This is a genomic window from Pseudomonas sp. GW460-LB5 (assembly GCF_059423245.1).
The window spans coordinates 1-56,203 of record NZ_JBWKXT010000003.1; the positions used below are offsets into that span (position 1 = coordinate 1).

At 62.9% G+C, this 56,203-nt stretch carries 50 protein-coding genes and 2 pseudogenes (1 of these 52 cut by a window edge); 21 read left to right on the forward strand and 31 right to left on the reverse strand.

All coding sequences use genetic code 11. From position 1 onward, the window contains the following. The 6 genes from AC07XM_RS03675 to AC07XM_RS03700 all read left to right on the forward strand — a co-directional run. Positions 1-694, forward strand: a 694-nt coding sequence (locus tag AC07XM_RS03675) for an ABC transporter permease subunit (RefSeq protein WP_102690317.1), incomplete at its 5' end; no start/stop codon positions are given. Positions 695-830: 136 nt separating this feature from the next. Further along, entirely contained in the window at positions 831-1,601 is a 771-nt protein-coding gene (gene hbdH / locus AC07XM_RS03680; RefSeq protein WP_102688823.1) for a 3-hydroxybutyrate dehydrogenase, read from the forward strand. 55 nt (positions 1,602-1,656) lie between these two features. Next, the gene (gene eco, locus AC07XM_RS03685; protein WP_102688822.1) at positions 1,657-2,136 is read left to right on the forward strand and encodes a serine protease inhibitor ecotin; all 480 of its coding nucleotides are present in this window, start codon (positions 1,657-1,659) and stop codon (positions 2,134-2,136) included. 110 nt (positions 2,137-2,246) lie between these two features. Continuing rightward, a complete protein-coding gene (locus AC07XM_RS03690; protein WP_016487304.1) occupies positions 2,247-2,522 on the forward strand; it encodes a peptidylprolyl isomerase in 276 nt (91 codons plus the stop codon). A gap of 133 nt (positions 2,523-2,655) precedes the next feature. Then, the gene (locus AC07XM_RS03695; protein ID WP_102688821.1) at positions 2,656-5,076 is read left to right on the forward strand and encodes an autotransporter family protein; all 2,421 of its coding nucleotides are present in this window, start codon (positions 2,656-2,658) and stop codon (positions 5,074-5,076) included. Between the two features lie 110 nt (positions 5,077-5,186). Beyond that, entirely contained in the window at positions 5,187-6,143 is a 957-nt protein-coding gene (locus AC07XM_RS03700) for an RHS repeat-associated core domain-containing protein (protein WP_102688820.1), read from the forward strand. A 53-nt stretch (positions 6,144-6,196) separates the two neighbouring features. On the opposite strand, the pseudogene AC07XM_RS03705 reads toward AC07XM_RS03700, so the two are convergent. Next, positions 6,197-6,459: pseudogene (locus AC07XM_RS03705) on the reverse strand (LysE family translocator); the annotation flags it as partial. Positions 6,460-6,581: 122 nt separating this feature from the next. Between AC07XM_RS03705 and AC07XM_RS03710 the strand changes: the two are divergent. Together AC07XM_RS03710 and AC07XM_RS03715 are read left to right on the forward strand one after the other, a co-directional pair. After that, positions 6,582-7,202, forward strand: coding sequence for a LysE family translocator (locus AC07XM_RS03710; protein ID WP_102688819.1), 621 nt, complete (start codon positions 6,582-6,584; stop codon positions 7,200-7,202). Positions 7,203-7,455: 253 nt separating this feature from the next. Beyond that, entirely contained in the window at positions 7,456-8,442 is a 987-nt protein-coding gene (locus AC07XM_RS03715) for a hypothetical protein (protein WP_146024518.1), read from the forward strand. A gap of 145 nt (positions 8,443-8,587) precedes the next feature. On the opposite strand, the gene AC07XM_RS03720 is transcribed toward AC07XM_RS03715, so the two are convergent. Together AC07XM_RS03720 and AC07XM_RS03725 are read right to left on the reverse strand one after the other, a co-directional pair. Continuing rightward, positions 8,588-9,235: an AAA family ATPase gene (locus AC07XM_RS03720; RefSeq protein WP_224372331.1), complete on the reverse strand. Its 648-nt coding sequence runs from the start codon at positions 9,233-9,235 to the stop codon at positions 8,588-8,590. Between the two features lie 351 nt (positions 9,236-9,586). After that, positions 9,587-9,859 (reverse strand): annotated as a pseudogene (locus tag AC07XM_RS03725) (LysE family translocator); the annotation flags it as partial. Between the two features lie 111 nt (positions 9,860-9,970). Here AC07XM_RS03725 and AC07XM_RS03730 point away from each other — a divergent pair. Both AC07XM_RS03730 and AC07XM_RS03735 read left to right on the forward strand, forming a co-directional pair. Continuing rightward, positions 9,971-10,780: a helix-turn-helix transcriptional regulator gene (locus AC07XM_RS03730; protein ID WP_060517901.1), complete on the forward strand. Its 810-nt coding sequence runs from the start codon at positions 9,971-9,973 to the stop codon at positions 10,778-10,780. A 114-nt stretch (positions 10,781-10,894) separates the two neighbouring features. Further along, positions 10,895-11,509 (forward strand): LysE family translocator, encoded by a 615-nt coding sequence (locus AC07XM_RS03735; RefSeq protein WP_096426120.1) that lies wholly within the window; start codon positions 10,895-10,897, stop codon positions 11,507-11,509. Here AC07XM_RS03735 and AC07XM_RS03740 read toward each other — a convergent pair. After that, positions 11,457-12,182, reverse strand: coding sequence for a metallophosphoesterase (locus AC07XM_RS03740; protein ID WP_024717549.1), 726 nt, complete (start codon positions 12,180-12,182; stop codon positions 11,457-11,459). The two genes, AC07XM_RS03735 and AC07XM_RS03740, sit on opposite strands and share 53 nt — an antisense overlap. Positions 12,183-12,398: 216 nt before the next feature. Here AC07XM_RS03740 and AC07XM_RS03745 point away from each other — a divergent pair, with 216 nt between their 5' ends. Together AC07XM_RS03745 and AC07XM_RS03750 are read left to right on the forward strand one after the other, a co-directional pair. Continuing rightward, complete coding sequence (locus AC07XM_RS03745; protein ID WP_102688817.1) at positions 12,399-13,142, forward strand: carbon-nitrogen hydrolase family protein; 744 nt, start codon at positions 12,399-12,401, stop codon at positions 13,140-13,142. Further along, positions 13,139-13,381: a hypothetical protein gene (locus AC07XM_RS03750; protein ID WP_016487311.1), complete on the forward strand. Its 243-nt coding sequence runs from the start codon at positions 13,139-13,141 to the stop codon at positions 13,379-13,381. The genes AC07XM_RS03745 and AC07XM_RS03750 overlap by 4 nt, the downstream gene beginning before the upstream one ends. A 3-nt stretch (positions 13,382-13,384) precedes the next feature. Here AC07XM_RS03750 and AC07XM_RS03755 read toward each other — a convergent pair whose 3' ends face one another. The 4 genes from AC07XM_RS03755 to AC07XM_RS03770 all read right to left on the reverse strand — a co-directional run bounded on the left by AC07XM_RS03755 (position 13,385) and on the right by AC07XM_RS03770 (position 17,211). Beyond that, positions 13,385-13,885 carry a methylated-DNA--[protein]-cysteine S-methyltransferase gene (locus AC07XM_RS03755; RefSeq protein WP_102688816.1) on the reverse strand — a complete coding sequence of 167 codons (501 nt, stop codon included), beginning with the start codon at positions 13,883-13,885 and terminating at the stop codon, positions 13,385-13,387. Positions 13,886-13,954: 69 nt separating this feature from the next. Then, positions 13,955-14,755 carry a WaaZ-like lipopolysaccharide core biosynthesis protein gene (locus AC07XM_RS03760; protein ID WP_096426123.1) on the reverse strand — a complete coding sequence of 267 codons (801 nt, stop codon included), beginning with the start codon at positions 14,753-14,755 and terminating at the stop codon, positions 13,955-13,957. Positions 14,756-15,038: 283 nt separating this feature from the next. Next, on the reverse strand, positions 15,039-16,598 hold the full coding sequence (gene ilvA, locus AC07XM_RS03765) for a threonine ammonia-lyase, biosynthetic (RefSeq protein WP_023049006.1): 1,560 nt from the start codon (positions 16,596-16,598) through the stop codon (positions 15,039-15,041). A 181-nt stretch (positions 16,599-16,779) separates the two neighbouring features. Then, entirely contained in the window at positions 16,780-17,211 is a 432-nt protein-coding gene (locus AC07XM_RS03770; RefSeq protein WP_016487315.1) for a PACE efflux transporter, read from the reverse strand. Between the two features lie 193 nt (positions 17,212-17,404). On the opposite strand from AC07XM_RS03770, the gene nfrB reads away from it, so the two are divergent. Genes nfrB through AC07XM_RS03790 form a run of 4 tightly spaced genes read left to right on the forward strand, consistent with a single transcriptional unit; the run spans position 17,405 to position 24,559 of the window. Further along, positions 17,405-19,579 (forward strand): cyclic di-3',5'-guanylate-activated glycosyltransferase NfrB, encoded by a 2,175-nt coding sequence (gene nfrB, locus AC07XM_RS03775; RefSeq protein WP_102688815.1) that lies wholly within the window; start codon positions 17,405-17,407, stop codon positions 19,577-19,579. Further along, the gene (locus AC07XM_RS03780; protein ID WP_102688814.1) at positions 19,576-22,581 is read left to right on the forward strand and encodes a phage receptor; all 3,006 of its coding nucleotides are present in this window, start codon (positions 19,576-19,578) and stop codon (positions 22,579-22,581) included. Before nfrB ends, AC07XM_RS03780 begins: the two co-directional genes overlap by 4 nt. Further along, a complete protein-coding gene (locus AC07XM_RS03785) occupies positions 22,581-23,420 on the forward strand; it encodes a DUF4434 family protein (protein ID WP_102688813.1) in 840 nt (279 codons plus the stop codon). Before AC07XM_RS03780 ends, AC07XM_RS03785 begins: the two co-directional genes overlap by 1 nt. Positions 23,421-23,467: 47 nt before the next feature. Then, complete coding sequence (locus AC07XM_RS03790; protein WP_102688812.1) at positions 23,468-24,559, forward strand: GGDEF domain-containing protein; 1,092 nt, start codon at positions 23,468-23,470, stop codon at positions 24,557-24,559. A gap of 115 nt (positions 24,560-24,674) precedes the next feature. Here the strand turns inward: AC07XM_RS03790 and AC07XM_RS03795 are convergent, their stop codons facing one another. Both AC07XM_RS03795 and AC07XM_RS03800 read right to left on the reverse strand, forming a co-directional pair. Then, positions 24,675-25,973 (reverse strand): ATP-binding protein, encoded by a 1,299-nt coding sequence (locus tag AC07XM_RS03795; protein WP_016487320.1) that lies wholly within the window; start codon positions 25,971-25,973, stop codon positions 24,675-24,677. Positions 25,974-25,979: 6 nt separating this feature from the next. Next, complete coding sequence (locus AC07XM_RS03800) at positions 25,980-26,681, reverse strand: response regulator (RefSeq protein ID WP_016487321.1); 702 nt, start codon at positions 26,679-26,681, stop codon at positions 25,980-25,982. Positions 26,682-26,952: 271 nt separating this feature from the next. Here AC07XM_RS03800 and AC07XM_RS03805 point away from each other — a divergent pair, with 271 nt between their 5' ends. The 3 genes from AC07XM_RS03805 to mobA all read left to right on the forward strand — a co-directional run bounded on the left by AC07XM_RS03805 (position 26,953) and on the right by mobA (position 31,905). Continuing rightward, positions 26,953-28,128: an efflux RND transporter periplasmic adaptor subunit gene (locus tag AC07XM_RS03805; protein ID WP_102688811.1), complete on the forward strand. Its 1,176-nt coding sequence runs from the start codon at positions 26,953-26,955 to the stop codon at positions 28,126-28,128. Positions 28,129-28,139: 11 nt separating this feature from the next. Further along, on the forward strand, positions 28,140-31,268 hold the full coding sequence (locus tag AC07XM_RS03810; protein WP_102688810.1) for a multidrug efflux RND transporter permease subunit: 3,129 nt from the start codon (positions 28,140-28,142) through the stop codon (positions 31,266-31,268). 61 nt (positions 31,269-31,329) lie between these two features. After that, a complete protein-coding gene (gene mobA / locus AC07XM_RS03815) occupies positions 31,330-31,905 on the forward strand; it encodes a molybdenum cofactor guanylyltransferase MobA (RefSeq protein ID WP_102688809.1) in 576 nt (191 codons plus the stop codon). Positions 31,906-32,062: 157 nt separating this feature from the next. Here the strand turns inward: mobA and AC07XM_RS03820 are convergent, their stop codons facing one another. The 5 genes from AC07XM_RS03820 to peaA all read right to left on the reverse strand — a co-directional run bounded on the left by AC07XM_RS03820 (position 32,063) and on the right by peaA (position 38,391). Next, the gene (locus tag AC07XM_RS03820) at positions 32,063-33,736 is read right to left on the reverse strand and encodes a fatty acid CoA ligase family protein (protein ID WP_102688808.1); all 1,674 of its coding nucleotides are present in this window, start codon (positions 33,734-33,736) and stop codon (positions 32,063-32,065) included. Between the two features lie 131 nt (positions 33,737-33,867). Further along, positions 33,868-34,989: a quinohemoprotein amine dehydrogenase subunit beta gene (gene peaD, locus AC07XM_RS03825; RefSeq protein ID WP_102688807.1), complete on the reverse strand. Its 1,122-nt coding sequence runs from the start codon at positions 34,987-34,989 to the stop codon at positions 33,868-33,870. A gap of 32 nt (positions 34,990-35,021) precedes the next feature. Continuing rightward, positions 35,022-35,345 carry a quinohemoprotein amine dehydrogenase subunit gamma gene (gene qhpC, locus AC07XM_RS03830; RefSeq protein ID WP_016487327.1) on the reverse strand — a complete coding sequence of 108 codons (324 nt, stop codon included), beginning with the start codon at positions 35,343-35,345 and terminating at the stop codon, positions 35,022-35,024. Position 35,346: 1 nt separating this feature from the next. After that, the gene (peaB, locus tag AC07XM_RS03835; protein WP_016487328.1) at positions 35,347-36,777 is read right to left on the reverse strand and encodes a quinohemoprotein amine dehydrogenase maturation protein; all 1,431 of its coding nucleotides are present in this window, start codon (positions 36,775-36,777) and stop codon (positions 35,347-35,349) included. A 48-nt stretch (positions 36,778-36,825) separates the two neighbouring features. Then, positions 36,826-38,391, reverse strand: a complete 1,566-nt coding sequence (peaA, locus tag AC07XM_RS03840; RefSeq protein ID WP_102688806.1) for a quinohemoprotein amine dehydrogenase subunit alpha — start codon at positions 38,389-38,391, stop codon at positions 36,826-36,828. A gap of 494 nt (positions 38,392-38,885) precedes the next feature. On the opposite strand from peaA, the gene AC07XM_RS03845 reads away from it, so the two are divergent. Both AC07XM_RS03845 and AC07XM_RS03850 read left to right on the forward strand, forming a co-directional pair. After that, positions 38,886-40,379: an aldehyde dehydrogenase family protein gene (locus tag AC07XM_RS03845; protein WP_102688805.1), complete on the forward strand. Its 1,494-nt coding sequence runs from the start codon at positions 38,886-38,888 to the stop codon at positions 40,377-40,379. 137 nt (positions 40,380-40,516) lie between these two features. Beyond that, a complete protein-coding gene (locus tag AC07XM_RS03850; RefSeq protein WP_102688804.1) occupies positions 40,517-41,830 on the forward strand; it encodes an alginate export family protein in 1,314 nt (437 codons plus the stop codon). A 37-nt stretch (positions 41,831-41,867) separates the two neighbouring features. On the opposite strand, the gene qhpG is transcribed toward AC07XM_RS03850, so the two are convergent. The 16 genes from qhpG to AC07XM_RS03930 form a co-directional block, all read right to left on the reverse strand. Next, positions 41,868-43,160 (reverse strand): flavin-dependent monooxygenase QhpG, encoded by a 1,293-nt coding sequence (gene qhpG / locus AC07XM_RS03855; RefSeq protein WP_102688803.1) that lies wholly within the window; start codon positions 43,158-43,160, stop codon positions 41,868-41,870. Then, positions 43,153-43,830: a subtilisin-like serine protease QhpE gene (qhpE, locus tag AC07XM_RS03860; protein WP_023047185.1), complete on the reverse strand. Its 678-nt coding sequence runs from the start codon at positions 43,828-43,830 to the stop codon at positions 43,153-43,155. Before qhpE ends, qhpG begins: the two co-directional genes overlap by 8 nt. Further along, positions 43,820-45,553, reverse strand: coding sequence for an ABC transporter ATP-binding protein (locus AC07XM_RS03865; RefSeq protein WP_102688802.1), 1,734 nt, complete (start codon positions 45,551-45,553; stop codon positions 43,820-43,822). The genes qhpE and AC07XM_RS03865 overlap by 11 nt, the downstream gene beginning before the upstream one ends. 2 nt (positions 45,554-45,555) lie before the next feature. Next, on the reverse strand, positions 45,556-47,466 hold the full coding sequence (locus AC07XM_RS03870; protein WP_060517938.1) for a sigma-54-dependent Fis family transcriptional regulator: 1,911 nt from the start codon (positions 47,464-47,466) through the stop codon (positions 45,556-45,558). 250 nt (positions 47,467-47,716) lie between these two features. Then, positions 47,717-47,956 (reverse strand): hypothetical protein, encoded by a 240-nt coding sequence (locus tag AC07XM_RS03875; RefSeq protein WP_024717550.1) that lies wholly within the window; start codon positions 47,954-47,956, stop codon positions 47,717-47,719. 444 nt (positions 47,957-48,400) lie between these two features. After that, complete coding sequence (locus tag AC07XM_RS03880; RefSeq protein WP_102688801.1) at positions 48,401-49,780, reverse strand: hypothetical protein; 1,380 nt, start codon at positions 49,778-49,780, stop codon at positions 48,401-48,403. Between the two features lie 133 nt (positions 49,781-49,913). Next, positions 49,914-50,765, reverse strand: a complete 852-nt coding sequence (locus AC07XM_RS03885; RefSeq protein ID WP_016487338.1) for a CsgG/HfaB family protein — start codon at positions 50,763-50,765, stop codon at positions 49,914-49,916. Between the two features lie 34 nt (positions 50,766-50,799). Further along, positions 50,800-51,213 carry a curli assembly protein CsgF gene (locus AC07XM_RS03890; protein WP_016487339.1) on the reverse strand — a complete coding sequence of 138 codons (414 nt, stop codon included), beginning with the start codon at positions 51,211-51,213 and terminating at the stop codon, positions 50,800-50,802. Next, positions 51,210-51,611: a curli production assembly/transport protein CsgE gene (gene csgE / locus AC07XM_RS03895; RefSeq protein WP_016487340.1), complete on the reverse strand. Its 402-nt coding sequence runs from the start codon at positions 51,609-51,611 to the stop codon at positions 51,210-51,212. The genes AC07XM_RS03890 and csgE overlap by 4 nt, the downstream gene beginning before the upstream one ends. After that, positions 51,608-52,135: a type II secretion system protein gene (locus AC07XM_RS03900; RefSeq protein ID WP_060517942.1), complete on the reverse strand. Its 528-nt coding sequence runs from the start codon at positions 52,133-52,135 to the stop codon at positions 51,608-51,610. Before AC07XM_RS03900 ends, csgE begins: the two co-directional genes overlap by 4 nt. After that, the gene (locus AC07XM_RS03905) at positions 52,110-52,484 is read right to left on the reverse strand and encodes a type II secretion system protein (protein ID WP_043197484.1); all 375 of its coding nucleotides are present in this window, start codon (positions 52,482-52,484) and stop codon (positions 52,110-52,112) included. The genes AC07XM_RS03900 and AC07XM_RS03905 overlap by 26 nt, the downstream gene beginning before the upstream one ends. Positions 52,485-52,489: 5 nt before the next feature. After that, positions 52,490-52,969 (reverse strand): type II secretion system protein, encoded by a 480-nt coding sequence (locus tag AC07XM_RS03910; RefSeq protein WP_016487343.1) that lies wholly within the window; start codon positions 52,967-52,969, stop codon positions 52,490-52,492. After that, positions 52,966-54,831, reverse strand: a complete 1,866-nt coding sequence (locus AC07XM_RS03915) for a secretin GspD/PilQ domain-containing protein (RefSeq protein WP_023049215.1) — start codon at positions 54,829-54,831, stop codon at positions 52,966-52,968. The genes AC07XM_RS03910 and AC07XM_RS03915 overlap by 4 nt, the downstream gene beginning before the upstream one ends. Beyond that, positions 54,828-55,352: a hypothetical protein gene (locus AC07XM_RS03920; RefSeq protein WP_060517944.1), complete on the reverse strand. Its 525-nt coding sequence runs from the start codon at positions 55,350-55,352 to the stop codon at positions 54,828-54,830. The genes AC07XM_RS03915 and AC07XM_RS03920 overlap by 4 nt, the downstream gene beginning before the upstream one ends. Then, positions 55,352-55,915: a GspMb/PilO family protein gene (locus AC07XM_RS03925; protein ID WP_060517946.1), complete on the reverse strand. Its 564-nt coding sequence runs from the start codon at positions 55,913-55,915 to the stop codon at positions 55,352-55,354. Before AC07XM_RS03925 ends, AC07XM_RS03920 begins: the two co-directional genes overlap by 1 nt. Further along, a protein-coding gene (locus tag AC07XM_RS03930) for a PilN domain-containing protein (protein WP_060517948.1) crosses the window boundary here: on the reverse strand, positions 55,902-56,203 show its 3' portion. Its footprint extends 241 nt past the window's final position; the window shows 302 of its 543 coding nt (coding positions 242-543); its start codon lies off the right edge, out of view — the gene reads right to left on this strand; it ends in the stop codon at positions 55,902-55,904. Before AC07XM_RS03930 ends, AC07XM_RS03925 begins: the two co-directional genes overlap by 14 nt.

Here is a 56,203-nt window from a genome sequence, read left to right on the forward strand (position 1 = left end):
GCTGGTACCCACCCCCAGCCCGCCCAGCGCGAGCAACTGGCTTGGCACCGACGACCAGGGCCGCGACGTGCTGGCTCGGGTGTTGTATGGCACGCGGGTATCGCTGCTGTTCGCCTTCGCCCTGACTGTGGTCAGCGTGTTCATCGGTGTAGTGGCCGGCGCGCTGCAGGGCTACCACGGCGGTTGGGTCGACCTGATTGGCCAACGCCTGCTGGAGGTGTGGTCGGGGTTGCCTGTGCTCTACCTGCTGATCATCCTCAGCGGCTTTGTCGAGCCGGATTTCTGGTGGCTGCTGGGGATCATGGCACTGTTTTCCTGGCTGACCCTGGTCGATGTGGTGCGCGCAGAGTTCCTGCGTGGGCGCAACCTGGAGTACGTGAAAGCCGCTCGCGCGCTGGGGTTGGCGGACAGCCAGGTGATGCTGCGGCATATCTTGCCCAATGCCATGAACGCCACGCTGACCTATGTACCGTTCATGCTGACCGGGGCAATCACCACCCTGACTGCGCTGGATTTTCTCGGCTTCGGCATGCCGGCCGGGAGTGCCTCGCTGGGTGAGCTGGTGACCCAGGGCAAGCAACATCTGGAAGCGCCGTGGCTGGGCTTTACGGCGTTTTTTGCGCTGGCGGTGATCTTGTCGTTGCTGGTGTTTATCGGCGATGCCTTGCGCGAAGCGTTCGACCCCAGAGGATGAGTTATCAGGCCCGTCCTCTTCGCGGGTAAACCCGCTCCCACAGGGTCTTCACAGAAGCTGGATCTTTCGGGGTACTGTGGGAGCGGGTTTACCCGCGAAGAGGCCGGACCTGCCGTTACTTGATAAGGAGCTTTGCATGACCCTCACAGGCAAGACTGCACTCGTCACCGGTTCCACCAGCGGCATCGGCCTGGGTATCGCCCAGGTGCTGGCGCGCGCTGGCGCCAACATCGTGCTCAACGGCTTTGGCGACCCGGCACCGGCGCTGGCCGAGATCACCCGGTATGGGGTGAAGGCTATCCACCACCCGGCAGACCTGTCGGACGTGGCCCAGATTGAAGCGTTGTTCGCCCTGGCCGAGCGCGAATTCAGCGGCGTCGACATCCTGGTCAACAACGCCGGCATCCAGCATGTCGCGCCGGTGGAGCAGTTTCCGCTGGAAAGCTGGGACAAGATCATTGCTCTGAACCTGTCAGCCGTGTTCCATGGCACGCGCCTGGCCCTGCCGGGCATGCGCACGCGCAACTGGGGGCGCATCATCAACATTGCCTCGGTGCATGGCCTGGTCGGCTCGACCGGCAAGGCGGCCTATGTGGCAGCCAAGCATGGTGTGGTCGGCTTGACCAAGGTGGTGGCCCTGGAAACCGCCACCAGCAATGTCACCTGCAACGCCATCTGCCCCGGCTGGGTACTGACCCCGCTGGTGCAAAAGCAGATCGACGATCGTGCTGCCAACGGTGGCGATCCGCTGCAAGCACAGCATGATCTGCTGGCCGAAAAGCAACCGTCGCTGGCGTTTGTCACCCCCGAGCACCTGGGTGAACTGGTACTATTCCTGTGCAGCGAGGCCGCAAGCCAGGTTCGCGGCGCCGCCTGGAACGTCGACGGTGGCTGGTTGGCCCAGTGACGGGCGGCCTGGGCCTGGCGGCGGGTTCGCATTCGTTTATCTGCAAGGAGGCCCTATGCGCCCTACCCCGATGACCGCAATTCTGGCCCTCACCCTGGCTGCCGCCACGCCTGCGATGGCGGCCAGCCTGAAGGACGTCGCGCCTTACCCCGAAGCGGAAACAGGCTTTACCCGGCAGGTCATCCACCTGCCAGCACAGGCCGATGAATCGGCCTACAAACTGGAGATCCTCGCCGGCAAAACGTTGCAAGTCGACTGCAACCGCCAGCACCTGGGGGGTAGCCTTGAGGAACGCACCCTGGAAGGCTGGGGCTACAACTACTACCGCCTGGACAAGGTCAGTGGCCCCGCCAGCACCCTGATGGCTTGCCCGGATGGCAAAAAGACCCAGGCCTTCGTGCCGGTGGTCGGTGACGGCTTCATGCTGCGCTACAACAGCAAGCTGCCGGTGGTGGTGTACGTGCCCAAGGATGTCGAAGTACGCTACCGCATCTGGTCGGCGTCGCAGGAAGTACAAAAGGCTAAAGTCGAATAACTACCGCGGTCCCTATAGGAGCGGCCTTGTGTCGCGATGGGCCGCTCCTGCAAAGCGAATCTATCAGGCATAATGCGCCCCCTTTTTGCGCCCCGAAGCACAGGTATCCCATGAAAGCCCAAGCCCGCCACATTCTGGTCAAGACCGCTGACGAAGCCGAAAAGCTCAAACAGCGCATCGCCAACGGCGAGGCTTTCGACGTGCTGGCCAAAAAGTTTTCTGTCTGCCCTTCTGGCAAGCGCGGCGGCGACCTGGGCGAAGTCCGCCCGGGCCAGATGGTCGGCGCCATCGACCAGGTGATTTTCAAGAAGCCTTTGCGTGTGGTGCACGGGCCGATCAAGAGCAAGTTCGGCTACCACCTGGTGCAAACGTTCTATCGCGATTGATGGCAGCGGGCCACCTGACATTTTTGCCAGTTGTCCCCTCGCCAAACATTACATACAACTCCGGCAGGGCCGAAGCCACCCCGTTGGCGTCGCTTCAGGTAGTGGACCCTTCAATGGACCCGGAGACCTGCCTATGCGATGCCCCCGCTTGCTGCTGCCCTTACCCCTGCTGGCACTGCCATTGCTGGCTCATTCCCAATCCCTGAGGGTTACACCCGGTGAGACCCTCGGCGCCGTCGTGCAAACCGATGCCGCTGATGAGTTCACCCTCAGCGGCGGAACGGTGCAGTCACTGCAACAAGGCAATGGCGAGGACACCTTCACGATGTCTGGCGGCACGCTAGGGTCGTTGAACCAGGGCGGTGACATGGACACGTTCACCATGACCGGCGGCATCATCACGGGCGCTTTTGAAGACGGTGACACCGCATGGTTCAAAGGCGGCAGCATTGGCCGAATCGATCTCAAGCTCGCTGACAACTTCCTCGAAATTTCCCAGGGGCTCGGGGTCGAAACCGTTGTTGTTGGCAACGTTGTCAGTGGGCTTGGCAACGACACGATCATCATGACAGGCGGCACCGTCGGCGGTGATATCAGTACCAGTAGCGGCGTTGACAAGATAACCATCAGCGGCGGCACGCTCAAAGGCGAAATACGCACTGGCAACGGCAAGGATGAATTTACCTGGACGGGTGGCCAGATCGGTAAGCGGGTCATCATGGAAAATGACGATGACAGCGCCATCGTCCGCGCCCTCGACCTCGGTAACTCTGCCGTTATTCTGGACGGCGGTACCGGCACGGACACACTGACGTTCGAGCAGAGTCAGGTGGGCCAAGGTGCGTCGTACATCAACTGGGAGTCCATCAACCTCCAGCAAGGCAGCCAGCTCACCCTCAACGACACCCTCACGCTGGGAGACCTCGGCAGCGATCAGCCACGCGTGATCCCCGCCACTGGGACAGGCACCCTTCTGATCGATGCAAGCAGCTCGCTGATCAGCCGCCAGGGCAGCATCGTCAGCATCCAGAGTGACAGCAAGGTATCGGTAGTCAACGCCGGCACCCTCGACCTGAGTCGTGGCAACGACGCTCAGGGCCGCCTGACTGTTCAGGGCGATTACACCGGTAACAACGGCACACTGCGCCTGAATAGCGTACTGGCAGGCGATGGCGCTGCCTCCGACCGCCTGGTGGTCAGCCGCGGCGCCATCAGCGGCTCTACGCGATTGTTCGTCAACAACCTCAATGGCGCGGGTGCAACAACCGCACAGAACGGCATCCTGCTCGTCGAAGCCCGTGACGGCGCCACCAGCTCTGCCACTGCATTCGTGCAGACGCAAACGCTATCGGTAGGTGCCTATGACTACCGGTTGTTCAAGGGCGGTGTAACCGCTGGCAGCGAAAACAGCTGGTACCTGCGCTCGACGCTAGTCGCGCCACCCGCTCCAGCACCGGTACCTGAGCCCGAACAACCCACACAACCGTCACAGCCGGGCAAGCCGCCGGTAATGGCACCGGCCCAGACACCACCTGTTGCCGCTCCGGCACCTGGCCAGGTCGACCTGCCCGCCCCCGTGCAAGGCGAAAGCCTGCCGCTGTATCGCCCGGAAGTCCCGGTTTACGCTGCCGCCCCAAGAGGCGCTGCGATCATCGCGCGCCAGGCCTTGGGCACCTTCCATCAACGCCAGGGCGACCAACAGTTGCTCAAAGGCGAAGGCGCCCTGCCTGCCAGTTGGGGACAAGCCTACGGCGGCACGCTTCGCCAGCAATGGAGCGGTACGGTCAGCCCGAGCCTGGAGGGCGACCTGTACGGTTTCAAGGTGGGCCAGGACTTGTATGCCAAGACGGGCGATGGCGGTTATCGCCACCATGTCGGCTTTTACGTCAGCCACAGCCGCCTGGATGCCGACGTCAAAGGTTTCGCCCTGGCCGAGCAAGACCGCAGCGTTGGCGACCTGAAACTTGATGGCGACAGTGTTGGCACTTACTGGGCGTTGGTCGGGCCGCAAGGCGCGTACCTGGATGCAGTGTTGCAGTACACCCGTCTCGATGGGCGGGCCCGCTCGCAGCGCGGCGATAAGCTGGACATCGACGGCCATGCCTGGGCGGCGTCGCTCGAATCCGGCTACCCCATCGCCCTGTCCGAACGCTGGACGCTGGAGCCACAAGCCCAGCTGATTGCACAAAAAGTTTCGCTCGACAGCGCAAGCGATAGTGTCTCGCGCATCAGCCATGACGCCCAGGTAGAGTTGACCGGCCGCTTGGGTGTGCGCCTGGAAGGTGCGTTCACGGGGAGCAGCGGGCGCCTGTTGCAACCCTATGCGCAGGTCAACCTGTGGCACGGCGACGGTGGCCGCGACACCCTGACCTTCGATGATGTCGACAAGATCAAGACCGACTACCGCTATACCTCGGTGCAACTGGAAAGCGGCGTGGTGGCGCAGGTCAGCGAAGCGCTGAGCCTGCATGGCGGCGTGCAGTACACCGCCAACCTGGACAGCCGCCAGCAGGAAGCCAGCGGCGTCAACCTAGGGGTGCGCTGGCAGTTCTGAAATTACGTTTCACACTGATGGGCAGTGCATTTTAGAAGTGCGTTGCTTCTAGTGAGATCCACTGATGACTAATCCTGCCCGCACTGAACACATTATATAAGCAGACGATTATGCCAAACATAAAAAAACCACCTGATCGCCCAGAAGAAATCACCTTACGGTTTTATCAAGGCAATTCACTTGACATGATCCTGTTCGAGACTTCAGCCATTAAAGCAATTAGACATTTATCTCAGCCGCTCGCAATCGTTAGAACACATAATGCCCTGAGATCTTTTTCGCTACTGAAAGGTGACCACCATGGAACGGTAAGTAGGGACCTAATAGAGACCACATATTCTGCATATGGCTACTGTACCGACAGCCAACACTCCATGATTGCATTCAAAGGTGAGCACCCTGAAAATATTGACGGACGCTATTTTCTTGGCAACGGCTACCGATCCTATAGCCCACGACTGGGGCGTTTCGAAAGTTCCGATGTAGAAAGTCCTTTTGGTATTGGGGGTTTAAACTCCTACATGTTTGCCGTCGGTGATCCTGTGAATAGAACTGATCCATCAGGTCGCGGCTCAGGCGTGCCGATTAGCCCTCCGCTTGTATTTAAAGGCCGGATACAATTAATTAAAGGACTGAGGGTTTACAAGGTCGATTCGGACAAAGTCCCAACCGGCTCTATCATTACTGTTGTGGCGCATGGAAACGGCGCCGGGAAATTGGGCAAAAAATATGGCCCTTACTATTCCGCTGAAAAATTATACCGAGAATTGAAACGCAGCAATGTACCAATCAACACTCACCCCACTCACCTTTTATCGTGCAGAGGAGCTAACACCTCCATTTTGAATAAAATACCTGCTGCGCAAGAGTGGGCCAATCTAACCGGGCAGCCGGCTATATCCTATAGAGGGGAAGTGGTAGCGGCAAGGACAAAAATCCCTCGCAGTGCGAAAGAGTCATTTGAAGGATTCATCAATGTCTTCACCCACGAGAACTTTAAGCCTGTCACTTTTTACCCTGATGGTGTCAGCATGACTGAGACACGAAATGCCATTAGAAATTCTTGAGTACACCCAAGGTTGATGTTTTAATTTAACTCAGTACCAGTCCTCATTCTTGTTCAGCGGCGCGCCGCCAGCAAGCCGAGGCCGGCGCAGCCCAGCAGGGAGGCGCTGACCCGGTTGAACAAACGGCGCGGGCCGGGCTGGCTGAACCAGCGCTGCATGTAGGCGCCAAGGCCTGCGTAGATGGCAATGGCCGCCCATTCCAGCAGCAGGAACAACAGCCCCAGCACAGGAACTGCTCGCTTACCGGCGTGGTGCTGCCGACCGAGACGAATTGCGGCAGGAAGGCGGTGAAGATCAGGATGGCCTTGGGGATACCAACGAAGACATGATCATACCGTGATGATGCAGCTAGCCAGTGCTCAGCCGCCAGGGGATTGAAAAAACAAACGACATCATCAATGATGTCTACATCCACCCTCACAAAAATAAAGCAGATCTATGAACATCTCTACACTACTCATCTTCATACCGGCTTGCTTTGCACTTAACATGGCTCCCGGCCCAAACAACCTGCTTTCAGTTAATAACGCCACACATTATGGCTTCTGGACTTCATGCCTTGCAGGTGCCGGAAGGCTCATTGCTTTTGCCGCAATGATAGCGCTCGCGGCAGCGGGATTATCGGCGGTACTTGAAACGTCCGAACTCGTATTTCAGGCAATAAAGATTCTTGGCGCCGCTTACCTATTCTACTTGGCATTTAAACTCTGGACAGCTAAGACCCAAAAGCAGGAATTCAACAGTGCAAAGCCAAGGAATGTTGCGAGTCTAGCGAAGCAAGAATTTCTTATTGCAGCAGGAAACCCAAAAGCAATATTGATATTCACAGCATTCCTCCCGCAATTCATAGACCCAGCGCGCGATGTCGCGCCGCAGTTCGCGATACTGGGTGCTCTGTTCCTGGTACTCGAGGTGATCGCACTTGCAGGCTATGCATTGATCGGACTGCACTTGCGACGCTGGTTCAATGACCCCAAAGGGAAGCATCTCTTCAACCGCATCTGCGCAGTACTACTGTCGGGCGCTGCCTCTGTTCTACTCGCCACACGGCGGGCATAACACCTCTTAGCGCCGCATCTGTCTCGCCAGTTGCATGGCCTTTTGGAGCTTTGCTTGGTTTTTCTCCACTTGTGCCGGTCAACACCGGCACAAGTAGGACAAATCTTCTCTAGCCGCGACTTGAGCCTCAGAGCCCTCCAGCTCAAGCCTCATCCCCGCACGTGAAACTAAAAATTCTTATCCATTGCAGTCAACTACACTGAGGTAGTCGAGCGCCCTATTGTCTTTGAATGTGTTAAAACAGGAGCCACAGATGAGAATAGCACTCGTTCTTTTGTTTCTGACCGCTACGCAGTTCGCTCAGGCAGACACCCTGCTGAAAACTAAAGAGGGCTGTGCCATCGTTCTTAATGACGGTGAGGACTTCGATGGCGCCTCTTGGTCAGGAAAGTGTAAAAACGGAAAAATAGATGGCGTCGGAAGATTGCAAATGAAGTCTAGAGGCAGCAGCGATTACGACACTGAAGAGTGGGCCGAATACAAGGACGGGCGTTGGGCATTTCCTGAGGTCAGCCTAAACGCAATCGGTGCAGCAATTAACAAGCCAACTCGCTCACTTCTTAATTTGGAAGAGTGTAAAAGCAATCCCAAATGCCGGATCGTCCTACAGGCTGCACTCGAAGGAGGGTTGAAGCCCAGCGATCCGAGCATCAGCCTTGAGATGCCTGCGGTAGCCTCTTCTGAAGCAGGCAATGCCGTATCTCACAAAAAAAACACCAAAGCACCTGCCTCGCACCTCTCTATAGTTAATATATGCCATCAAGGCGCGGCTTGCGGGCGGCAATTCCTACACTACGAGAACGGCCAAGACCCGCTGATCATTACACCAGGTTATTTCTCCCGCACCAATGGCTCTATTGTTACCCTTAGCTATGTGATCAAGGAGTGTAACGTCGGCTGGACAGCGACTGTTGGCAGCTTTAATCAAAATCCTGAGCGACAAGCAAATGCTATGGTATGTGGAGCCATCTCTGCAGAAAGGGCATTAACCGCAGTATTTGAAGAGTGCAATAAGAACGCCAGCTTTAATTGCAAGACAGCAAGTATAGTTGATATGCAATGGGCTTTTTGGGATGGATCGTATCCCGCAGATCCAAACCCGGAATACGAGATGAAGAGCAAAGGCTCCCCCTCTAGTGTTGGTGGAGTGGGCGGCGGCGGCTGCAGGGTATATGATCAAGATCTAATAAGTTGTGAAAAATATAAATCAATAGTGAGGTCTGTTGGTGTAGGACGCTGATATAGCTAACAGTGTCATTGCAGATCTTCTAGAGAGATCAGAAGCGTGAATTGCTGTTATGACGAACGCGGCCTGGTACAACGCATCCCCTTTTGGGAAATGTAAGGCCGCCAGAATCTATACCGACCATTAGGATTACGGTAGCCTAGCTTAATTTCCCAGCAGCCTTGTGAGCAGAGCCTACTGACGAGGCGCTATCGCTGATACCTTCCAGTTCGCGGCGAATGGACAGGCTAAGGTCCTCGGCCAAGGCTCCATCCTGATCGAGTTCGGCAATGGCATCGGCAGAAAAAGAGATAGACCGTTCAGGCGCATAATTTCGCCCCTTGAAACGGGGCTGAGCTTCATCATCGACAAATATCGAGAAAGCACCACGGTCCCTACGCACCGCACGAAATTCGCGGGCGTCGGTGTTCAGCTTCATCTGTTGGACCGCAACACTGCCAGTTGAAGTCTTTCCATAGAACGTTTCCAGAGAGCCGGCCTTCACCCGGGAGTCATCGAAGCGTTTAAAGTCGAAGCCAATCGAAAACTGTCTGGGTGAGTCGACACCTTGCCTCAGAACGCTATCGAAATCACCGAAGCTGAAAAGATCGTTGACCTCATCGCCGCCCAGATTCAAGTGAATGGTGCGATCAGGAGAGCGGACGGTTTGCTTGAGCAACAACAGGCTTTGCAACAATGAAGACTTGCCAGAGGAGTTGGTGCCCAACAACATGGTCACAGGCGCCAGACTGATTTCCCCTGTGTCTTTCCAGGCCTTGAAGTTGGTCAATCGCAGCGATTTGAACAAGTAGCTCTCCTTGATGCAGACGCAGGATGCGTAGGGTGATGAGCCGGTTGCGCGCGACATTAACATTCGAGCGATACCTTGAATACCCCAAACAAAGGGTACTTCGTGTTCAGCCAAATGCCCTTTGTTCAACCTGATTGAGACTACGCCGGTGCCCAGCAAACAGAACGCAAGCGGCGGTGTAGGCGAAATCATACGTTGATTGGCAACACGGCGGAATGTTGCAATGGCAAGGTGGGAACGCAAGGATTGTTGGCTCTAAGGGGCTTAGACCTGGTGAGTTGCCCGATTTAGCAACGAAAGTTATGTCAGCTGTGGTTCGACAGGTGCCTGTCACTAGTGTCTATATTGGACATCATTAGGCTTGCCAGCTGCCACCCAAAACTCCTGCCGCGTCAGGCGCCAGGTGCCACGCGGGTGATCGGCTGCCACCACGGCCTCGCCTACCGGTGCGCGCCACAGTTGCCAGGCGATGTAGAACAGGTACGCCGCACCCACTACCTTGATGGCCAGAAACAGGTATTCACTGGTGTGCAGCACCACGGCCAGGCCCATGGCCGCCAAGGCGATCATGCCGCTGAAGGCGATGATGCGACCACCTCCGGCCACGCAGGCCGTGCGCAGGCCCTAGCGGCTGGCGTTGTGCCGGGCCTTGCGGTCAAGTTACAGCCAGCGATAAAAACTGTATGGGTACGCGGCACCTGTTACGCTGCGGGCGAAATAGAGGACCTTGTGATGCCCCGCTCCCACGCCGAGCTGTGGCGCGACCCGGCACTCCCGCATGTGGAAAGCCGCCGCGCCTGTCATAGCCGCGCCTGTTACAAGGCCCACAGCCACCCGACGTTCTCCATCGGTGCGGTGGATGCTGGCCACAGCCATTTCAGCGGCGCCGCACATGGGCAGGAACGGCTGACACCCGGCACGCTGGTATTGGTGCCAGCCCACCGCGTACATGCCTGCAACCCCCAACCCGGGCAAGCCTGGAGCTACCAGATGCTGCATGTGGATGCCGACTGGCTGACCCAGGTGCGGCTGGAGTCGGGGCTGGGCGGCGCCGGGCCCGGTGAGCCGGCGCGTATCTGCCGGGTGCCAGCGGTGTATGGGCAGTTCTGCGAGCTGAACAGGTTGCTGTTCTCCAGCGCCAGCAACAGTGAGAAGGATGCGGCGCTGATTGCCTTTGTGGGTGACCTGGACTTTTCCGCCCAAGCCCCGCTGGCAGCAGCCCCCGCCTTGGGGGCAACTGCGTTGAGCGGTTTGATCGCACGCCTCGAAGGCCAGGACCCCGCGCAACTGAGCCTGGAGGTGCTGGCCCGCGAGGCCGGCCTTGGGCGCTACCAGTTGATCCGCGCATTCCGCACGGCCACAGGGTTGACGCCGCATGCCTATCTGCTCAATGCCCGGGTCAATCGCGGGCGGCAGTTGCTGGGCGAAGGGCTGGCGTTGGCGGAGGTGGCCTACCGCCTCGGGTTTGCCGATCAAAGCCATTTCCAACGGGTATTCAAAGCCCATGTGGGTGTGACGCCGGGGCAGTATCGGGGCGATTAGAGGCCTGTGCGCTCCTGCACAGGGACAGTGCCCCGCTTTGTTTGCAATATTGTTCAATACGCTGGGGCAGGCCCGGCAGCAGACTGCGGTTTTTCCCGCAGAGCCGCGCCGCCCATGCAACCGTTCCTGATCATTGCCCTCGCCCACTTCCTCGCCCTGCTCTCACCCGGCCCGGACTTCTTCCTGGTCGCACGCAGTTCGATCAACAGCGGCTGGCGCATCGCCAGCGGCGCCTGCCTGGGCATTGCCCTGGCCAATGGCGCGTTCATCGCCATGGCCTTCACCGGCCTGTCTGTGCTGCAGGAAGGCAGCCTGCTGTTCACTGCACTGCAACTGGCCGGCGCCAGCTATCTGCTTTACATCGGCATTCTGTTCCTGCGCCACGCCGGGCAAACCCGCCTGGGCGCAGTCGCAGGCAACACGAGGGTTCAAGGCTGGTGGCGCAATCTGGGCATGGGCTTGTTGTCCGGTATCCTCAACCCCAAGAACGCGCTGTTCTATGCCAGCCTCGCCAGCATGGTCGCCAGCGCCAGCGCCGGCTGGAAATCGGCCTACGCGCTGTGGATGTTCAGCATCGTCCTGCTCTGGGACCTGCTGGTCGCCGTGGCCATCGGCAACCAACGAGTACTGCGGCATTTCGCTCGCAGCCTGCCGTGGCTTGAGCGGGCCTCAGGGATCATGCTGGTGATCCTGGCCGCCGCGCTGTTGATGCATCTGGCGCAGGGCTGACCAGTTGCAGGGTACGCATGTCCATCAAGGTGAAATGGCCGCTAGCCCACCCCCCTGTATCCAGGTGCCAGACATTGCCCAGCAGCTTTGCCTCCAGCACCGGTGTGTGGCCGACCAGCAATGCACGCAGGCCCTGCACCTGCTGCGTATCACCTTGTTTCAGGCGCCGCCGCGACCACTGGCATACCTGGCGTACTTCAGGGTCGTCATCCAGCTGCAGACAGGAACGTAGCGCTGCCCAATCTGCAAACGGGCTGTCTGCATGCAGCAGCCCGACCAGGCCGGCCGCGCTTTCCACTTCGATGGCAATCGGCAATTGCTCGAAGCGTTCCACGAAACGCAATTGCGCCTTGCGCGGCAGGTCCAGGAACCAGCTTCCACCCGCTGCGCGGTACATCTCCAGGTCAAGCCGCCCCCCTCGCACGCGGGTAATTGCCAGCGCCTCATGGTTACCTTGCACCGCATGGAACCAGGGTCGCGCGAGCCACTCCAGCGCGGCCTCGCTGTGCGGCCCACGGTCGACCAGGTCACCCACACTGAACAGGCGGTCTATGGCCGGATCAAAACCCACCGCATCCAGGCACTGCTCCAGGCGCTGGAAGTGGCCATGGATATCACCCACTGCCAAGTCACGTCCCCGGATATTGGCGAGTAACCGCCGAAACCGTCCCATTGCAATCTCCCTCTGCAGGCGCTGCCATGGCGGGCGTAAAATGCAGGCTGCCCCCGGTGTGTGCCGGGCCCATGGCGCTTCACTGGATAGCATGGCACACGGCGCGCCAGCCGCGCACGCCGACGTGCTCGGCAACCTGAATAACCCTTCACTGGCACAGCCATTGATGCCAATAGTATGCTCGACCCTTCAACCTGAACCAGGGAAGGGTTTTTCATGAAACTGTGCGCCGTGCAACTGGCGTCGCTCAAGGGCGATTTGCCAGGCAACCTCCAGCGTCATCTGGCCTGCATCGAGCAAGCTGCAGCCTTTGGCGCCGAGCTGGTGGTTTTCCCCGAACTGTCGCTGACCGGCTATGAGCCAAGCCTTGCGCGCCAGGCCGCCTTGCCGGTCAGCTCTGAACGGCTGGGCCCGCTGCAGGCAGCCAGTGACCGCTTGGGTCTCACCGTTGCCGTAGGCCTGCCGTTGCCGACACCCGACGGCATTCGCATCGGCATGCCGATCTTCAGCCCCGGGGCACCGCGCCAGGCCTATGCCAAACGGCGCCTGCATGATGACGAGCTGCCCTACTTCACCCCAGGCGATCAGGCACTGCTGCTGCAGGCAGGCAACCATCGGGTGGCACCGGCGATCTGCTACGAATCGATGTTCATGGCGCATGCGGCCGCCGCCCGCGAGCACGGCGCCGACCTGTATCTGGTCAGTGTGGCGAAAACCGCCAAGGGCATCCGCGAGGGCTACGCGCATTACCCCGAGGTGGCACGTGAACTGTCAATGCCGGTGTTGATGGCCAACTGCGTGGGGCCGGCCGATACCTTCATCGGAGCCGGCGGGTCGGCAGCGTGGGACAGCCAGGGGCGCTTGCTGGCCAGCCTGGATGATCACAGTGAGGGGCTGATCATGCTGGACACTGGCAATGCCAGCGCAATGGCCCTGCCTTTGCACCTGCACGCGGCATGATTTATCTGTTTCTGGCGTTGCTGAGTTACGCCTGCACCTACTATCTGGTCGGTTTGCTGATCCGGGGCCAGCTTGCCGACGTGGCCGAGGGTTTGCGCCATCGGCCCGATGCACCCACTCCCGGCGAGTACCTGCGTACGGTAAAAGCCCATGCCCGCCGGGCCCATCGGCAGTACACCCTGATGGCAGGCTCGGTGCTTGCGATATTGGTTTGCCTGCTCGCCAGTTGGTTCAGGTGAGGCCTACAAGTCCAATGCCAGGCTTTGCCGACCTTCCAGCGCCAGCAGATACTGCTTGGCCGCCAGGCCACCGGCAAAGCCTGTCAGGCTGCCCGAGGCACCGATCACACGGTGGCACGGGGCGATGATCGAGATCGGGTTGCGGCCGTTGGCAGCGCCTACCGCTCGCACCGCGCTGGGGTTGCCGATCTGCCGGGCGATGTCGCCGTAGCTGCGGGTTTCACCAAAGGGTATTGCCAGCAGCGCGGCCCACACCTGGCGCTGAAACTCGGTACCGGCAAAATCCAACGCCAGCTCGAAGCGCTGGCGCTTGCCGGCAAAATACTCGCCAAGCTGCCGCGCGGTGTCCCGTAGCACCGGGCACTGGTCGTCACGGTGCAAGGCACCGAGCCGCACGCGGTTTTCCCGTTCCGCTTCCCACAGTACGGCTGCCAGGCACTCGCCGCGGGCCACCAGGGTCAGGGTGCCGACGGGCGATTGCATGAACGTGAAAGCGCTGGACATAGCGGGCTCCGCAGATGGCGATCAACCTACTGTACGCATCCACAGTTCCTCATGCACCCGCTTTCTTGCTCAGGTAATTGCACAGCCGGCAATGTGCCGCGCCTGGCTGAGGTTGACCTTGGGGATCAGGTCGGCAGGAATGCGCGACCTCGCCGACAGGTTGTAGACATGGAAATGCTCGTTGAGCACTTCCCTTGCCATCAGCGCCAACGACGGCAGGATACGGCTCTCCCAATGCTGGTCGAGCCCGCACGGCGAACACTGCCCCTGGCCGTTCTCGTAAAAGCGCCCAACGCGCTGATCGAGATCTACCCCGACCAGCAACACTTCTTCAAAGCCAAGGTGATAAGCCAGCTGCAACGCCACATACGCCACTGTGCGGGCATCGAAAAAACCCTGGCCCAGGTCTTTGCTGAAGGCAATCGAGCGGCTGCGTTTGCTCCACAGTGCGCGGTTGCAAACGCAGCTGTCACCATGGCCACGCAAACCGTCCAGCAGGCCCGGCGTGTCGGCTTTGCGCAAGGCGTAACACTCGGTGTCGGCGGGCACATCGGCCCCGGCATACTGCTCGGGCCAGAGCGCCAGGCGCTCGCTGTCACGCAACGCCGTGGCGAACAAGCCCGGCTGTTGCTTGGGGAAGCTTTTGTCGGTACATACATAGAAAAAAGGCCGGATACCGTGCTCGGCGGTCATCGAAACTGAACCGTTCATGGCAATGATGGGCAGATGTGCGAATTCGCCCAGCGGGAAATGCTTGGCAGAAGCGCCGGAGGCAAGGATCACCACGGGGCCCTGCCGGGAGTTGCGACACGCCTCAAAACTGGAGAACGCCCCGCGTTCAGCACTTGGCTGCGACGGAAGTGTGTTCATCAATGTCATCTTTTGCTGGACAGTACAAACCACAATACTGGTCCGTGTATAGGCCGTGGCCGCATTTACCCAACTTTACCTAACTGAACCTAATCGGCCGCCACGTCCCTGTGTCGCGGTTGCGAGAGGCTACACAGTGCCCGGACAGTACCGGCTTAATGGCGCCGGGTCCCGCTGCAGCCTTCACAGCAGACCACCTTGGCCCGGTGATTGTTCCCCCACGGTGAATCAGCAAACCCGATGGGGCCGCCCAGCGGCCCCCGATAGGGGTGTGGGTCAGCCGTCAGCCCAGGAACAGCTTGTACGCCGGGTTGTCAGTCTCATCCCAATACCGATACCCCATCTCATTCAGCGCCAACGGCAAGCCCGCCAACTCATCGCCCGGCACCTCCAGCGCAGCAAATACCCGGGCCTCCGCCGCCCCGTGGTTGCGGTAATGGAACAGGCTGATGTTCCAGCGCTTGCCCAGCCGTTCCAGAAAGCCCAGCAGCGCCCCTGGCCGCTCGGGAAACTCGAAGCGCAGCACCCGCTCATCAGCACCTGGCGCTGCGTGGCCACCCACGGTATGACGCACATGCAGTTTGGCCAGCTCGTTGTCGGTCAGGTCCAGCACGCTGTAACCCTGCTCGCGCAGGTTGGCCAGCAGCTGGTCACGCGGGTCGTGCACAGGGTGGGTCTGTACCCCGACGAACAGCCGCGCTTCCTTGCCGGGGTAATAGCGGTAGTTGAATTCGGTGATTTGCCGCTTGCCCAGTGCCTGGCAGAAGGCGCGGAAGCTGCCTGGCTGCTCAGGGATGGTGACCGCAATGATCGCCTCGCGCTGCTCGCCCAATTCAGCCCGTTCGGCCACGTGGCGCAGGCGGTCGAAATTCACATTCGCCCCGGAGTCAATGGCCACCAGTGTCTGCCCCTGCACTCCATCACGTGCCACGTACTTCTTGATCCCGGCCACGGCCAGGGCTCCGGACGGCTCAGTGATAGAGCGGGTATCGTCGTAGATGTCCTTGATTGCCGCGCACAGCTCGTCACTGCTGACGGTCACCACTTCGTCGACAAAATGCCGGCACAGCTCGAAGCAGTGGGCGCCGATCTGCGCCACCGCTACACCGTCGGCAAAGGTGCCGACCTGCGGCAGGATCACCCGTTCCCCGGCGGCCAGGGCGGCCTGCAGGCAGTTGGAGTCCTCCGGCTCGACGCCGATCACCTTCACCTCTGGGCGCAGGTACTTCACGTAGGCGGCGATACCAGCGATCAGCCCACCACCGCCCACCGGTACAAAAATGGCGTCCAGCGCGCCCGGGTGCTGACGCAGGATTTCCATGGCCACGGTGCCTTGCCCGGCGATCACGTCCGGGTCATCGAAGGGCGGCACAAAAGTAGCGCCTTCGCTATCGGCCAGCTTCAGCGCGTGGGCCAAAGCGTGTGGGAAGCTCTCACCGTGCAGCACCACATGCCCGCCGCGCGAACGCACCCCTTCCACCTTCAGTGACGGCGTGGTGGTCGGCATGACGATGGTCGCCTTCATGCCAAGGTGCGACGCTGCCAGAGCCACGCCCTGGGCATGGTTGCCCGCCGAGGCGGTGATTACCCCACGCTCACGCTGCACAGCACTGAGGCGCGACAGGCGGGTATAGGCGCCGCGGATCTTGAACGAGAAGGTAGGCTGCAGGTCTTCGCGCTTGAGCAACACTTGGTTACCCAGGCTGGCAGATAGCGCAGGCGCCGCTTGCAGGGGCGTTTCGATGGCCAGGTCGTACACCGGCGCGGCCAGAATGCGCCGCACCTGCTCCGACAGCAGTTGCTGGGGGGTGACGGTAGTACGAGGGACGCTGAAACTGGTCATCAATGACTCCTTGGCTGTTTTCACGTTGCCCAGGAGTCAGAGAGAGAAAACCCGCCTCCAGGGCGGGTCAGGTGCACGTACGCGCTAGCCCGCCAAGCTGATAATGGCGGTAATAATAATGGCGTTCACATGCGGGAAGGTATTCATGGGGTAGGAACTTAGCCGGTAGTGCGGCACAAAGTCAACACTTGGCCTGCTGCGCCGAAAGCGGCACATCGAACACCTTGTCGAAGCCCCACTGGAAGGCAAAGGCATAAACGAAGAAGAACACGAACAGCGCCAGGTTGGTCAGCAGCGCCGCCCACAGGCTCACATCCAGCCAGTACGCCACCAGTGGCAGCAGGATCACCACCAACCCGCCCTCGAAGCCCAAGGCATGCAGCAAGCGCCGCATGAAGGTGCGCTCACGCTGGCGCTGGCGCGCTTCCCAGCGTTCGAATACCCAGTTGTAGCCCATGTTCCAGCTCATCGCGATGCCTGACATCAGCACCGACAGTACCGCCGACTGCGCCATGCCGGCGCCAAACGCCAGCTCCAGCGCAGGCGCCACGCAGGCGACGGCGATGGCTTCGTAAAGAATGGCCTGGACGATCTTGCGGGCCTTGCCTTGCATGTTCAGCTCCCTGGGTAAACGACCTGTAAAACTACAAGATGTGGCCCACAAGAAAAAGCCCGAAATTTGGACAACAGCGCGTTCGGCTGCTTGTATTTACCCCGTACAAATAGCGTCATTTTGTACAACTTCGTCGAGGGAACCGAGCGAGGATAAGGACGATGGCCCACTCTGCCGTGCCGGTGACTGCCCCATGAGCCTGGCATTCATCGATTTTCTCACCTATGTGCTATTCGGTCTGAAGATCCTGGCGATCATGCTTGCCTCGTTGATGTTCCTGCTCGGCCTGGACGACCTGTTCATCGACCTGTGCTACTGGGGGCGCAAGTTGATACGGCGTTTTCGCATATACGACAAGCATCAAAGGGCCGACGAGAAGCGCTTGTTCGAAGTCCCGGAAAAACCTTTGGCCATCATGGTCCCGGCCTGGAACGAAGTCGGCGTAGTGGGTGAAATGGCTCGCCTGGCAGCCTCGACCATCGACTACGAGAACTACCAGATCTTCGTCGGCACCTACCCCAACGACCCACAAACCCAGGCCGATGTGGACGCGGTGTGCCTGCATTACCCCAACGTGCACAAAGTGGTGTGCGCTCGCCCTGGCCCCACCAGCAAGGCTGACTGCCTGAACAACATCATCGACGCCTTGCTGCGCTTCCAGCAGGACGCTGGCATCGAGTTTGCCGGTTTCATCCTGCATGACGCCGAAGACGTGATCTCGCCCATGGAGCTGCGGCTGTTCAACTACCTGCTGCCGAACAAGGACATGATCCAGATCCCGGTCTATCCCTACGCACCGGAATGGAAAGGCTTTACCGCCGGCCACTATGTCGACGAATTTGCCGAAAACCACGGCAAGGACGTCATCGTCCGCGAAGCACTGACCGGTCAGGTGCCCAGCGCCGGCGTCGGCACCTGCTTCAGCCGCCGGGCCATCGGCGCGCTGCTGGAGGACGGCGACGGCATTGCCTTCGACGTCCAGAGCCTTACTGAAGACTACGACATTGGCTTTCGGCTGAAGCAAAAGGGCATGAAGTGCATTTTTGCCCGCTATTCCATCACCGACCCGGCACTGACCCTGAAGCAGGAATGGCGTCCGGGCATGAGCCGGGCGTTTTCGCAGGTGATCTGCGTGCGCGAGCACTTCCCGCGTGACTGGCAGCATGCCATCCGGCAGAAGTCGCGCTGGATCGTGGGTATCGTGTTCCAAGGCACCAGCAACCTCGGCTGGAGCCGCACAGGGGCGCTCAACTACTTCCTCTGGCGCGACCGCCGTGGGCTGTTCGCCTATCTGCTGAGCTTTTTGGTCAACTTGTTGTTGCTGGTGTTGCTGGCCATGTGGCTGGTGACGGTGATTGCGCCGGATGCATGGCGCTTCATGTCAATCCTCAGCGACAGCTGGCTGCTGTCCACCTTGCTGTGGCTGAACGGGCTGCTGCTGTTGAACCGCCTCTTCCAGCGGGGCTGGTTCGTCACCCGTTTCTACGGCATCGGCGAAGGTTTGCTGTCGGCACCGCGGATGATGTGGAGCAACTTCGTCAACTTCTTCGCCAACCTGCGGGCCCTGCGCCAGGTGATGGAAATGGGTGACTCGCGCCGCGTGGCCTGGGACAAGACCACCCATGAATTTCCCGCCATCGCCGCCCCTGCCCGCACCCCGCTGGGCCAGCGTCTGGTGGCCAAGGGGCTGATCAATGACGAACAGCTGCAACAGGCACTCACCAGCCCGGTACGCCGGCGCCTGGGACGCGAACTGCTGCTGCGTGGCTGGGTAACCAGCGAGCAACTGGTGGCCACCCTGGCCGAGCAGCTGGACTTGCCCTGGGCGCCCTTGAACCCGTTCAAGCTCGACCCGCAATTGATCGCCAAACTGCCGCGCAAGCTGGCCACCCACTATGCGGTGCTGCCGGTAGACGAAGACGGTGACACGCTGATCCTGGCCAGCGAGAGCCCTGTCAGCCAAGTCTCGCTGGGGGTGATCAGCCGCCACCTTAAACGCCCGGTCACAGCACGCCTGGCGCCTCAGGGCCGTGTGACACTGGGCCTGCGCTATCACTACCCCAGTCCCTGGCAGAAGCCAGAAACCCGCGCCATGCTGGCCGTGCTTGAACGCCACCAGGACAATGAGGCGCTGCTGGAACGGGTTAGCCATCACCAGGTCATGCTCGGCGCGCTGCTGCAGGTGCGCGGCATGGTCCCTGTGACCCTGTTCAACCAGGCTTTGATCGACTTTGACCCCGAACACCAAAGCCTCGGCGAGCACCTGATTGCCCGCGGCATCATCACCGAGCAGGTGCTGGAACAGGCCCTGATCGAACAGGCCAGTGAACAACAGGCCGCCATTGATCTGACCCGGGAGGTGGCATGAAGCCGCGCGTTTCCCTCACCTTTACTGGCCTGTTGCTGTGCGCCGCCGCCCTGCCTGTTGCGGCTTCGACGCCGATGACCGACTTCCAGCGGTTCACCAGTTTCCCGTTCATGGACCGCAGCTATCGCGAAGCCAGGAAAGACAACTGGGCCGAGGTGGAGCGCCTGACCCGCCACGTGCTGGGGCGAGTGCCCAACAACGACGAGGCCCGCGCACTGCTGGTAGAGGCCCTGGCCCATCAACGCCGCTACAAGGAAGCCCAAGCGCAGGCCGAACAGCTGGGCGGCAGCCCCGAATACGCGGACGCCCTGCTGGAACTGCGCCTGACCTGGATCGAACAGGACCCACCGCCCGCCAGCCAGGTGGAACAATGGCTGGCGGCCAGTGAGGGTAATCAGCGCGTGCGCCTGTGGCAGGCCTACAGCCTGAGCCTGGCCAAATTCGGCGGTGCGGGTAAAGCGCTGGACTGGCTCAGCCAGTTGCCCCCCAGGGGTGACGGCCAGGTATTGCGCCTGGCTCGGGCCAACTTCGCCGAACAACTACGCAACTGGCAGGAAACCATCGAGCAACTGCAGCCGCTCGCCGACAAGGGCCAGTTGCCCGCCGAAGACTGGCAACGCCTGGCCAATGCCTATGTCCAGCAGGTGAACGAAAAAGGGCTGAACAAGCTGCTGGCCAGCGCGCCCTCCCCTCAAGCGGCGGATCAGGCGCGCCTGGCCATGGCCAACCGCGCTATCGCCGTGGGTCACAACCAGCAAGCCCAGCGCTGGTTGCAGTCGCTGTCGCCCGATCAGCTGAATCAGCCCGACCAGCGTCAACAGCTGTGGGAGCTGGCCCGCGAAGGTGATGATGCGGCACTGGTGCGCCGCCTGAGCAACGACCTGCAGCGCCCCTGCCTGGACACCGTCGACTGGCTGTCACGCCATGACCCGAACCTGGCCCGCGAACAGTTCAAAGGCTGCACACCCACTACCGACACACGCGCCTACGCCGTGCTCAAGCAACGCCTGTATGGCGACCCGCCGCAACCCCCACAACCGCGCACAGCCGGCGAATGGGAAAACCGCTACCGGCAAAGTGGCGACCTGGCCGCACTGGAGCAAGCTACGTTTCTGCTGGTGGAACAGGGCCAGGCCGGACACGCCCGGCAACTGCTGGAACAGGCCTACGATCGCCGTCAGGGCCGCCTCAGCCCATCGCTGTTGCAGCGCTTGGGCAACCTGTTTGCCCGCAACGATGGGCCGCTGGACAGCCACCGCATGCTCGGCCTGATCCCCCGGGTCGATGCCAGTACCCGTGCCCAGTTGCTCGGCCGTCTGGCCGAGGCCGGCCAGTGCGACGCCGTTCGCCAGGCGGTGCCGGCCACCCCCCGCGAGCCCGGCCAGTACCGCGCCCTGGGCCGCTGCGCCATGCCCGACCAACCCGGTGAAGCGGTGGTCTACTACCAGGCCGCCGAACGCCTGGGTGACGCCGGCAACCGCCTGGCGTTGGCCTATGCACTTGAAGCGGCCGGCGATTCCGAAGCCGCGCTGCCTATCTGGCGCAGCCTGCCGGACAGCGCCTGGACCGACAACGCCCGCCTCACGGCCGCCGGTGGCGCGCTAGACGCAGGCGACGCTGACGCGGCCCGCCGCTATTGGGACGCTGCCGCACACCACAGCGCCGATGACTGGGCACTGGGCGCAGCCATTGCCCAGCGCCAAGGCGATTACCAGGCTGCTTTGGGGTTTCAGCGCCAGGCACTGGCAAGCAGCCCACGAGCCGACCACTACTACGCCGCGGCCAGCACCGCGCAGCTGGCCGGCGACAGCGCCCAGAGCATGGCCTGGCTCGCCGAAGCCGTGCGCCTGGCCCCCGATCAGCCGCGTTACCGCGCCGACTACGGCATGCGCCTGGCCGGCTCGACAGACAAGGCCCAGCGCCGCCAGTCGATCCCCTACCTGACGCGTGCCACCCACGACTTCCCCGAGGATTATCGCCTCGGCGAAACCCTGGCCTTGCGCTACGACGAAGCTGAAGACAGCGCCTCAGCCCGCAGCGAACTGCGCCGCATCCTCGATGTGGAGCAGAACCTGGTCGCCGGTGACGATGAATACGGCAGCCTGGAAGCCCGCAAATACCGCCAGCGCCGTGCCCACGAAAGCCTGTCACGGCGTGACACCATCACCCTGGCCAGCACCTGGTCACCCGCCGGCACCTCGACCAACGACAAGTTTCTCGACAACGGCCAGCGCAGCGGCAGCTCACGCCGTGCCCAATCGCAGAACGTGCAGTTAGCCATGTGGGACCATGCCCTGGGCGAAGAACCCAGCCGCAACGGCAGCACGCTGTCGGTGTATGGCCGGGTACTGTTCGGTGGCCAGAGCCGCACCGACTATGCGCAAAGCATGGGTACCGGGGTCGGCCTGCGTTACAAGCCGCTCGGCCAGGCCAACCTCAACCTGTACGCCGAGCTGTACCACCAGCGGCAGATCGACGAAGCGCACTACCGCGGCCTGAGCCTTGGCCAGTTGCTGAGCCCGGCCAAGGTCGGCGGCAACTGGGGCGATCTGCGCCACAATGCCGAATCGAGCAACGACCTGCTGCTACGCGCCACCGCCTCGTTCCTCGACCAGGGCAACTGGCGCAATGACTGGCGTGTGGATGAAGACGACTGGAACGAGCGCTTCCTCTACCTCGACGCGGCCTGGTGGACCCGCGCCGGGGACCACGCCTGGCTGTCACGCTACCAGCAAGGCCACGCCTGGAAGCTGCCCGGCAGCTCCCCGCAAACCCTCATGCCCTATGGCTTTGTCGAGTTTTCCAGCCAGGATCCGAGCAACGACTGGCGTCAGGACGCCCGGGCCGGGGTTGGCGTGCGCTGGCAATGGTGGTTTGATGACGATCGCTATAACGCCTACCGTGGCTCACTGAAAGTGCGTGCCGAGTACCAGCAGTCGCTGGGCGGCAACCTTTACCAGCGCGCCAACGGCGTGCTGGTCGGTGCGGAGATGACCTTCTGATGCGTACGCTCCTCGCCATCTGCCTGTTTGCCGTGTGCCTGCCTGCCACCGCCGACCAGCGCCTGTTCTACCAACCGCTCAACCGCGATGCCACTGTCACCCCCGCCCAGTGGCAACAACTGTGGCATGCCACCGTGGCCCAGGGCGGCAACACCCTGATCGTGCAATGGAGCGCCTATGGCGACAGCGACTTCGGCGGCGCCCAAGGCTGGCTGGCCAGCAGCCTGCGCAGCGCCCGTGCACAAGGCTTGCGGTTGGTGCTGGGCCTCTACATGGACCCCGCCTACTACAAACGCCTGGACGAGCTGGACGGCGAGGGCCTGAACAGCTATTGGAAAGCGCAGCTGGGGCGCTCACTCAGCCAGTACCAGCAACTGCGTCAGGCCTGGCAATTGCCGGTGGAGGGCTGGTACCTGCCCATGGAACTGGACGACCAGCATTTTCGCGACCCCGCGCGTCGCGAAGCGCTGTACAGCCAGTTACAGGCCTTCAACCGCCAACTGGACAAGCCTCTGCACATCAGTGCCTTCAGCGCAGGCAAGCTGTCGCCCCGGGTCAATGGCGCCTGGCTGGATCAACTGGCAGGCCTGGGCTTGACTGTGTGGTGGCAGGATGGCGCCGGCACCGGGCGATTACCGCCGTTGGTGCGCCAGGGTTACGAACAGGCCTTGCCGTGCCGAATAGGTGTAGTGCGCGAGGCGTTTCGCCAGGTGAGTGTGCCAGGTCAGGCATTCAGGGCTGAGCCTGCCGAGCCGACGCTGGTTGGCGGGTGCCATCTCGAGGCGGTGTTTGACTTGCGCTACCGGCCCTGGGCCCGGGGTGTTTTGCCACACAATTGAGTCGCCAGGGCTGGCCCTGGCAAAGCAGTACCCCCAGGAGCTCCTCCATGCTCAAGACCATCGAGGAACACGTACGCAAACAGGTCGCCCCCGCCGCCCTGCGCGCCGAGTTCCGCCAGCACGAATTCGAGTCCATGCGCCCGTTCTGCCTGTTGGTGTTCTGCATCAGTCTCCTGATCTGGCTGGTCTTCGACCTTATCGTCAGCTTCCTCGGTGGCCAAGGTTTCACCTGGCTGTCATGCGTGTTCATTGCCTTGCTCGGCAGCCTGACCGTGGTGCTGCGTTTCACACACCGCAGCCACCACTTTGATGTACTTAACCTGCTGTTCATCACCGTCATCACCCTGGGCATGCGCCTGGTGATCGAAGGCCTCCCGGTGGCCCTGCGCCCGGTGTGGCTGATCCTCGGGGTCTCCACCGTGTTGTATGCCATGTCGGTGCTGCCGGTGCGGCGCTGGTCATTTTTCTGCGCCATGGCCATCACCTGGGTGATGCTCAGCCCGTTCTACCACACCCGCATGGAGCCGGACGCGGTCGAAGGCGCCATGTTGATCAGCTACGCAGTGTTTCTCAGCGGCCTGGTCAGCTACAGCTACCTGCAAATCCGCCAAGCCAAGCTGCACAACTTCTACCTGTCCAAGGTGCTGCTGGAGCAGGCCTACATAGACGCCCAGACCGACATTCCCAACCGCCGGTCGTTCATGGCCCAGGCCGACCGTCAGCTGCGCATGGCCTCGTCCGGGCAATACCTGGCGATGATCGATATCGACAACTTCAAGCGGGTCAATGACCTCTTCGGTCATGACGTCGGCGACGAGGTACTCAAGCGCGTGGCCCTGCATATCAAGGCGAGCATGGCCGGTCATGCATTTGCCCGACTGGGCGGTGAAGAGTTCGCGATCTTCCTGCAAGGGCTGGACCAGCAGGGTGCCGAGCAGCAGGTGGCGGCGCTGTGCCAACGGGTGCGCGAGGACAGGGGCGAGCATCCGGTAACCATCAGCATAGGCCTGGCCCGGGTGGACCGGAGCGACAGCCTGACCACAGCGCTGGTCCGCGCCGACCAGGCATTGTATGAAGCCAAGCACAGCGGCAAAGACCGGGTCGTGCTGTGGACTACACAGTTGGCGGCACAGGGTTAGCAGGCCCGGCCTCTTCGCGGGTGAACCCGCTCCCACAGGGACCGCACAGATTTTGAACGCTGTGGCGTACCTGTGGGAGCGGGTTTACCCGCGAAGAGGCCGGTACAGCCACCCATCACCCCGCAGGCAAGCGAATCCTGAACTGCGCCCCGCCCAGCGCCGACTGCGCTACCGTCAAGGTGCCGCCCTGGCCTTCGATCGCTCGCCGGCTGATCGCCAGCCCCAGGCCAAACCCGCCGGTGTTGCGGTCGCGGCTGCGGTCCAGCCGGTAGAACGGCTGGAAAATCCGCTCCCGCTCCTCTACCGGTATGCCGATCCCGTCATCTTCAACCGTGAGCAAACAGGCGCCATCGTCCTCCAGCCGCAAGCGCAACAAAAGGCTTTCGTCGCAATAGCGCATGGCATTGCGCACCAGGTTCTGCACCGCCCGCGCCGTCAGCCGTGGGTCCAGCACAAACCGGGGCAAATTGCCCTCGGCCCTTACTTCCCACTGGATACCTCGGCCATCAAGCTCTTCGGCAAAACCGCCGAGTACGCTGTCGACCAGTTCCAGCAACGACACTTCGACCCGCTCGCGGGCCTGGTCGGCGTTATACAGGCGGCTGTAGGACAGCAGCTCCAGCACCAGCTCATCCAGCTCACGCACATGCCCCACCAGTTCCAGCAGGCGCTTGCGGCTGGCCGGCGGCACTTCGTCGAACAGCAGCACCAGGCCGAAGTCCAGGCGGGTCAGCGGCGTGCGCAGCTCATGGGACACCGCATTGAGCAACTCGCGCTGCTGGTTGACATGGCGCTCCAGGTCACTGGCCATGGTGTCGAACACCCCGGCCAACTCACCAATGTTGGAATGCGGCGAAATGTGTGTGCGCTCGGCCATCTGCCCCTGGCCCAGGCGCCGGGCGGTTTCCTTCAGGCGCTCAAGGTCGCGCCAGTGCGGCCACACCCACAACAGCAGGCAGCCCAGCATGGCCGCACCGATCAGCACGGTCACGCCCCACGACAACACATTGATGTCCAGCGGGTCTGGCGGTGCATGCAGGCGCACCAGCCACTGCTTGTCCAGCGGTGCCAGCACCGTTTCGTAGTAGCCCCACTCGGCAATGCGCACGGCGTACTGGCCGTGTTCCAGGCGCGCCTGCTCATCCGCGCTCAGTTCGGCCTGGTCCATGCGCAGCAGCTTCACTTCCAGCGGGGCGAACGCACTGGCCAGGTCCTGCTCCACGGCCGGCCACTGCTCGCGCGGGGCCTGGTGGAACTGGCGCACGATCAACGATTGCACGCCTTTGGCCTGGTCCAGGTTGTAGGCCATGAAGCGCTCCTGGAACAGGCCGACGATGGTGTCAGGAATGAGCAGCAGCGCACCGGCGTAGGCGACAATGATCACCAGGTACAACCGCACCAGGATCTTGAGCATGGCCGGTCAGCACTCCCACTCGACGCGGCTGAACAGGTAGCCCTTGCCCCACACCGTCTTGATCTTGCGCGCTTCGCCGGCGTTATCGTCAAACTTGCGCCGCAGCTTGGAGATGGCCACGTCTACCGAACGGTCAGTGCCGTTGAACTCGATACCGCGCAGCTGCTGCAAGATGCGGTCGCGATTCAGCACTTCTCCGGCATTGCGCGCCAGTACCACCAGCAGGTTGTATTCGCCGCTGGACAACTCCACCTCTTCGCCGCGCCAGCTGACCGTGCGCTCGGCCAGGTCGATGCGCAGGCCTCCAATCAGGATCAGGTCGTTATCCAGCCGCGGCTCGTTGACGCTGCTGCGCCGCAGCAGCGTGCGCACGCGGGCCAGCAGCACGCGCGGCTCGCAGGGTTTGGTCACATAGTCGTCGGCGCCCATTTCCAGGCCCAGTACCTGATCATGGCTGTCGTCGCGGGCGGTGAGCATCAGGATCGGCAGGTTCTGCGACTCCTGGCGCAGCAGGCGGCACAGTTGCAAACCATCGATACCCGGCAGCATCAGGTCAAGGATGACCAGGTCGGGCTTTTGCCGACGATATTCGTCCAGCACATGGTCGCCCCGGGCGATCACCTGGACATGGAAGTCGTTGCGTTGCAGGTAGCTGGCGATCAGCTCGGACAGGGCGCTGTCGTCTTCGACCAGGAAAATATTCGGCATAGGTGCTTGGGATCTAGGTTGTGGTAGACCTCACTGGTCTTTTCGCGGGCTTGCCCGCTCCCACAGGGGCCGCACAGCGTCTGAAACCTGTGCAATACCTGTGGGAGCGGGCAAGCCCGCGAAGAGGCCAGTACAGGTATGCGCAGAATATAGAACCCAACCGCTCGAAAGGATTGTTCTTCACACTTTTTCACACTCGCCCTACAGGTATTAACAGCCGCACGGGCTACACCTGCCGTACCATTGCCCCGGTCATCATCGGAAGATCCGTATGCCTACTACCCTCCCCCCACGCCTGCGCCCTGTGGCGCTCATGGCGTTTCTGAGCCTGTCCCTGGCCGGCTGTGGCGACAGCGCCGAGCAAGACGAGCAAGCCCCCACCCCGCAAGTGCGGGTAGAAACCCTGCAACTGCAGCCACTGGCCATCAGCAGCGAACTCAGCGGCCGCATCCTGGCGCCGCGCACCGCCGAAGTGCGCGCGCGTGTCGCGGGTGTGGTACTCAAGCGGGTGTATCGTGAAGGCAGTGACGTCAAGCAGGGCGATGTACTGTTCCTGATCGACCCGGCGCCGTTCAAGGCCGACCATGACAGCGCCCGCGCCACCCTGGCCAAGGCCAAGGCCACCCTGTACCAGGCACGTCTGCAGGAGCAGCGCTACCGCGAGCTGGTCGACGACAAGGCCGTCAGCCGCCAGGAATACGACAACGCCCAGGCCAGCTTCCTGCAAGCCGACGCCGAAGTGGCCGCCGCCAAGGCGGCCCTGGAGCGTGCCCGCCTGGACCTTGGCTACGCCACCGTGACAGCGCCCATTTCTGGCCGCATCGGCCGTGCCCAGGTCACGGAAGGCGCACTGGTCGGCCAGAACGAGACCACCCCGCTGGCGACCATCCAGCAGTTGGACCCGATCCACGCCGACGTCACCCAGTCTACCCGCGAGCTCAATGCCCTGCGCCGCGCCTTGCGCGCAGGCGAATTGCAGCAGGTGGGCGACGGCCAGGCCCGCGCCACGCTGATCCAGGACGACGGCAGCGCCTATCCGCTGCCAGGCAAGCTGCTGTTCTCCGACATCAGCGTCGATCCCACGACCAACCAGATCACCCTGCGCAGCGAGTTCCCCAACCCGGACCTCGACCTGTTGCCCGGCAGCTACGTGCGTGTGCGCCTGGAACAGGCCGTGCAACCCAAGGGCCTGAGCGTGCCGCAGCGCGCCATCCTGCGCGACAGCGCCGGTGTCCCCAAAGTGCTGGTGGTCGACCAGCAGGCCCGCGTCAGCGACCGCCAGGTAGTGCTCGGCAGCGCCCAAGGCGACCGCTGGATTGTCAGCGAGGGCCTGGCCGCTGGCGAGCGGGTGGTGGTCGAGGGCCTGCAGCATGTCAAGGCCGGTGACCACGTGCAGGTTGAAACACCCCCCGGCGTAGCACCCATCGCTCAGCATACCGGCCAGTGAGGGCCTGATTCATGCCGCAATTCTTCATCGACCGCCCGGTATTCGCCTGGGTGGTCGCGCTGTTCATTCTGCTGGCCGGGGCGCTGGCCATTCCGCAGCTGCCCGTGGCCCAGTACCCCAATGTGGCGCCGCCGCAGGTGGAAATCTACGCCGTGTACCCCGGCGCTTCTGCGGCGACCATGGACGAAAGCGTGGTGAGCCTGATCGAGCAGGAACTCAACGGCGCCGACAACCTGCTGTACTTCGAATCGCAGAGCAGCCTGGGCAGCGCCACCATCACCGCCACCTTCGCCCCGGGTACCCACCCGGACCTGGCCCAGGTCGACGTGCAGAACCGCCTGAAGGTGGTCGAGTCGCGCCTGCCGCGGCCGGTCACCCAACAGGGCCTGCAGGTGGAGAAAGTGTCCACCGGTTTCCTGCTGCTGGGCACCCTCACCTCCGAAGACGGCAAGCTCGACGAGACCGCACTGTCGGATATTCTGGCGCGCAACGTGATGGACGAAATCCGCCGCCTCAAGGGCGTGGGCAAAGCCCAGCTGTACGGCTCGGAGCGCGCCATGCGCGTCTGGATCGACCCCGGCAAGCTGATCGGCTTCAACCTCACGCCCAACGACGTGGCCGAGGCCATCGCGGCGCAGAACGCCCAGGTGGCGCCTGGCAGTATCGGCGACCTGCCCAGCCGCGACACCCAGGAAATCACCGCCAACGTGGTGGTCAAGGGCCAGCTGAGCACCCCCGAAGAATTTGCCGCCATTGTCCTGCGCGCCAACCTGGATGGCTCCACGGTCACCGTCGGTGATGTCGCCCGGGTCGAGATCGGCGCTCAGGAATACCAGTACGGCACACGGCTGAACGGCAAGCCGGCCACTGCGTTCAGCGTGCAGCTCTCGCCGGGTGCCAACGCCATGGAAACCGCCACCCTGGTGCGGGCGAAAATGCAGGACCTGGCGCGTTACTTCCCGGAAGGCGTCAAGTACGACATCCCTTATGACACCTCGCCGTTCGTCAAGGTGTCGATCGAGCAGGTCATTACCACCCTGTTCGAAGCCATGTTGCTGGTGTTCGCGGTGATGTTCCTGTTCCTGCAGAACCTGCGCTACACCCTGATCCCCACCCTGGTGCTGCCGGTGGCGCTGATGGGCACCTTCGCGGTCATGCTGGCCATGGGCTTCTCGGTCAACGTGCTGACCCTGTTCGGCATGGTGCTGGCCATCGGCATTCTGGTCGACGATGCCATCGTGGTGGTGGAAAACGTCGAGCGCATCATGGCCGAGGAAGGCCTGCCGCCCAAAGAAGCCACCCGCAAGGCCATGGGCCAGATCAGCGGAGCGATCGTCGGCATCACCCTGGTGCTGGTGGCGGTGTTCCTGCCAATGGCCTTCATGCAAGGCTCGGTGGGGGTGATCTACCAGCAGTTCTCGCTGTCGATGGCGGTGTCGATCCTGTTCTCGGCATTCCTGGCCCTCAGCCTCACCCCGGCATTGTGCGCCACGCTGCTTAAACCGGTGGCCAAGGGTGAGCACCATGAACGCAAGGGCTTCTTCGGCTGGTTCAACCGCCGTTTTGAAAACCTGAGCAACGGCTATCAGCGCTGGGTGGTACAGGCGCTCAAGCGCAGCGGCCGCTACCTGCTGCTGTACGCGGTACTACTGGCGGTGCTGGGCTATGGCTTCAGCCAGTTGCCCACGGCGTTCTTGCCCACCGAAGACCAGGGCTACACCATCACCGACATCCAGCTGCCACCAGGGGCCAGCCGCATGCGCACTGAACAGGTGGCTGCGCAAATCGAGGCACACAACGCCGAAGAACCCGGCGTAGGCAACACCACCGTGATCCTCGGCTTCAGCTTCTCCGGTAGCGGGCAAAACGCGGCACTGACCTTCACAACCCTCAAAGACTGGTCCGAGCGCGGTGCCGACGACAGCGCCCAGTCGATTGCCGACCGTGCCAGCGCGGCCTTCTCCCAGCTCAAGGACGCCGTGGCGTTTTCGGTCCTGCCGCCGCCTATCGACGGCCTGGGCGAGTCGACCGGCTTCGAGTTCCGCCTGCAGGACCGTGGCGGTATGGGCCACGCTGCGCTGATGGCTGCCCGCGACACGCTGCTGGCCAATGCGGGCAACAGCAAGGTACTGACCAACGTGCGCGAAGCGTCGCTGGCCGAAAGCCCGCAAGTGCAGCTGGAAATCGACCGCCGCCAGGCCAATGCCCTGGGGGTGTCGTTTGCCGATATCGGCTCGGTGCTGGACGTGGCGGTGGGCTCCAGCTACGTCAACGACTTCCCCAACCAAGGCCGCATGCAGCGGGTGGTGGTGCAGGCCGAGGGCGACCAGCGCAGCCAGGTCGAAGATTTGCTGAAAATCCACGTGCGCAACAACAGCGGCAAGATGGTGCCACTGGGCGCATTCGTGCAGGCCAGGTGGGTCAGCGGCCCGGTGCAGTTGACCCGCTACAACGGCTACCCGGCGGTGTCGATCTCCGGTGAGCCGGCAGCCGGCCACAGTTCGGGCGAAGCCATGGCCGAAATCGAACGCCTGGTGGCTCAGCTGCCGCCCGGCGCCGGCCTGGAGTGGACCGGCCTGTCGCTGCAAGAGCGCTTGTCCGGCAGCCAGGCACCGATGCTGATGGCATTGTCGTTACTGATCGTGTTCCTGTGCCTGGCAGCGCTGTACGAAAGCTGGTCGATCCCGACTGCCGTGCTGCTGGTGGTACCGCTCGGCATGCTCGGTGCAGTGCTGGCCGTGACCCTGCGCGGCATGCCCAACGACGTGTTCTTCAAGGTTGGCCTGATTACCCTGATCGGCCTGTCGGCAAAGAACGCCATCCTGATCATCGAGTTCGCCAAGCACCTGGTCGACCAGGGCATGGACGCCGCAGACGCCGCCGTGCAGGCCGCCCGCCTGCGCCTGCGGCCGATCGTGATGACCTCGCTGGCGTTCATCCTCGGCGTGGTACCCCTGGCCATCGCCAGCGGGGCCAGTTCGGCCAGCCAGCAAGCTATTGGTACCGGGGTGATTGGCGGCATGCTGAGCGCCACGTTGGCGGTGGTGTTCGTGCCGGTGTTCTTCGTGGTGGTGATGCGCCTTGCGGGACGGCGTCAGGCGCGTGACGCCAACGCACAAGGCGGGGTCAGCGAAAGCTGACTGGACAAGCCCCGTGTGAAATGGGAGGGTTCCCGGCAGTGACTGCCCGGAGCCCTTTTTCATGCCTGATGCACTGCCCCCCTGCTCCATCCTCATTCTCGCCGGCGGCCGTGGCCAACGCATGGGCGGCCGTGACAAAGGCCTGGTCGCGTGGCAGGGCGAACCGCTTGTTGCGCATGTACAGCGGGTGGTGCGACCGCTAAGCGATGACCTGGTGATTTCCTGCAACCGTAACCAGGAGGCTTACCGTATGTACGCTGACCAGCTGGTGGGCGATGCCGAAGCGGACTTCCCCGGGCCGTTGGCGGGGGTGATTGCCGGGCTCAAGGTGGCACGGCATGAGTGGATGGTGGTACTGGCCTGCGATGCACCACGGGTTGACCGCGATTTGATCGAGGCGCTGTTAAGGCTGGCGGTGGCCAGTGACAGTGCGGCAATGGTACGTCAGGGTGGGTTTTGGCAGCCCATGTTCAGCGTGCTACCACGGCGGTTACTGCCAATGCTGGAGCAGGCCTGGGCGACGGGAGAGCGGAGTTTGCAGAAGGCCTTGCTGCGCGAGGCGGTGCAGGGGTTGGAGTGTGCCGATGATGATCGCCGGTTGAGCAACTTCAACAGCCCGGAACTATTGCAAGGCTAAGCACATGGCGCGGTCATTGAGCGGCCTTGTGCCGCGAAAGGGCTGCGAAGCGGCCCCGGGATTTCAGCTGTGATGCATAAATTGCTGGGGCCGCTGTGCGGCCCTTTCGCGGCACAAGGCCGCTCCTACAAAGGTCCGCGTAGCTGAGGGGTGATGGTTATCGGGAGGACAACTCCTCGACACTGATCTCGCGCATCCTGAACTTCTGCACCTTGCCGGTCACCGTCATCGGGAACTCGTCGACAAAGCGGAAGTACCGAGGCACCTTGAAGTGCGCAATCCGCGCCCTCGCCCACTCACGCAGCGCGTCTTCACTGGCGGTATGCCCCGGGTGCAGGCGCACCCAGGCCACGATCTCTTCGCCGTACTTGCTGCACGGCACGCCAATCACTTGCACATCCGCCACCGCCGGGTGGGTGAAGAAGAACTCTTCCAGCTCGCGCGGGTAGATGTTCTCACCGCCGCGAATGATCATGTCCTTGCTGCGCCCCACGATACGCACATAGCCCTGTTCATCCATTACCGCCAGGTCCCCGGTGTGCATCCAGCCGTCTTCATCGATGCTCTCGGCCGTGGCCTTGGGGTTGTTCCAGTAGCCAAGCATTACGCTGTAGCCGCGGGTGCACAGTTCGCCTATCTCCCCACGCGGTACGGTATTGCCGTCGGCGTCCAGCACTTTGTTCTCCAGCCGTGGCTGCGTACGGCCGACACTGGTCACCCGGCGTTCCAGGTCATCGTCGGGCCCGGTCTGCAGCGACACCGGGCTGGTCTCGGTCATGCCATAAGCAATCTGCACCTCGGCCATGTGCATTTCGCCGATCACCCGGCGCATCACCTCGATCGGGCAGGTGGCGCCGGCCATGATCCCGGTGCGCAGGCTCGACAGGTCGAACTCCCTGCGTTGCGGGTGGTCCAGCTCGGCAATGAACATGGTCGGCACGCCATACAACGCGGTAGCCTTTTCCTCGGCCACCGCACGCAGCGTGGCCAGCGGGTCGAAGGCATCGCTGGGGTAGATCAGGGTGCTGCCGTGGGTCATGCAGCCAAGGTTGGCCATGACCATGCCGAAACAGTGATACAGCGGCACCGGCACCACCAGCCTGTCGTGCTCGGTCAGGCCCAGGCTTTCACCAACCATGTAGCCGTTGTTGAGGATATTGCTGTGGCTGAGGGTGGCGCCCTTGGGAAAACCGGTTGTGCCGGAGGTGTACTGGATGTTGATCGGGTCGTCGCAGCGCAGCTGCGCCTGGCGTTCGACCAAGGCCTGGCAGCTGACGGACTCGGCACGCGCCTGCAAGGCGTGCCAAGCCAGAAAGCCCGGTGGTGGCGAGGCAGCCAGGCTGACCACGCCGCGTAACTCGGGGAAGCGCTCGCAGGTCAGCGCGCCCGGTTGGCTGCTGGCCAGGCCAGGGACCAGGCCCTGCAGCATCGCATGGTAATCGGAAGTCTTGAACGCGTCGGCACAGATCACCCAGCGGCAGCCGGCCTGGCCGAGGGCGTAGTCCAGTTCGCTGAAGCGATAGGCCGGGTTGATGTTGACCAGGATCGCGCCGACCTTGGCGCTGGCGAACTGGGTGATGCACCACTCGGCGCAGTTGGGTGCCCAGATACCCAGCCGGTCACCGGGTTGCACGCCCAGTGCCATCAGCGCGCGGGCGTGCTGGTCGACGGCCTCGGCCAGTTGCTGCCAGGTGTAGCGCAGGGCCTGGTGGCGCACCACCAGCGCCTCGCGGTCGGGAAAGCGGGCGACGGTGGCGTCGAAGGCATCGCCAATGCATTGGGTAAGCAGGGCTTTGTCTGGATTGCCCTGGGAGTAGCTTGGCTGGGGCATGGGCACTCTCTTGTTGTTTTTGTGGGGGCTGGGGCGGCCTCTTCGCAGCACAAGGCTGCTCCTACACGGGAACGCGGTGTCCTGTAGGAGCAGCCTTGTGCTGCGAAGCGGCCAGTAAATCCACCCTGGCTCTAGCGGATGAACACCTGTGGCGTAGTGGTGGACATGTCGCCACCCGGCAATTTGATGTTCTTCACCTTTTCCAGCGTATCCGGGTTGAACACCGCCAGGTCATTGAAGGTGCCGCCCAGGTACAGCTTGTCGCCCTTCTTGTCGAAGGTGACGCAGTAGTAAGTGTGCTCAAGGTTAGCCGCCTTGATCAGCTTGCGCTGCTTGATGTCGTACTTGGCCAGGCGGTTGAGCACGCCGTAGATCTGGTTCGGGTCCTTGGGCGAACGCAGGCCGGTGAAGTACAGCTCGGTCAGGTCGGCAAATTCCTGGGTGTGGCTCTTGCCGGTCTTCAGGTCGACACTCAGGTAGCCATACAGCGGCTCGGCCGTGGCCGGGTCCTGTTTGTCGTCCTTGAACCTGGCAATGGTATACAGCATGGTGAACTCGTGACGCGGGCTCTGGTGCGGCCAGAAGTACAGCACGTCCGGGGCGCTGTAGCCTTTGCGGTTCCAGTTGCGCAGCGGCAAGGCCACCGTGTACTTGCCGGTTTTCACATCCATCTTGTAGATGTCCGGCCCTGCGACAAACAGGCTGCCATCATCGGCGGCACGCATCAGGTACACCTGGCGCGGCATCGGGAAGGTGCGCACCGGCTTGGCCTGCAGCCCATCAGTGGTGCTGAACACCTCCAGCCGCGGCGGCTTGACCACGTAGTGGTCATTCAGCATCTGGGTCGGGTTGACCGTGGCGTACACCTCCTTGCCATCGGGGCTGATGGCAAACGAGTACATCGACCGGCCCACTTCTCCCGCCACGCTGGACAGGTTGGCCCGGAAGGTATTCTTGCAGGTGTCCAGGTCGATGCCGTAGATGTCGCCGTAATGGTTGTTGAGCACGTAGGCAGTTCGGTTGTCCGGCGCCATCATCGCGGTGCCAGGGCCGAACTTGTCGGGCATCTGGCAGCTTTTGTACACCGTGTCACTGGCCACATCGACCACATGCAGGTTGTTCGGGTAGTTGGTCACGATCATGTATTCGTGGCCAGCCTTCAGCGCAGGCCCGGTGTCGTCAGCCTGAGCCAGCCCGGCGCAGGCCGTGGCGGCGAGGGTGAGCGCGAGTTGCGCGCAGCGTCCAGCTTTCATGCGGTTTCCCCTTGTCATTCTTGTTGGGCCGGTCACTTGTCTTTCGGGAACACGGTGCCGAGGTTGCGCCAGTCTTCCGCCGAGTTGGTCGCCTGGGCGTTCCAGTCCTGGTAGGTGCTCATCATGTCCGGCACCTGGGCCGGCCACCAGCAAGGGTCGGAGCAACCGTACAGGTCGGCCTCCATCGGCTGGCACAGCGAGCTCACGCCACCAAAGGCATCCACTTCCCAACCCGGGTCGGTGGTGGCCGTGCAGCCGGCCACCGCACTCATGGCCATGACTTCTTCGATGCGGTCTTCGGCAGCGGCCTGTTCAAGGATGCGCGCCTTGTTGTTCAGGGGCTTCAAGTGCTTCATGTCAGTGCGCCTTCCGCGGGGTGATGTAGCGGTCGATGAAGGCCGGGTTGGCGGCCATGATGCGGCTGTAGACTTCGATGCCGAAGTCGACCCAGTCGCGCATCAGTTCGCAGTAGTGGTAAGTCGGGTGCTGCGGGTCGCCGTAGCGGGCGTAGCTTTCGTGGTAGCAGCCGCCAGAGCACAGGTTGCGGATGCGGCAGCTTTCGCAGCCGGTGTTGCTGCGGTCCAGACGCTGCGACAGGAAGTCGTTCAGCTCCACTTGCTTGACGCCCTGGTGCACGTTGCCGAAGGTCGGCAGGCTGGAACCGGTGAAGCGGTGGCACAGGTTCAGCTCGCCTTCATGGTCCACTGCCAGCATTTTCAGCCCGGCACCGCATGGCAGGGCCTTCTTGTGGCCCTCGTGGATGTCGGTGATCAGCTGGTGCAGGTTGGAAAAACCGATATTGCGGTGTTCCAGCGCGGCGTCCAGGTAGCGGCGCCCCAGCGCCTTCATGTTGGCGAAGACCTCAACCAGTTCTTCGCCGGTAAGGTTGAAGTCCGCCATGTCGCCGGAAGTGACCGGGGCAAAGCCGACTTCGGCAAAGCCCATTTCGTTGAACAGATGGTTCCAGATCGTCTCGATATCGGTGATGCCGCGGGTCAAGGTCACCCGCGCCCCCACCGGCCGACTGTTGTAACGCGACAGCAGCATGTCGGCCTTGCGCCGCACGACGTCATAGGTGCCCTGCCCGCCCACCGTGATGCGGTTGCGGTCGTGCACGGTCTTGGGGCCGTCGATGCTGATCGACAGGCCGAACCGATGGGCGTTGAGCCAATCGACAATCTCTTCGGTCAGCAACGTGGCATTGGTGGTCATGATGAATTCCACCTGCTTGCCCGCCTCGGCGAAACGCCGCTCGCAGTAGCCCACCATGTGTTCGATCAGTGGCCGGTTGGACAAGGGCTCGCCACCGAAGAACACCACGCTGTAGCGCTCCTCGTCAGGCGATTCCTTGAGCAGCATTTCCACCGAAGCTTCGGCGGTGGCGGTGCTCATCTTCTTGCCGGCAGATGGCTTGTCCAGGTCTTCCTTGTAGCAATAGGTGCAGCTGAGGTTGCAGCCAGTGTTGACGTTGAGCACCACGGTATTCAGCGCGGTGCGCTCGACCCGCTTGACGCCGATTTCCGCGGTCAGCGGCGAGCCGTCGCTGACCAGCTCCAGGGCGATCAGCTCGCGCAGGGTGTCCTGGATATCGTTGCCGGCAAACTGCTGGCCCAGGCGCTGCATCAGCTCTTCGGCCGAACAGCCTTGCTGGCGCAAGGTGTCGATGATGCCCCCGGTCACCGCGTCGGCGGTGAACAGCGAACTGCTGGGGATGTGGAACAGCATGCGGTCGGCATCTACCTGCACTTCATGCAGGTTGCGTTCGACCAGGTTCAGTAGTGCGCCCATGGCGACCTCCCGGTAATCGATCCGTTGGAAAACCGTTGCACCCTGCCGTTACGGCAGCGGTGGGTTGTTCCAGCGCTGAACGGTGACGATCATGTGCCCTTCGCCCGTCTGGCCACCGTCGGCCAGCGTGGCGATGACCTTCAGGTTGCCCGCGTTGTTGGTCATCATCTTGCGTTCAGGGTTAGGGCCAGCGCCGCCTGGCACGAACACGCCATCGGCCTGCATCTGCCCGGCGAACTTGACGTCTTCGTCCTCGACCGCACGTTCATTGAATGGCTCGACCTTCCAGGTGGCCGGCAGATAGCCGATGCGCAGCGGCTGGCCACTGGCGTCCTTGCCCCAGGCTTCGGCCTCGAAGCGGCCCTGCACCTTGGGCACCGAAGCGCCGTTTTCACCGATGCGGGCAATGGAGAACGCCGGCACGACTTTCACTTCCTCGACCTTGTCGTACACCGCCAGGCTCACGCCCTTGAGCGCCCCCACCGCAACCTCGCGCTGGCCAGGCTTGGCGTCGGCTGCGGCGCGGGCCTTGACCCGTACCAGGGTCGGGGTCTGCTCCAGTACTTCGGTCACTTCCACCCCGGCACCCAGGTCAGGCTTGCCCTCCAAGCCGCTGCCCACCAGGGTGATCTCGCTTTCGCCACCCGCCTTGATGAAGGCCGGTTGCACCGCCAGCAGCCGCGCCTTGCCTTCCTTGGCAGCCGTGAAGTCCAGGCCACGCTCGTCGTGTTCGGCCTCGAACATGCGGCCTTTCATTTCGCCATCCAGCGCCGCGAATACCTGACGCAGGTGGGTGTCGCCAACCTTGACGTTGCCGCGCCATTCATAGCCGTTGTACAGGATCGCCGAGCCGCTACCGTTGAAAGGTGTACCGTCGGCATAGGCGCCTTTGACCTCGACCTTGAAGGTGTCGCCCTCCCCGGCCGAAACGCTCATCACACCGCGCACATCGCCCTTGGCCAGCATATGGCCGCTGAACGCCCACTGCCCCGGCAGCACGTCGGCCTTCGGCTTTGCCTGCTGCCATTCAGCCCAGGCCGGGTTGTCCAGCGGGTAGCGCTTGGCAAGTTCCGGCACCACCTGTTGCAGGGCAATCGGCAGCCAGTCGCGGTCCCGCGCCTGGGCCTGGTATTCGAGGGACGGCCACTGGCCAAGGTGGAAGTTGACCAGGTGCTCCCACTCCTTGGCCGGGCGGCGCTGCAAGGCGACGCGAGCCCCAGAGTGGCAACGGCCACAGGTTTCGCTGAGCTGGGTGTCGAAATGCTCGACCGTGTTCAGCCGGCGCTCCATGGCGTAGCGCACGCCATCGGTTTCGCTGGGCGCCAGGCCCTGCTTGTCGGCCAGGTACTTGACCAGCGTGCGACGGTCGTCGTCGCTGATCTGCAGGCCGTGCATCACCTGCATGCGGGCGATACTCATCAGCCAGCCTTCTGGCGTTTTACGCTGGTGGCTGATGCGGCTGTAGGTATCGTTGCCTTCGGGGATATGGCACCCCATGCACTTTTTCTGCAACAGGCTCGGGCCCTGCTCGGCCGCCATGGCCTGGGTGCTCAGCAGCGCGGCGGCGACCAGCGCCAGTTTGCCCGCATGCCGCCGGAGTCGAGTCGTCTTCAAGGTCAGACCTCCACGGTTGTTGTTCTTATCGTTTTTCGCACGCTTTGGTACAGCAGGTGTGCATGTGACAGAGGTGATACAGGAACTGTGCCAGTTGCAGTAAACGCGTGGCCTTTCAACCCCTTAGGCAGTTTGCTGGGGTTGGCCAGCAGCAAGGATGGCCAATTGCAGCGTGCCATTTCGCGACAGGGTGTTTCATCCTGAGACAGGGGCCTGCCATGCAGGCCTTCGCGGGCATGCCCGCTCCCACAGGTTAACCATTGCCTTGAAGACCTGCGCTGTACCTGCAGGCACTGGCTTGCCGGCGATTGGCCCTTGAAACCATTGTTTCACCACGGTCTCACACCGTCTCAATGTGCAACAGCGCACGCCTGTAATCCGAACCTTGCATCACGGCAAAACCCAGTCAACTCAATGCCTTGCTGGCATCTGCCCACCTTGGCACGCCCATTGCGCCAGTGCCCTTCACACCCAATGACAAGAGGCACAGCCCCATGCTTTGTGAACTGCCCATCCTGCCCGCCACCCGCGCCTTTCTCGAACGCAAACTGAAGATGCGCATCGGCGCCGACTGGCAGGATGCCGCCAGCGGTCGCACCCTGTCGTTCCGCAACCCGGCCACCGGCGAAGTGCTGGGTGAAGTGCCCGCCGCCGACGCCGAGGATGTCGACCGCGCCGTGCGCGCGGCACGCCAGGCCTTCGACGATTCGCCGTGGAGCCGCCTGCGCCCACGCGAGCGTCAGAACCTGCTGTGGCGCCTGGCCGACCTGATGGAGCGCGACGCTCGCCAGCTGGCCGAACTGGAATGCCTGAACAACGGCAAGAGCGCCGCGGTAGCGCAGGTGATGGACGTGCAACTGGCCATCGACTTTCTGCGCTACATGGCCGGCTGGGCTACCAAGATCGAGGGTAGCACCGTCGAAGCCTCCATGCCGCTGATGCCTAACGACCAGTTCCACGGCTTCGTGCGCCGTGAGGCGGTCGGCGTGGTCGGTGCCATCGTCGCCTGGAACTTCCCGCTGCTGCTGGCCTGCTGGAAGCTTGGTCCGGCCCTGGCCACCGGCTGTACCCTCGTGCTAAAGCCCGCAGACGAAACCCCACTGAGTGTGCTGAAGCTGGCGGAACTGGTAGACGAAGCCGGCTACCCGGCAGGCGTATTCAACGTGGTCACCGGCACCGGCCTGAATGCCGGCGCAGCCCTCAGCCGCCATCCCGGCGTAGACAAGCTGACCTTCACCGGCTCTACCGAGGTCGGCAAGCTGATCGGCAAGGCGGCCATGGACAACATGACCCGCGTCACCCTGGAGCTGGGCGGCAAGTCGCCGACCATCGTGATGCCGGACGCCAACCTGCAGGAAGCCGCTGCCGGCGCTGCCACGGCGATCTTCTTCAACCAGGGCCAGGTGTGCTGCGCGGGTTCGCGGCTGTACGTGCACCGCAAGCACTTTGACAACGTGGTGGCCGACATCGCCGGCATCGCCAACGGCATGAAGCTGGGCAACGGGCTGGACCCGGCCGTGCAGATGGGGCCGTTGATTTCGGCCAAGCAGCAGGACCGCGTCACCGGCTATATCGAACTTGGTCGCGAGCTGGGTGCGACCATTGCCTGTGGCGGCGAAGGCTTTGGGCCGGGCTACTTCGTCAAACCAACAGTGATCGTCGATGTCGACCAGCGCCACCGCCTGGTGCAGGAAGAAATCTTCGGGCCTGTGCTGGTAGCGATGCCATTCGACGATATCGACCAAGTGATCGGCATGGCCAACGACAACCCCTACGGCCTGGGTGCGAGCATCTGGTCCAACGACCTGGCTGCTGTGCACCGCATGATCCCGCGTATCAAGTCGGGGTCAGTGTGGGTCAACTGCCACAGCGCGCTGGACCCGGCGCTGCCGTTTGGTGGCTACAAGCTGTCTGGCGTGGGTCGTGAGATGGGCGCAGCGGCCATCGAGCACTACACCGAGCTGAAGTCGGTGTTGATCAAGCTCTGATCTTCTGCCTGTACCGGCCTCTTCGCAGCACAAGGCTGCGCCTACAAGCGCACCCGTTCCCTGTAGGCGCAGCCTTGTGCTGCGAAGAGGCCACCCCAGGCAACCCAAAACAACAACAAAAAACCATGGAGCACCCCATGAGGCACTCACTCGCCTGCACGTTGGCCCTGCTGCTCGCCGCACCCGCCAGCCAGGCCCACGCGCTGTCCAACCAGAACGGCACCACCCTCAACGCCGACCTCGAAGCCCTGTTCGGCGCCTTCCACAGCGACGAAAGCTTCAATCAGGCCGGCAACCGCCAACCAGGCAGCACCGCCTGGCAAGAGGGTTACGTCAAGTACGGCCTCAGCGCCAGCCAGGCTTTGGCCGATAGCGGCACCCTCTACGGCGCCTTCAACCTGCTAAGTTCCGCCACCTGGGGCGATGGCGACGCCGCCGGCCTGACCTTGGGCGATGAGCGCCGCACCGCCATCGAAGACCTGTACCTGGGCTGGCGCTCGGCCAACCTGTTCCCGGCCCTGGGCGAAGACGGGGTAGACATCTCCGGTGGCCGCCAGGTGGTGACATTGGGTGACGGCTTCCTGATCCAGGGCGACCCGGTGAACCTGGGCAAGGCCGACCTGGGCGCCAACTTCGACCGCGGTGGTGCCTACTACCTGGCCGCACGCAAAGCCTTCGACCGCACCGCCGTGCTGCGCCTGGGCGGCAAACAGGGTTGGCGCGGTGACCTGATGTGGCTGAAGTCCGATAACCATTACCAGGCCGACACCTCCCTTGCGGTAGCCAACCTGGAACACGTCACCGATGCCGGCACGGTGGGTTTGAGCTGGATCCGCGGCCTGGACGTGGACCAGCGTTACGCACAGATCATGGGCCTGCAACACCGCGACGGCATGGACACCGCCAGCCTGCGCGGGCGGGGCAACCTAGGCGTGAAAGACCTGGAGCTGGCGGGCGAATACGTCACCCAGGACAAGACCGGCGGGCGCGAGAATGCCTGGTACCTGGAGGGCAACTGGACCTTCTCCGAGCTACCATGGACCGCCACCGCCACCTACCGCTACAGCCGCTTCTCGGAAGGCTTCGACCCACTGTTCTACGGCCTGAGCCGGGGCTATGGCACCTGGTTCCAGGGTGAGGTGGCAGCCAACTATGCCGGGCCGTTCAACAAGAACAGCCAGGTGCACCACGTGGCGCTGAAAGGCAAGCCACGGGACAACCTGACCGTCGGCGCGCTGTACTTCGACTTCGATACGCTGGACACCGACCAGGGCAACCTCGGCGGACGGGAGCTGGACCTGTATGTCGAATGGATGGTCAACGACCATCTGCTGATCAGCCCGCTGGTGGGGTTCTACAAGCCTGAGCGCAGTGCGGCCAATGGCGGTACGCAGCTGGGTGGGACGGACACCGGGACCTATATGCAACTGGTGGTCGGGACCTTCTTCTGATTCAAGATTCTGGGGCTGCTTTGCAGCCCCGGCAATCTCAAGCCAAGCCCTGCTCCATCAGCCACCGCCGCACCATCCTCTGCTGTTCACCCGCAAGCCCCGACAACACGGCCTCAACAGGCCGGCCACTACGTATTTCCCGCAGTACAGGCGCCAACTCCACGCCCTGCAAATGCCACACCCCCAACGGCTGATCCGGCGTTACCACCACCTCGGCCGCCTCCACCAGACCGTCCAGCAGCACCGGCCGCCGCTCAACCCGTACGGCCTGCCGGTCAGCCGCCTGATGCAGTGGCTGCGCATCCGGCCAGCTTTGGCGCCTGGCCCAGAACGAGTGCCCCGCCCGCTCCTGCTCCTGCCCGTAGAAATCCCGCCCGATACGGGCAAAGCGCAAGAACAGCTGCTCGACCCGCTGCTGGTGAAACTGGCACGCCAACTCGGCCCGTTCAGGCCTGCGCAGCAACGTATTGATTACCACCGGTGCTTGTAACGCCGAAGACAGCGACTGGAAGATCCCATTGCCCGACAGCGGGTCAACCGCCATCGCCGCATCACCCACCCGTATCCAGTCCTGCCCGACACATTCGCCCGCCAAAATCGCCGTACTGCTGCGCGCATGCACCTGTACTGGCGCCCGCGCCCTCTCATCGAACAGCTCGGCCACCAGCGTGCTGCTGGCACGCCGCGCCGCGCAGTAATCTGCCAATCCGAGCTTGCCCGGCAGCCCACCGGCGTCCAGGGTGGCTTGCCAGTAGCAGCGGCCATCTTCCAGGCGGGCCATCCAGGCCCAGCCATCCTCCAGGCTTTCCACTGCCGACGCAGGCGCCCCAGGGCTACCCTGCCAGACGTTGAGCAGGCTGACCGTTTCCGGCCCGCGCAGGCGGTCCGCAGCCAGCGGTGCCTGACGCCCTCGAGCCTCGACGAGAAAATCAGCGATCAGGACTTGCCCATCATCCAGACGGACTTGATGATTGCCCTCATGCGTGACCTCGCGCACCCGCCCCTCAACCACGCTTACACCTGCACGCTGAAGGTCGTCGCGCAGCGCCCGGTCAAACCGTTGCCGATCCAGCAAAAATTCCTGGTTCATTTGCAGGTGCTGGCCGTTCCAGTGCACCTGCCGGGTGGCCGGCATGGCTGCCTGGCTCAAGGCGCCGCCCAGGCCTGCGTGGCGCAAGCCCTCCAATACCCGCACAGAAACACCTTCGACCGCGGCGAACCGGCGCCACTGCGACACCACAGTGACCGCATAGCCCAGGCGCCGCAAGCCGATGGCCGTGGCGGCCCCCGCAGGGCCGGCGCCCAGTACCACAATGCGCGATTCAGTCATGGCTGGCACCTCGTCGCTCCGGGCCGGTGAATGCGGCATTGCTGCGCAACCAGTCGTGCACCCGCTGACAGTTCATACCCGGCTCCTCACGCATCAGCGCCGCGATCCTGCCGCTCAAGGCTGCACAGCCCAAACTCGCGCCTGCCCTGCTACCAGCCCCGACGTAACCGCCAAAGTCCGCCTGCCGGGTGCCAAGCCAGGACCACTGGCCGGGCGCGCAACGGGCATCACCGGTAACCCGGAGCACCCCGGGGTAGCTGGCCGGGTACACCGGCCCACCCTGTGCCGGGCTGGATGCACACAACAGCACACCCGCAGCCAAGGCCTCAGCGCAAGCCTGGTGCAGTACAGGCCGGTCCTGCTGCAAGCCGAGGCTGAGGTTGACCAGCGTTGCCCCCGACTCCACCAGCCACAGCAGTGCGGCCGCCACCTGCAAGGCACTGGTGCTGGCCTGATCGCTGAACACCTGCGCCACCAGCAACGGCACGGGGCCAGCTTCGCGTCGCAGGCCTGCAAGTACTGCACTGCCATGCCCTAGCAGGTCGGGCAGCCTCTCGCCTTCACGCAGCTGGCCGTCTTCCAGCCAGAAACGCCGGGAGCCAAGCAAACCGCTGGCCTGCTCCGGCGAGCAGCCACTGTCGATGATGCCAACGCGCACGTCAGTGGCCATGTTTGACCGCCTCCTGCGCCAGCGCCTGTAGCTGGCCATCATGCAGTTGCAAGTGCAGGTCGGCATCGGCCAGTGTCGACGCACGGTGGCTGATCAGGATCCGCGTGCGGCCGACGAACAATTGGTCAATGGCCGCGATCACCTCGCGCTCGGTGGCTTCGTCCACCGCCGAGGTGGCCTCGTCCAGCACCAGAATCGCCGGGGCCTGCAGCACTGCGCGGGCAATGGCAATGCGTTGCTTTTGCCCGCCAGACAACTGCTGGCCACGCTCGCCCAACAGGCCGTCCAGGCCCAACGGCAGGCTTTCGACCAGGCTATCCAGTCGCGCCAGGCGCACTACGCGCTCCAGTTCTGCACGGCTGGCTTCGGGCACACCGTAGGCCAGGTTTTGCGCCAGGGTGCCACGGAACAGCACGATGTCCTGGCTGACCACCGCGATGCGTCGACGCAGCGCAGCCAGGTCCAGGTCGCGCAAGTCGATGCCATCCAGCAGGATACGCCCGGCGTCCGGGTCATAAAAACGTTGCAGCAGGTCGATCAGGGTCGACTTACCCACCCCCGAAGCCCCCCTGATGGCCACCTTGAGCCCGCCCGGCACGCACACCTGCACATTGCTCAGCACGGCGCCCTGGCGCCCTTCATGGGCAAAGCTCAGCGCCTCCAGGCGCAATTCGCCAGGCCCGTCGGGCATGGGCTGCGGGTGGGCGGCCGGGCGCACGGCCACGGCCTCGCGCTTGAGCTCCATCACCCGCCCCAGGCTCACCGCCATGCGCTGCACCGCCACGTACAGGCCAAGCAGGCTCTGCACCGGGCCGACTGCCATGCCCATGTAGGTGGAAAAGGCGATCAGCGCGCCCAATTGCCAGGTCCCCTGAATCACCCACCAGCCGCCAACCAGAAACGCGCAAGCGCGGCACCAGGAGGTAAGCGTGCCGGGGATGGCCTGGGTGAAGAATTCGGTCACCTGCACTTTCAGCAGCTGACGCATGTAGCCCTGGCCAAGTGCGTCCAGGCGCCCTGCCTCGCGGCTTTGCTGGCCGGCCGCCTGGATGAACTTCATCGCCGGCAAGGTCTCGACCAAAAACGACGACACATCCGCCGAACGCTCGCGCAGGCTGCGCACCTCGCGCTCAACCTTGCGCCGCATCCAGCGCAGCCACAGCACCTCGATCGGCACCAGCAGCGCCAGCAACAGCGACAGCTGCCATGACAGCATCAGCATCAACGCCACCGCGCCCACCAGGCCAATGACGGCGGATACAGCCGAGAACAGCGAATCCACGGCAAAGCGCTGGATCTCTGCCACATCGCCATCCAGCCGCGAAAGAATGTCGCCCATGCGCCGCCGCCCATAGAACGTCGGCGACAACTGCTGCAGGTGCCGGTACAGGTCATCACGCAGGGCAAACAGGATGCGCCCCGACAACCGCGTGTGCAGGTAGCGGTTGACCCCGGCCAGCACCGTGCCCAACAGGCCCGCGCCGATCATGATCGCCGCCATGTGCCAGAGGGTCTGGTAATCCTTGGCCAGCAGCCCCTCGTCAATCAGCGTCTTGACCAGCCAGGGCTGTGCCAGCGCCAGCAGCGAGGCGCCCAGCGACAAGCCGAGCAACAGGCCGATGGCACGTTGATGAGGGCGCACGAAACCATACAGCCAGGCCAGCGCCTGGCGCATGAGTGCAGGGTCACTGGAGTCCACCAGCCTTGCGAACAAGGGGCCCATGCTCAGCCGCGCAACTGTTTGAGCTTGCGGTACAGCGTCGCCCGGCTGATCCCCAGTGCCTCGGCCGCGGCAGAAACGTTCCCCTGGTGGCGCGCCAAGGCGCCGCGAATCAATTCCAGTTCGTTGTCCTTCAGGCTGCCGGAGGGCGCCGTGCCGCTGGCCAGTTCGTCCAGCAGGCAATCGGTGAGGTGGTCCAGGGTCAGCACCTGCTCGCCGTCCTCGCGCATGGCCAGCGCCGTGCGCACTACCATTTCCAGCTGGCGAATGTTACCCGGCCAGTCGAAGCCTTCGAGCAACGCGGCCAGTGCCGGGTCCAGGGTTACGCCACGGGCATCGGCCTTGTCCAGCAGGCCCTGGATGATCTGCGCCAGGTCATCACGCTCGCGCAGCGCCGGCAAGCGCAGTGATACGCCGTTGACCCGGTAGTACAGGTCTTCGCGGAAGTGCTGCTCCTGTACCAGGCGCTTGAGGTCGCGGTGGGTGGCGCAGATCAGCGCCACATCAATGTCCTGCTCGTCGCCGGCCCCCAGCGGCGCCACCCGGCGTTCCTGCAATACCCGCAGCAGGCGCGCCTGCAAGGCCAGCGGCATGTCGCCGATTTCGTCAAGGAACAGCGTGCCACCATGAGCCTGCATCAACCGCCCGACCATGCCGCCCCGCCGGGAGCCTGTGAAGGCGCCCTCGCGGTAGCCGAACAGCTCGGACTCGATCAACCCTTCGGGGATGGCGGCGCAATTCACGGCCACAAACGGTTTGTCAGCGCGCGGGCTGGCCTGGTGCAGGGCCCGGGCGACCACTTCCTTGCCGGTACCGGTCTCGCCCAGCAGCAACACCGGCAGGCCATTGCCCAGCCCCTGGCGAGCCATGCGCAGGTTGCGCGCCAACCGTGGGTCACCACCGGCCAGGGCGTCGAGTGCCGGCGACTGCTTGCCCAGCGTCGGCTTGCTGGCCGGCGTGCTGCCATTGACCCGGCCATGGCGCGGCAACTGCAGGGCACGGAAGTAGAACTCGCCCTTGGCCGTTTGCACACTGCTCACCCCGCCCTGCCACAGGCGCGCAATAAACGCGGGTGAGCGTTCGCCGAGCAGGTCCGTACTGCGCCGGCCAATCAGCTCGGGGCGCGGCACCTGCAACAACTGGCAGGCACTGTCGTTGGCAGCCAGCACCTCGCCATCAAGGCTCAGTGCCAGCAGGCCATGCCAGGCACTGTTGAGGTATTGCGGGCGGCTGTGGAAGGCCAGCACCAGTTGCTCTGGGTGGCACAAACCGAACAGGCGGCTCTCGATATTGCCGGCGGCCAGCATCAGTGTCGACAGGCTGTCCTGCGGTTGCGCCATTACCCCTTCGCGCGTGATGTCGAGCACGCCGATCACCTCACCACGCGGGTCACGCAGGGGGACCGAAGTGCAGGAAAACGGGCTGAGGCGGTCAAGGTAGTGTTCGCCGCAGTTGATCAGCGTCGGGCGGCCTTCTACAACAGCCGTGCCGATGGCATTGGTGCCGCGCAGCGACTCGCTCCAGCAACTGCCCGGGTGCAAGTCGCGCAGGCCCTCGCGTTGCAGCACATGCTTCTGCCCTTCGATGGCCAGCACATTGGCCTGGGCGTCGCCGAGGATGACGATACCGGCCTTGCCCTGACGCGCGACCAGGTAGTCCAGTTCCGGGGTAACGGCGTCGACCAGCAAGCGGTTGCGCTCCAGCAGCATGCGCAGGTCGTGGCCCTGCGCCAAGCCCAGGCCGACCTGTTCACCCTGCAGGCAATCCAGGCCATGGCCCAGGCTGCGGCGCCACGACGCGTCGATCTCGTCGCGCAGCATGCCCAGCGGCAGCTCGCCTTCGCTGGCCAGCTTCAGCCGGGCCTGGCGGGATTCATGCAGCGGGTCGTGGGCGTTTGTTATTAGTTGTCGCGCCATTTTCTTCTCCGGCTGTGCCCTGCAAGGTGGCGGGGTACGGGCTTGGGAATTTTCCGCAGTGTGCGGGAGAAAAAGCTGGGCGTCATCTGGTTGATGGGTTGAGGGGGGGGTGCCCTTGTGTCGCAATCGGGCTGCAAAGCAGCCCCGGAATGTCTGCCATGATGCACATATCGCCGGGGCTGCTCTGCAGCCCGTTCGCGACACGAGGCCGCTCAGAGACCGCGTGATCTTAAGAGCGGCGCTTTACCGCTTAAAGTGGGCTTGCCCTCAACCCCTTCACGGTCAACTGTTGCCCCTCTACCCCATCCAGCAGCGCCTCCACCACCGCCTTGGCCGAATCCAGCCCATGGTCGTTGCTCAACAGCAGATCACGACAGGTCCCCTTGGCCAATTCCAACGCCTTGAGGTTTGTCGCAAACGCCCCTTTCAGCAGCGTGGACAGGTGCACTAGCGCATCTTCGTAGTCCACCCCAGAACGCACGGCAAACAGCGGCGGATGGCTGCATTCGCAAGTCGAGAAGCTGGAAGACGCCGTGGTGGCGCGGGCGGGGGGATCAGGTAAGCCTTTTGTCATTGTGTCGCTCCTTGATTCACTGGAGCCGCCACAAATCGCTACCAAACGAAAGGGTGACGGCTGTACGCAGGTTGGTAGACCGGGAATCAAGGAAACCGGCGCGCACGAAGGCGCCCTACGCACAGCCGCCATAAAACGAAACAGCCGGGCACAAAAAAGCGCCAACTGTATCGCAGAGCGGGCGCTTGTGCGCCTTGATTGATCGCGGGCTACCAAACCCGGCTGCTGGATTGACAGCAGCGGGCAAAGACTACCGGGGTCAGGGAAGGGTTTCAAGCTTAGGGCATGTGTAGTAACACTTCTGTTGGCCGCACCGGCCGCTTCGCGGTTTTTCCCACGGTGCGACCAACATAAAGGCTGTTATCGCGCTTGCGCCTGCGTGACTTTCAGGTTGTCTATGACCATTCTCGGGTTCTCGCCATCTTCACTCATATAAAGGTGCAGGATTTCAGGGCCGTCGACCGTAAGTTCATCCGATCCATAATGCATACCTTCACGGTCATTCAGCAGCCTGTGGTTGTCGGTAAACGAGAGATCTCTTGTGCATACATCACTGCAGCCCCAGTCGTAACTGACGCGGCGACGCCCGTTACCAGGCAGTAAAATCTCGGTTGAACCTTCAAACTTGAGATGTTTTGCGCTTATCGAGCTTCCACCGCCCCCGTGCGAGTCATCGCTGACTTCCCCCGTGCCATGCAATATGAATGTCGATCCGTCAACTTTGAATTCTTTTCGCTCACCGATCTGCTCGGATTCAAAATCAACGTCAGAGGTGACGATGGGTCTTCCCACCGCCTGGTCTTCCTCATCGTAGGTAAACTGCATGACCTGGTCCTTTGCCGTAGGAAGCTTGATTCGGATGACAGGAACCGCCTGGCCATAAGCTGCGTGATAACGGGCCTGGTCAAATTGCGCCAGCAATCCCGCTTGCGTTTGCCCCTCCACATAGAAAAATGCATACAAAGGCAAGTCTGCGCCCACGCCAACTTTCCATACGGGGAGCAAAATCTCGTTGTAGCCCATCCATGCGTCTGCGCTCAACCCCGCCCTGACTTTTATCGGCATCTCGAACCACTGCGCCTTCATGTTAGCGGGGGCTTCGCGCAGGTCCCATCCGCAGACTCTGGACTTCACGATGTCATCGTCGCTGTACGTTGCCAGCCACGCATCGGCATCCGTTACACCGACTTTCTGGCACGCATCGGTGGTGGCTTCAAACCCGTCATGCGGCCCGCACCCGTTCGCCGTATCGCGGTTGTCCGTTCCGCCATCTATTGGGAACGTGCACAACACCTCAAGATCGCGAATCTTGTTGTGCGGGATGGCCTGCAGTGGCGGAAACAAAAAACCATTGAAGCGTTCCGCCGCCCTGCCAAAGTTGGTATCGCGGCGCGCCCAGGAAAACGCGATGGCGCCTTTGTCCAGGTGCTTCTGGCTCGGGTCCCAAGGTAGAAAGTCTGGGCTGAAGCCCGTGGCACGCATTTCGATACCGCTGCACAGGTAACTCGGTTTATCAGGGCCGCCGCAGTCTTCGGTAACGGAGTCATACCAAACCTTGAGTTGCGCGATTACCTGCTCCCCGCGCTTGTTCAGCGCGGTCAACTGCTGAGACTTGGCTGTTTCACTTATCAATAACTGGGTCTGTGCGACTGGGCGGGGAGCCTGCACAAAGGGCGTGTGCGCCCCGCAACCGACCAAACTACCAATGATTAAAAACAGCAGCCACATTCGAGTCAGCATCACCAAGCACCTTTTCCAAACAGTCTCAGCCTGCACATTCAGATAGGTCACAGGCGTTGGTGCTATTTGCTCACAGGAAAAAAGTGATGCCTACTGGCAGTTCTATCAGGTGCCGCAGGGGCTGTCAGGCCAGTCAAGGCTGCTGATTCTGGCTCAGAAACTTGTCCACCGTAGCGTTGCCCTGCCCCGCATCCCCCGCCACCTGCCACAGCCGCCGTTCAATCCCTTGCGCCAGCAAGTGCCCCACCGCCGATTCAATCGCCGACAGCACGCACAGCTGTGCCGGTTCGTTGGTGGTATAGCCCACCTCAGCTTCCAGCAGCTTCTTGAACTCGATGAACTTGAACACCCCGGCGCTGCGGCCGACCGAATAGATGGTCTTGCTGGTCATCACGTTGGCCAGCACCTGCCCGGTGCGCACATCCACCGCGCGCAGGTTCACGGTCACCTGGTCCACCCGGTACTCGCGGGAAATGTCTATCCCCAGGTAGCGGGCGCCTTCGCCGCCGCTGCGCACGTTGGTGTCGTAGGCGATGATGCCGCCCTCCAGCATCAGGTTGGCGGCCTGCAGCGGTGGCAGTTCGCCCATGATGTTTTCCGCTACATCCGGCTTTTTCTGCGAAGCACGGATGATCTTGCGCTCGGTCAGCAGGTTCTGCAGCCCTTCACGCTCCAGCACCACGAACCAGCCACTGGCACTCAAGGCATCCATCAGCATGCTGGCTGCACCCTGGGTGACACTGGTGGAGAACGAACTGGCCGGGGTGGGTTTGTACTGCCCGGTCTGGTCACGGAAGCCATACACCACTGCCATCAGCCGGCCTTTGGGCCGTGGCATGTTGATCAGGTCGTAGTAAGTCGAGGCGCGTGGGGTCAGGGTCGGGGTTTCCGAGTCCTGTTCGGCCGACATGGGTTCGCGCAGGCTGCAACCACTTTGCAGGCCCAGGGCGGTGAGGATCAGCAGCGTGCTCAGCAGACGTTTCATGGTGTTCTCTCCCCAACATAAAAGCCCTTCCCTCTCAGGGGTTCAGGCCGCTGACCTCAATGATCGAAATCTCGCCTGTGGCACGATCGGTGACCTTGATGCTCAAGGCCCCGGAATCGTCGATGACGTCGATGAGAAACGCGTCGGTCGCCATGCTGCCGGTGCTGCCGTTACTGATGTTGTCCAGCAACTGCGACAACATCCGCGACTCCAGCTGGTTGCTGAAGCGCTCCAGGGCCGTGGTGCCGGTAAAGGCCGAGGCACGGTCCTTGAGGTCGGGGTCGTCGTAGTCGTTCTGCGCCTGGGCGTTGTTCAGCAGCCAGGTGCCGTTCAACGGGTTGCCGCCAAAGGCCGGGTTGACCGGGGTGTACACCAGCTCGGTGGCCTGGGCAGCGCAAGCGCTGGCCAGCAGGCAGGCGGCAATGCAACGTGGAATGCGGTGGTTCATAGCTCGTCCCTCTCCAAGTCGGTGGTGTCCTGTAGCAGGCGTTGCAGCTTGCGTTGAATGATTTGCTGCTTGACCAGGTCGGCGGCTGCCACGGCCTCGTCTTTGAGCTCGGTGGTGTTCGGTGGCAGAAAGCGGCGGTACATCACCTCACGCTCGAACTCCACGGTGACCAGGCTGCCCCAGCGGGCATCCGGGCGTTCGCGTACCACCAGGTTGAAGTCCAGGCGGCTGGTGGCACGCAGGCGGTCGGCGAAGTAGTAGTAAAAGTCGTGGCCGATGTGCGAAATGGTGTTGTCGACGATAAAACCCTGCATCTCGTCTTCAACACCCGCCTTGGCCGAGGTGGCCAGCCCCGCCATCAGCAGCAGGCTCAGGCATAACGCAGCCAGGCGGCTCATGGCGTATCTCCCGGGCCTGCATGGGTCTGCACGCCGCCTGCACTGTCGGTAAACGCCTGCTCGGCAACGAACTGCCAGTCGCTGTAGTGCTCCAGCCCTTCAAAACCACTCCATTCGGCGCTGAAGCCACTGCGCTTGAACGGGGTAGCGTCCGAGCGGCTGTGCACCCCGGTGATGCGGCCGTCGATCGAGCGCAGCAGGCCCCACTCGTCGCTGTTGGTGATGGGGTCGGGGTACAGCCGACGAATGTGCCGCTGGGCCTGCGGAAAGCGGTTGTCCTGCAGCAGGTCGGCCAGCGCCTGCGGGTACTGGGCCAGGCCCGGCGAGGCACGGTAGTAGCTGCGCAAGGCCTGGGCGTACTGGCTGCCCACCCACAGCAGCTGGCGCTCGCGATCACGCTGGGCGGCGCTGGCCCAGATCGTGCCAGTGGCGGCCAGGGCCACGCTGCTGACCGCAATCAGCAGCAGCACACCCAGGTAGGTGAAGCCGCGATCGGCCTTACCATTCAGCGAAGAGGCTGCCATCACGCGCCCTCCCTGTGGCACCGCTCTTGATATCCGCCACGCCGCCGGCCACGCCTTCGGGCGGTGGCACCAGTTGCCAGGCATCGCTGCGCTCGGTGATCGGGTCGACCGGGGTGTTGCGCAGGTAACGTTGCTCCACCAACTGCTCCAGCGAGTCTGGGTAGTGGCCGGTGTCGCCGTAGTAGTGGTCAAGTGACTCGCGCAGCACCGCCAGGCTTTGTCGCAGGGTGGCTTCGCGGGAGCTTTCCAGGCTGTTGAAGTAGCGCGGCATGGCAATGGTCAGCAGCGTGGCGATGATCGCCATGACCACCAGCAGTTCGATCAGGGTGAAGCCTTTGCTGCGTTTCATGGCTGTCACCATTGCCCGTAGGGAATGTTGTTGAGGCCTTTGCCGCGGGCCCTGGAATACACGTCGAACACGTCTTCGCCTTCACGCGGGCTGTCGGGGCTGCTGTCGTAGGCGCGCAGGCCCCAGCCGCCTTGGTCTTCATCCTTGGCCGCCAGCAGCGGGTCATGCGGGATGCGCCGCAGAAAGTAGAACTTGGCGCCCTTGGCACTGCGCACATCGCGCACACCGTCCACCAGTACCTGCAGGTTCGGCGGATAGCCACTGGCGTCCAGGCGCTTTTCGATGTAGCCAGCATCGAACGCCCGCTTGTAGGCATCGATGGCATCGCGTATCTGGTAAAGCGCCTCGCGCAGTTGCTGCTCCTTGCCACGGCGGACCACGGTTTCGGTCAACGGTGCGGCCATGCTGGCCAGCAGCCCGAGCAGTGCCAGGGTCAGCACCACTTCGATCAGGCTGAAACCCTGCAGGTGGCGGCGCGCTTTCATGGCCGTGGGCTGCCGTTGACCGGGGCGACCGCCATCTGGCTGTCGACCACGGGGGCGTCGGTGGCCGGCGCATTGCCGGGCACCTCCATCGGCGGTAGCGGTGCCATCTGGCGCACCTGCATGGCCGACTCGGTACCGGTGGAAAACTCCATGTCCGACGGGCTCTGGTACGGCAGGTTGCGTACGATGCGCGGGGTGATCGCCAGCACCAGCTCAGACTTGCTCATGTCGTCCTTGTTGCTGCCGAACAGCCGGCCCAGGCCGGGGATATCTCCCAGCCCCGGGATCTTGTTGCCGCTGGCGTTGTGGTCGTTGCGCACGAGGCCGGCCAATACCTGGGTTTCGCCATCGTGCAGGCGCAGGGTGGTCTGGGCATTGCGGGTATCGACCTGAACCGGGATGGTGCCCTGGCGGGTAGCCTCCAGCGGGGTGGCGTTGCTGACTTCCAGGGCCACCTTGATCGCCACTTCGTTGTTCAGGTGCACGGTGGGCTGCACTTCAAGCTTCAGGCCCACGTCCAGGTAGGTGACACTTTCGGTAATCACCGGGCCCTGGGTGGACGGCACCGACGTGGCGCTGATGATCGGCACGCGCTGGCCGATGTGAATGCGTGCCTGCTCACGGTTGCTGACGCGGATCACCGGGCTGGCCAGGGTATTGATGTCCTTGTCCTGGGCGTTGATCTTGGCCTGTGGTGCCGGCGAGATGCTGATGCGGCTGGAATCGATGCCGCGCAGCTGGTCGAGCACGCTCACCGACTTGCCGTCGGACGTCAGCACGCCGAAGGTGTTGGGCCACTGCAGGCCAAGGTCGAGGATGCGCGAGGTAGCCACTTCCATCACCTCCACCTCCAGTACCACCTCGGGGTTGGACTGGTCCTGCGACTGCAGCAGCTTCTCGGCCATGCGCACGGCATCGGGGGTGTCGCGCATGGTCAGGGTGTTGAGGCGCTCGTCCACGAACACGTCGCGGGTCTTGAGCATGGTCTTGACCATGTTCAGCGCGGTGTTGGCGTCGATGCTGGTGAGGTAGAAGGTGCGCATGACCAGTTCCTGGTAGTCCTTGGTCTTCTGCGGCGAGTCGGGGTAGACCATCAGGGTGTTGTCATTGACGATCTTCTGGCGCAACTGGTTTTGCTCCAGCAGCAGCGCCACCGCGTCCTCGATACGCACTTCACGCACGAAGATGGTGGCCTTCATGTCCGGGCGCAGGTCTTTGTCGAAGATGAAATTGATGCCGGCAACCTGGGACAGCACTTCGAAAATGGTCTTCAGGTTGGCATCGCGAAATTCCAGGGTAACCGGCCGATCCAGCTTGCTGCGCAGCTGCGGAAAGGGCTGCGCGGTGCGCGCCTGGACGTTCTCGATGTCGCTGCGCAGGGCAATGCCCTTCTGGTTTTGCGGGTCCAGGCGCAGCACTTCGCGCATGTAGCGCTCGGCGCCGAACAGGTCGCCCTGGCGCAATGCTGCCTGGCCCAGGGCCACGCGCTCGTCCAGGGTTCGGATCAGCTCCAGCTGGCGCGTACCTTCCTGGGCACGGCGGTTGTTCGGCTCCAGGGTCAGCACCCGGCCATAGCCCATGCGGGCGTTGGCAAAGTCATGGCGGATGCGGTCGGCATCGGCCTGGGTCAGCAGTGCCTCCACGGCGGCCTGGCGGCTGTGGGCCAGGGCGATGTTCAGCTCGGTGTCACGCGGGTCATCGCGCAGGGCCTCTTCCAGCCGGGCAATGCCAGCTTCGTACTGGCCCTCCTTCATCAACTGGTCGCTGTCATTGCGTACCGCGCTGGAGCCGCAGCCGGCAATGGCCACGCACAACGCCAAAAGCAGGAACGGAGCAGGCTTGCACAGCTTTGACGACTTCATGGTGCGCTCCCGACAGACAAGGTCTGTGACTGGTGCAAAGGCAGGTAGACCAGGTTCAGCTCACTGGCCGATACCCGATCGAGGCGATAGGTGTCTTCGATGACGTCGCCCTGGCGCACGACGTAGAGTTTTTCGCCGCTCTGCAGAAAGATCTGCAGATCGTCGTTGTTACCCATGCGGCCGATGAACTGGAACGGTAGCGCCGGCGCGGTCGGCGCTGCGGCCACGATGGGCGCGACAGCCACGGGTTGTTCGGTGACGGTGGCCAGGGCTTGGGGTTTGCTCCATTGCTGGGTTGGGAACAGATCTCTGGAGGCCTGTTCCGGCCCTTTCGCGGCTAAAGCCGCTGCCACAGGTTCGGCGTTGCCCACAACGCCTGTGGGAGCGGCGGTGCGGCGATCCGACTTGCCCGCGAAGGCCGCAACGCTGTCTTCCTGGCCGAACCAGTGCCCGGGTGCCCAGGCGATGGCTGCGCTCACGCCAAGAAAGCTGGCCCAGATCACTGCACGTTGTGTGTTCATCATGACCTCGACAGGTAAAGGGTCATGCGCAGGCGGGCATTCAGCTCGCTGTCGCCGATGCGTTTGCGTTGCAGCTCAAGGTCTTCCAGCACCAGGGTCGGCAGCTGCTTCAGCAGGCCTTTGAGAAAGCCGCGAATCTGCGGGTAGCTGCCGCGCACCGGCAGCACGATCTGGTAGCGCGCCAGCTGGGTCTTGGGATCAATGCCCAGGGCGTACTCACCGCGCGCCAGGCTGATGTGCTCGGCGCTGGCCAGGTGGTACAGGCGCTCGATCAGCTCGCTGGCCTGGGGCTGCCCCGGCAGTTGCTGGCGAAGGCTGTCGAGGGCTTGCTGCTCGGGCTTGACGGCGATCTTCACCTCGCCACGCTTGACCCGCTCGACCTGGACGCTGGCGTCCGCTTCGGTGGCGCGCAGTTCGCGCACGCTTTGCCACTGCGGCAGCACCCCGGCGCACACCACGCCCACCACCAGCAGGCCCACGGCGGCGGCAGCCAGGCCAACCGGGCCGATGCGGTGGAGGCGTTCCTGAAGGATAAGGCTGTTCAGTGATTCAAGGGCGGGCATGGCCGGTCTCCCAGGTCGCAGTGAGGGTGAAGCGCACCGGGTGCTCAGGCTGCGCGGCCAACACCTCGTGGTTCAGCAGCGATACATCGCTGAGCTCGTCGCTGGCTTCCAGCCGCTGGTGGTACTGCAGCATCGCCTCGAGGTTGCGTGCTTCAGCGGCGATGCGAACCTGGCCTTTACGCGCGTCCGGGGTCAGGCCAAGCAGCGCGACATCGTCTTGCGGCAAGGCTTCGAGCATGGCGAACAGCTGCTGCCATGGGCGTTGCAGTTGTTGCGACACACTGCGCA

Excerpts from the sequence above, each read along its gene's own strand:
- hbdH (WP_102688823.1), top strand. The coding sequence starts at position 831 with ATGACCCTCACAGGCAAGACTGCACTCGTCACCGGTTCCACCAGCGGC.
- eco (WP_102688822.1), top strand. The coding sequence starts at position 1,657 with ATGCGCCCTACCCCGATGACCGCAATTCTGGCCCTCACCCTGGCTGCC.
- AC07XM_RS03690 (WP_016487304.1), top strand. The coding sequence starts at position 2,247 with ATGAAAGCCCAAGCCCGCCACATTCTGGTCAAGACCGCTGACGAAGCC.
- AC07XM_RS03695 (WP_102688821.1), top strand. The coding sequence starts at position 2,656 with ATGCGATGCCCCCGCTTGCTGCTGCCCTTACCCCTGCTGGCACTGCCA.
- AC07XM_RS03700 (WP_102688820.1), top strand. The coding sequence starts at position 5,187 with ATGCCAAACATAAAAAAACCACCTGATCGCCCAGAAGAAATCACCTTA.
- AC07XM_RS03710 (WP_102688819.1), top strand. The coding sequence starts at position 6,582 with ATGAACATCTCTACACTACTCATCTTCATACCGGCTTGCTTTGCACTT.
- AC07XM_RS03715 (WP_146024518.1), top strand. The coding sequence starts at position 7,456 with ATGAGAATAGCACTCGTTCTTTTGTTTCTGACCGCTACGCAGTTCGCT.
- AC07XM_RS03730 (WP_060517901.1), top strand. The coding sequence starts at position 9,971 with ATGCCCCGCTCCCACGCCGAGCTGTGGCGCGACCCGGCACTCCCGCAT.
- AC07XM_RS03735 (WP_096426120.1), top strand. The coding sequence starts at position 10,895 with ATGCAACCGTTCCTGATCATTGCCCTCGCCCACTTCCTCGCCCTGCTC.
- AC07XM_RS03740 (WP_024717549.1), bottom strand. The coding sequence starts at position 12,182 with ATGGGACGGTTTCGGCGGTTACTCGCCAATATCCGGGGACGTGACTTG.
- AC07XM_RS03745 (WP_102688817.1), top strand. The coding sequence starts at position 12,399 with ATGAAACTGTGCGCCGTGCAACTGGCGTCGCTCAAGGGCGATTTGCCA.
- AC07XM_RS03750 (WP_016487311.1), top strand. The coding sequence starts at position 13,139 with ATGATTTATCTGTTTCTGGCGTTGCTGAGTTACGCCTGCACCTACTAT.
- AC07XM_RS03755 (WP_102688816.1), bottom strand. The coding sequence starts at position 13,885 with ATGTCCAGCGCTTTCACGTTCATGCAATCGCCCGTCGGCACCCTGACC.
- AC07XM_RS03760 (WP_096426123.1), bottom strand. The coding sequence starts at position 14,755 with ATGAACACACTTCCGTCGCAGCCAAGTGCTGAACGCGGGGCGTTCTCC.
- ilvA (WP_023049006.1), bottom strand. The coding sequence starts at position 16,598 with ATGACCAGTTTCAGCGTCCCTCGTACTACCGTCACCCCCCAGCAACTG.
- AC07XM_RS03770 (WP_016487315.1), bottom strand. The coding sequence starts at position 17,211 with ATGCAAGGCAAGGCCCGCAAGATCGTCCAGGCCATTCTTTACGAAGCC.
- nfrB (WP_102688815.1), top strand. The coding sequence starts at position 17,405 with ATGAGCCTGGCATTCATCGATTTTCTCACCTATGTGCTATTCGGTCTG.
- AC07XM_RS03780 (WP_102688814.1), top strand. The coding sequence starts at position 19,576 with ATGAAGCCGCGCGTTTCCCTCACCTTTACTGGCCTGTTGCTGTGCGCC.
- AC07XM_RS03785 (WP_102688813.1), top strand. The coding sequence starts at position 22,581 with ATGCGTACGCTCCTCGCCATCTGCCTGTTTGCCGTGTGCCTGCCTGCC.
- AC07XM_RS03790 (WP_102688812.1), top strand. The coding sequence starts at position 23,468 with ATGCTCAAGACCATCGAGGAACACGTACGCAAACAGGTCGCCCCCGCC.
- AC07XM_RS03795 (WP_016487320.1), bottom strand. The coding sequence starts at position 25,973 with ATGCTCAAGATCCTGGTGCGGTTGTACCTGGTGATCATTGTCGCCTAC.
- AC07XM_RS03800 (WP_016487321.1), bottom strand. The coding sequence starts at position 26,681 with ATGCCGAATATTTTCCTGGTCGAAGACGACAGCGCCCTGTCCGAGCTG.
- AC07XM_RS03805 (WP_102688811.1), top strand. The coding sequence starts at position 26,953 with ATGCCTACTACCCTCCCCCCACGCCTGCGCCCTGTGGCGCTCATGGCG.
- AC07XM_RS03810 (WP_102688810.1), top strand. The coding sequence starts at position 28,140 with ATGCCGCAATTCTTCATCGACCGCCCGGTATTCGCCTGGGTGGTCGCG.
- mobA (WP_102688809.1), top strand. The coding sequence starts at position 31,330 with ATGCCTGATGCACTGCCCCCCTGCTCCATCCTCATTCTCGCCGGCGGC.
- AC07XM_RS03820 (WP_102688808.1), bottom strand. The coding sequence starts at position 33,736 with ATGCCCCAGCCAAGCTACTCCCAGGGCAATCCAGACAAAGCCCTGCTT.
- peaD (WP_102688807.1), bottom strand. The coding sequence starts at position 34,989 with ATGAAAGCTGGACGCTGCGCGCAACTCGCGCTCACCCTCGCCGCCACG.
- qhpC (WP_016487327.1), bottom strand. The coding sequence starts at position 35,345 with ATGAAGCACTTGAAGCCCCTGAACAACAAGGCGCGCATCCTTGAACAG.
- peaB (WP_016487328.1), bottom strand. The coding sequence starts at position 36,777 with ATGGGCGCACTACTGAACCTGGTCGAACGCAACCTGCATGAAGTGCAG.
- AC07XM_RS03845 (WP_102688805.1), top strand. The coding sequence starts at position 38,886 with ATGCTTTGTGAACTGCCCATCCTGCCCGCCACCCGCGCCTTTCTCGAA.
- AC07XM_RS03850 (WP_102688804.1), top strand. The coding sequence starts at position 40,517 with ATGAGGCACTCACTCGCCTGCACGTTGGCCCTGCTGCTCGCCGCACCC.
- qhpG (WP_102688803.1), bottom strand. The coding sequence starts at position 43,160 with ATGACTGAATCGCGCATTGTGGTACTGGGCGCCGGCCCTGCGGGGGCC.
- qhpE (WP_023047185.1), bottom strand. The coding sequence starts at position 43,830 with ATGGCCACTGACGTGCGCGTTGGCATCATCGACAGTGGCTGCTCGCCG.
- AC07XM_RS03865 (WP_102688802.1), bottom strand. The coding sequence starts at position 45,553 with ATGGGCCCCTTGTTCGCAAGGCTGGTGGACTCCAGTGACCCTGCACTC.
- AC07XM_RS03870 (WP_060517938.1), bottom strand. The coding sequence starts at position 47,466 with ATGGCGCGACAACTAATAACAAACGCCCACGACCCGCTGCATGAATCC.
- AC07XM_RS03880 (WP_102688801.1), bottom strand. The coding sequence starts at position 49,780 with ATGCTGACTCGAATGTGGCTGCTGTTTTTAATCATTGGTAGTTTGGTC.
- AC07XM_RS03885 (WP_016487338.1), bottom strand. The coding sequence starts at position 50,765 with ATGAAACGTCTGCTGAGCACGCTGCTGATCCTCACCGCCCTGGGCCTG.
- AC07XM_RS03890 (WP_016487339.1), bottom strand. The coding sequence starts at position 51,213 with ATGAACCACCGCATTCCACGTTGCATTGCCGCCTGCCTGCTGGCCAGC.
- csgE (WP_016487340.1), bottom strand. The coding sequence starts at position 51,611 with ATGAGCCGCCTGGCTGCGTTATGCCTGAGCCTGCTGCTGATGGCGGGG.
- AC07XM_RS03900 (WP_060517942.1), bottom strand. The coding sequence starts at position 52,135 with ATGGCAGCCTCTTCGCTGAATGGTAAGGCCGATCGCGGCTTCACCTAC.
- AC07XM_RS03905 (WP_043197484.1), bottom strand. The coding sequence starts at position 52,484 with ATGAAACGCAGCAAAGGCTTCACCCTGATCGAACTGCTGGTGGTCATG.
- AC07XM_RS03910 (WP_016487343.1), bottom strand. The coding sequence starts at position 52,969 with ATGAAAGCGCGCCGCCACCTGCAGGGTTTCAGCCTGATCGAAGTGGTG.
- AC07XM_RS03915 (WP_023049215.1), bottom strand. The coding sequence starts at position 54,831 with ATGAAGTCGTCAAAGCTGTGCAAGCCTGCTCCGTTCCTGCTTTTGGCG.
- AC07XM_RS03920 (WP_060517944.1), bottom strand. The coding sequence starts at position 55,352 with ATGAACACACAACGTGCAGTGATCTGGGCCAGCTTTCTTGGCGTGAGC.
- AC07XM_RS03925 (WP_060517946.1), bottom strand. The coding sequence starts at position 55,915 with ATGCCCGCCCTTGAATCACTGAACAGCCTTATCCTTCAGGAACGCCTC.